This is a genomic window from Rhodoluna sp. (assembly GCF_044239955.1).
Taxonomy (GTDB): Bacteria; Actinomycetota; Actinomycetes; order Actinomycetales; family Microbacteriaceae; genus Rhodoluna.
In genome coordinates, this window is record NZ_JBIIAL010000002.1 from 57672 (window position 1) to 115342 (window position 57671).

Genomic DNA, 57671 nt, shown 5'->3' on the forward strand with positions numbered 1-57671 from the left:
GGTGCTTACGGTAACGACGGAATCTCTGTTGGTGTGCCTTTCTACATCGTTATCGATGAAGAGCAGTCCACTCCAGAAGAGCGCGCAGGAGCTCAGGCTTTCCTTACCTGGCTACTAACCACTCCAGAGGGTCAGGCTCGTTGGTCAGGTCCAGTTGAAGACGGTGGAATGAACTTCATCCCTGTCTACGACGGATTCACCGTTAGCCCATCCACATTCATGGCAACAGACATCGCTAGCTACATCGCTGGCGGAAAGTCTCTAGCCTGGATCAACAGTGCGTACCCAACTGGTCTGCAGGACGTCTATGGCGCTGCAGCTCAGAAGTACTATGACGGCATCTCCGACCGCGCTGCATTTGCTGCAGAGCTTGAGGGTGCTTGGCTCGAGTAGTATGAAACTGATTTAGCGTCAAGCTAAAGCAGAGCTTTACAAGTGACCCACCTGGGGCTAAAAATCCAGGTGGGTCACTTACAAGAAAGGCAATCGTGGCATCTACAACTGCAAAGAAAATTGCAGCAGTAAAGAAGTTCAGTATCTTCGCCCTGATTCCACTGGCTATTTTTGCCATCGTTCTAATCGTTCCTTTTGTTCGAGGAATCTACTTCACATTTACTGACTGGGATGGCTTCGGTTACGACAACTTTGTTGGTTTTGACAACTACGCAGCTTCTCTAGCAGACGAAAAGTTCTGGGCTGCGATCTGGCTTACTTTTGCGTATGTAGCGGTTTCTTTAGTTCTTGTAAATGTCGTGGCCTTCGGCCTGGCTCTAATCGTGACTCTTCCATTGCGCGGAACCACAGTCCTTAGAACCTTCTTCTTTGTTCCAAACCTTATTGGTGGTGTGATCCTCGGTCTGATCTGGCAGTTCATCTTTGGCCAAGCCCTGCCAACCATCTCGGAAACTTTTACGCTGCCTATTTTTACTGAAAACTGGTTGCTTAGCACCGATACAGCCTTCTGGTCACTGGTTATTGTCACTGTCTGGCAGATGTCTGGTTACATGATGATCATCTACATCACCGGCTTGATGAGCATTGAAAGAGACGTCTTAGAGGCAGCGCTAATAGATGGTGCAACCGGTTGGAGAACCCTTGCCCTAATCAAGATTCCACTTATGGCTCAGGCCTTCACGATCTCGCTGTTCTTGACTCTTCGAAATACCTTCATGGCATACGACGTGAACCTCGCCCTTACAGGAGGCGGACCTTACCGAACTACCGAGCTGATCTCGATGCATGTGTTCAAAGAGGCTTTCGGGTTTGGTTTCTTTGCAACCGGTCAGTCCCAGGCGGTATTGATGTTCTTGATGATTGCCGTAGCGGCAATCACCCAGGTGATTATTTCCAAGCGTGCTGAGGTGCAGCGATGAAGCGCACCAAAGTTATAAATAGAATTGTTTTCTCTCTCGGGGCTGTTTTGGCGGTTTTGTATGCATTCCCGTTCTTTTTAGTGATCGTGAACTCCGTCAAGGAAAAGCGTGAAATCCGAAATGATCCTCTTTCGATTACCCTTGAGCCACTCTGGGAGAACTTTTCTGAAGCCATCCGCCGAATGGACTACTGGCAGTCACTTATCAATTCCATTTTTATTACCACTTTCTCGGTAGTTGCCATCATCATCACTTCCTCGCTATTGGCTTACTACCTAGCAAGAAACAACAATAAGTTCACGAGCATTATCTTTGTTATCTTGGTGGCTTCCATGATTGTTCCATTCCAGGCCCTGATGATTCCGTTCGTTGGACTGTTTGGATCCTTGGGTATCCTAAGTAGCCAACCGTCACTGATTTTCTTCTACGTTGGTTTTGGTGTTGCCATGTCAACATTCCTTTATCACGGGTTTATCAAGAACATTCCCTTCGAGTTGGATGAGGCTGCCTCAATTGATGGCGCATCTTCATTTATGACCTTCCGAAAGATCATTTTCCCGATGCTCAGCCCGGTAACAGCAACAGTTGCAATCATTAATGCACTCTGGATCTGGAACGACTACCTACTGCCATCTTTGGTTTTGGTTCAAGACGACAGAACCTTACCGCTTCGAACCTACGTGTTCTATGGAACTTACACTTCCGACTACGGTCTAGCCATGGCGGGTCTATTGATCTCGATGGTCCCAATCATCATTTTCTACTTCATGATGCAAAAGAGAATCATCGCTGGTATTTCCGCTGGAGCGGTTAAGTAACCTAAGCAGCAGATGCTCAAGCTAACTGACCGCTGGATTTGGGATTCCTGGTTCAGTTTCGATGGTGACAACCACCATGTTTTTTACCTCAGTGCTCCTAGGGATTTAGTAGACCCAAACTTGAGACACAGAAACCCAACTATCGGGCACGCTGTTTCTGCTGATCTTGTTAACTGGGAAGTTTTACCCGATGCGATTACACCCTCGTTGGAACCAGCCTTTGATTCTTGGACCACCTGGACTGGCAGTGTTGTGAAGGACCAGCAGGGGCTTTGGTGGATGTTTTACACCGGGACTTCAAGACAAGACGGTGGAGACATCCAGCGCGTTGGTGCGGCTACCTCCAAGGACCTTGTGACCTGGAACAAGGTATCGAAAGACGCACTGCTGGATGCAGGTACTGAGCACTACGAATTACTTGATTACAACAAGTGGCACGACCAAGCCTTTAGAGATCCCTGGGTGTTTTTCCACAGCGACAACTCTTGGCACATGTTTGTAACCGCGAGAGCTACACACGGTGAAAAGTTTTCCAGGGGAGTTGTTGGGCACGCAACGAGCAAGGACTTGTTGGATTGGGAACTACTTGCTCCTTTGACCGAACCAAATGGCGGCTTTGGTCAGCTTGAGGTTTTGCAGGTGGAAGTTATTGATGGGGTGCCAACACTGATTTGGTGCTGTGGGACACCAGAGCTAAGCGAAGAAGCCAAGACCCGCTATGGCGAAGGCGGAATGTTCTCAGTAACCGGTGAAAGCATTCTTGGACCGTTTGATATCAGGAAAGCTGTCAGGCTGCCACACCCGAGTTTGTATGCCGCTAGAGCAGTAGAACACCAGGGTAAGTGGTACATGCTTGGGTTCATCAACGAAGTTGATGGGGTCTTTGTCGGAGAGCTTTCTGATCCCATTCCGCTAAAGATCAGTGGGAATGGTTTGACCATAGATTTGAACTAGATCTTTTCTGGTGTGTAGTTACAAACATCTCCGGGGCAAAGCCTTGGTGGTTGCTTAGAGAATCTTCTTGCTAGCTCGCAACCAACGCAAATGCCAAATGATGATTCCAAAAACAGCAGTGATATGCACACCCCACACAACACCAAGGGAATGGGTCCAGTAAGAGCTAACCAACCCATGGTGAAACAAGAGACCGAAACAAAACCAAAGCCCATGTACCAGGCAATTTTCTTGGGATTGGCATCCACCCACTCTGGACGCTGGGGTCTAACAATTAGTGAACCTAGAAACATCGAGGGAGAGTACTTAGCGTTGAAAAACAACCTAATAAACATATCCAGCATGAATAGGGCACCAAACGCTCTTAGTGGTCCATAGTTTTCGGTCAACAAAGCTAGCGACCAGGCAAAAAAGCCAATTACAAATAAAATTCCAGCGGCTGCTCTAACAGCTCGTTCGTTGAATACACCGAAATCGATTCCGGGAACGGTCTCACCAAACTCGTGCTTCAATGCCTTGTCTTTCTTAGGAGATTTGAGTTGCAAAATCAAGCAACCCATTCAGTCTAGACAACGACTTAAGCTCTTCGATACTTCTAAATCTTGACCTGGCAATCTGCGGTGAGTAAACCATGAAACAGTTGGCTTTAGCTCTAGATACGGCAACATTCAACCTGTTTCTATCGAGAATAAACTCCAGACCCCTTGGTGCGTCAGCAGCAGTGGATGCTGCCATCGAAACTATTACAACCATGGCTTCTCTACCCTGGAACTTGTCTACTGTTCCTACTGCCACTTCTTGTAAGCCGGCGGCATCTAGTTGCTTTCGAATCAGATCTACCTGGGCGTTATAAGGAGCAACCACCAAAATCTCCGAGGCTCCTAAAACAGCGCTTTGCGCTTTGGCTATCTCAACTACCTTGTTAGCTTCCTCAATCGAGCTAGAGGAATTGCCAACATGGTGAACCGGGACAGTGATTAGCCCTGGATCAAGACCAGATACCTGGTTTCTGTCGGTATCTGGATGAGAGTGAAGTTTGTTCTTATATGAAAGCCAGCTAACTGGAGCATTAATCTGCGGGTGCATACGCCTTGTGATATCGACGAAGTAACCGGAGTCTTCTTCCAAGATCTGGCTATCGCCCATGTAGTGACCAAGGGCTGAGTTATCTACCCCTCCTGGGTGAACAGCTTGGACCACCTGGGTTAGCTGTTGTGGGTCGCCAAGTAAAACTAGGTTTTTGGTATTGGCAGTTACCGCAATTGCATCCACCAGCGAGAACTGAGCTGCTTCGTCAACAAAGATGTAGTCAAAGCCGTGTTCAAGAACCTCCTTGGCGCAAAAGCTCCAAGAGGTACCTCCCATTACTAGTCCTTCTTGTCCTGCTAACCACTTGCCAAGGACCTGATTCGTGGAAGGTGTTGCCCAACCCTTTGCTTGCTTGTCACCGCTTTGGCTCTTTTTAGCCATCGCAGAAGGTGATACCCCAGCCTCCAGGCACGCCCACATCAAGTTCTCAACGGCGGAGTGAGAGTTGGCGACCACGCCAACTCTTTTACCCTGATCAACTAGTTGCTTGATAACTCTCGAGCCCAGATAGGTCTTGCCCGATCCGGGGGGACCCTGGATAGCCAGCACCGAATGATCAAGATCATTTACAGCTTCCGTGATCGCAAATAAATAGTCATCGCCTACTACCTCGGGAAGCTGGCTAAGGGTTCGAAGTGCTGGCTCTTTTCGCATTAGAAGATCAATGGCAGGGTGACGCATTTCTGGTTCTTGTTCCGGTGAGCCCCAAGATGCAGCTAGCTCTTGGACCACCTGTCCGACAGTTTCTGGCTTATTACCAAGCGGTATCCACTCATCTTCGAAGATTGCGTTTGGTTCGAGCATCATGTTTTCAAAACGGGCGTCACGTTCGAATTCAATTAGATTGCCATTTATTGAAAGCACGCGACCGTAGTCAGTGTCTTGCTGGTTGGCACCAAGGCTGTACCTAACAAAGAGCTTCTGATCCTTTTTGAGAAAACAGGTTTGGCCTGGCTCTAGTTGGTATTGGTAGACAATCTTGATTTTGGTTTCTGGGTCTACGCCAAAAAAATCACTTGTTGATTGACTTGTTTGGCAGCCTTGAACAACTAACGCTTTGCGATCTCTATGTAGCGCTTCATAGGTAGCATCTTTTCGTATTCCCCAGTCACGCCAGCGAATAACGTCTTCGCGGTTGTAATAGAGAATCGAGTGGGTAAGAGCTAGCCAAATCTTGGCCCGGTAGTCACCTTGGGGTGAATGACCCCAATCAAAATTTTCCAGCTTGGCTTCAAGTGCAGAAGTTTTTTGAATGAGCCGCTCTAGATCGCGCTCTGCCTTCTTAGCTCTTTGAGATTCGGGAAAATCTTCTCTGGAGTCTTGGCGTTTAGCCTCACGGGCTTTTTTTATATCTTTGGCCCTTTGAAACTCCTGGTATCTGGTGTGTGCTCCATCCAGTGAAGAGAGCCAATCAAATAACCCCATCGTGGAGACGCAGTCATCTTCGTTGTAATCGGTGATCTGCTGCATAACCTCTTTAGCTTTTGGATCCTTTAGTTCAACTAGCTGCCGGTAGTAGTCATACTCATCGATCGATGACCCGGCATCTAAGACTTTGCTTCTTCTTTCAAACTCATAGAACGCTTCTAGCTTTTTGATTGAGTAGCTCGGCTGTGAAACCATGATTGAGCCTTTGACCACTTTGAATAGGTCAATCATGTGGCCTGAGCTAACTAGCTCAGATATTTCTTTCTCTAAGATTCCATGCCTTGCGGCAAGCCTGGTTAGCGCAGTTACCTCGTAGCTGGCGTAATGGTAGATGTGCGCGGTCTTGTCTTGGTTTAGCTTCTCGGTAACAAGTTCAACGAACGCTTTGAGCGCCTTCTTTTCTTGAACTCTGTCGTGGGCAAAGAATGGGACAAACTTGCCATCTCTGAATGATGAACCAAACAGATACTCAAGGCCGCCTTCTTCGGGGTAGTAAGGGAAACCTTCCATGTCAAAAAAGATGTCGTTTGCTGAAGCCGGTGGTAAAACTGCAATTTCAGGATCAGGTAGAACTAAATGGCTGACCTTCCCGGTTTGCTTGTAATCGTGCTGCAACCTGGCCTGGGTTCTAAGTTTTTCAAAAGTGGTTGCCGTGATTTCGACCGGCCGCTCTGAGTCTTTAGCGCTTGCTAGTTTTTCCATGGTGTCAATACCTGCAAGCTTGAACTTTTCTATTTGCGAGCGGTTGATTCCAGCTATTTGCACAAGGTGATCTGTATCAAGTCTTGCCTGCTCGCACAGAGCTGGATACTCACAAACCTTGCAAGAGTCTTTGGTTTCACAATAAAGAGTTAGATCTTCTAGGCACATCGAATTGTCAAAAGTTTTTATGGCTTCAGCAAGCTCTGTTCTTGCAGCCTTCATGGCAGGAACAATCTCTGAATCCTCGAAGTTAGCTAGCTTTCTAGATCCAAGGATCAACCCAGATTCTTTTTCTGATTGGAAACCAAGAGCCACAAGTGCATCGGCGTAGAGAGCTATTTGCAGTAGGTAGTTAGGTTTAGCTGAAGATGCCAACTTGGCATCCCATGCAACGTATTTGCCCTGACTCTCATAGCCTTCAATTTGCCTCGCTCGAAGGATCCTGTTTTCAAAATAGAGCTCGTAGTCATCTCGGACTAGAAAGTCTGGTTTTCCGTTGAATTGAAGCAGTCCAACTCGGTGTTCAATATATCCCTGAAAGATAACTGGCACCTTGGCTCGCATCAGATCCACAGTTGCCGCAAAGGCATCTTTACCTTCGGGTCTTTGGAATTGTTCAGGCCCCAAACAATCGAGCAATTCTTGCTCGAGGGCTGCCTCAAAAGCCATTCCGTAGGTGATGGCCAGATTGTCTGGCTCCACGTAGTACTGCTTTAGAAGCTGATTTAGGCCAGCTACATCTAACTGGCTGGCTATAGCCAGCTGGCTACAGTGATCACAGCCTGAGGAGCGCATCAAGTCGCGGGTATTGAAAGACCAGTGGTTGTCGGCGAGCTTTTTCATTGCCTTCATTCTGGCAGGAGCTAGTGACAATGCAGCAGATGTGAGGTCAGCACTATCTTTTTTTGTCTGAAAATGTTCGAAACGCCATAATTAGATTCAGTACATAGATACGACCCAGGGGGATTCCAGTGCCAACATCAAGAACCCTTGTCGTGGTCGAAAACGAGTCACTGCTTAGAGACCTGATTGCTCGATCCTTGGAAGCTGTCGGCTTCGCTGTCACAACCGCTGCAAATGCTTCAGATGCCAAGCGTGCTTGCAAGGCGGTTGATCCTGATGCCTGCATAGTCGACATCGAATTGGGCCCGGGTCCAGATGGTTTTGACTTTGCGGAGTACTTGGCTCGTGAAGCTCCCGATGTTGGAGTCGTTTTCCTAACTAACTTGCCGGATCCAAGATTTGCTCAAAAAGATCTCAAGGCAGTGAAGCAATCGCAAGCTTACCTACGCAAATCACAACTGGTTGACTCCAAAGAACTAGTGGATGCGGTGAACGCCGTACTAAAAGAGGAAGACGTCTCGAAGTTCCGTCACGATCAGTCAACCGGTCGACCGCTTGCTGACTTATCCAAGCGTCAACTAACTGTTTTGCAACTTATGGCGGAAGGCTTTTCCAATACTCAAATTGCCGAGGCTCGCGGCACCACAGTCCGCGCGGTGGAGGGAATGATTTCAAGAATTTTTCAAGCACTCGAGATTGACGCTCAAGGCGCTGGCAATGCTCGCATCGCGGCCTCCAAAGCTTACATGAGTGCCGTTGGTGCGGTAGCGTCGGATCAGTGACCGATAGCTACAAACCACACCGCCCAACGGCCAAGAGGCTGTTTCAACAGGTTGGGTCTAGATACGCACTTTCAAATCCAGTTTTGGTTCTCTTTTTAATTCCAGCTTTTGGCGTTGGATTAATTTTCGATCAGACCCGATCTGATGCAACTTTTGGGTACCGGTTACTGAGTGCAACGATTGGCTATATCGCAACGATTATTCCTTTGCTGATTGCCAGAACTTTCTTACCAAATAAACCAAGATCAAGTAGACCTGCTTTGATGATGGCAATTTTTCTGCTAGCCGGATTGATTCGTGGGGCAACGCTTCTTGAGCTCTCAATTCTGTCTGGTGAATTTCAAGAGGGTGAGTTGATTTACCGCCTGGTCGGGGGACCACTTTTTACACTTGTCGCCTTGATTTTAAACGCAATTCTGGTTTCTAATTTCGCTCGCCATAAACAAGCTCTTGTCTCTCTTGCTGCCGAGCGCTTGCGGCTTCAGGTTAGATCGGCTGGTGTCCTCGCTCGAGTGCAGCAACAGCAGGAAGAGTTGGTTGACAAGGTCGGGACATTAATCCGGCCTACCATGAGAAAGATTCAAGAAACCTTCACGACCGAATCATCGGCAGCAGCGATTAGTTCATTGAGAGACGCTGCCGATGAAGTGGTTCGGCCACTGAGTAGAGAAGTTGCCGATGGTCAAGATGATTTGAACTTTGAAAGTGAACCTGCAGCTGTTCGAGTGAAGTCTTCTCTTCCGAAGCGAGTAATTCTTGGTGAGTTCTTAATTCCATTTTGGGCAGCAACGATGTCTATTGGGCTTCTAGCATCCAGCACTTTTCTTCTGGAGAGCCCGGCAAATGCTCTCGTTGTTTTGACCTTGATTTTTGTACTAGTTTTTGGCTTTGGAAGAACTATTCAAGCCCTAACTAACAAATTGGAGATTCCAACGCTGTTGGCCTGGATTTTGATTCCACTTACTTATACTGTTCCCCTAAGTGCCTTCTTCCTACTTCAACCGATACTGAACATGCAAAGTACTGATGCGCAGATATTCACCATGATGTTTTTTGAATGGAACCTAGGCCTACTTCTTTTCTTTGCGCAATTGGTCCAATTGCAACGCCGAGAGACCACCGAGCGGCTCGAGGATGTGAACAAGCAGCTGGAGATTATTTCATCTAGGCTCTCCCAGGAACTTTGGCTAAACCGCAAGAGAATGGCAGCGCTGCTACACGGACCAGTGCAGGCTTCGCTCTATGCAGCTGCGATGGGTATGGCACAAACCAAGAACCCGTCAGCTGACTACCTTGCCAAAGTCCAAAAAGATATCGAGGCCGCCCTAGAGCAGCTCAATAACCCAAACCGTCTTGAGTCAGAAACGTTGTTGTCTGTTCTAAACCAAATCAAAGACCTTTGGTCAGACAGCGTAGAGGTATCAGTTACTGTTCCGAAAGAGCTTGAACAAGAAATAACCCACGAGCCTCTCACCTGCGAGGCAACTATTGAACTCACTAGAGAGTTGGTTACTAATTCCATCAAGCACGGTAAAGCCAACAAGGTTTCAGTCAATATTTCAGCAATCGATGCCAGTAGGTTCCGGGTTGAGGTTTCAGACAACGGACTAGCCCCAAACCCAGAGTCCACTCCAGGCTATGGAACCAAAGTCTTGAATGAGCTCAGCTTGAACTGGGAGAGAACTAGATCAGGCGACACAACCCGAGCTTCCGCAGAAATGGTTCTAGCAGGAGGTAGCGTCTAGGTTCTATGCCTAGACCAACCCCAATCCGCAGACCGCTAAGTCTTCCTCACCCTAAGAGGCTGGCTGAAGATCACCCCGCGCGCGAAGAGATGCTGCGTCGTCACGAATTGGCAATGGCTTTAGATCAACCGGGCTATAAAGACCCAGTAACAGGCAATTTTGTGTTTACCGCTAAAGAACTTTCCAACTTTGAGCGCTGCTGCGCTATGGAGTGTAGGCACTGCCCCTTTATGCGCTAGCTGAAATAACTACTGCAAGTTCAGCCTTGGTTGGAGGCTCTGCCCCAACTCTTTCGCAGGTGATGCTCGCGGCAATGGCTGCGACCCTAGTGATTTCAGCTAGCTGCTCATTGGTTACCGAAGCTAGCTTTTGACCCGGAGCTTCACCTAATGCATCCAGGGCAAGAAGGCCCGTGAGCATGTGTGCGCAGAAGGTATCTCCCGAGCCCACGGTGTCTTGAACTTGAACCGCACGAGAAGGAACATCGATACGGATATTGTTTTTGCGATAGATACTTACCCCATCTGGCCCACGGGTTACAAACACAATTTGATCGCTGTTTTGAATCCAATTCGAGACAATTTCGTCGACACTAGATCCGCTCTCCAGGCCGTAGAGCCAGTTAATGTCATCGTCGGAGGCCTTAATAATATGCGAAATTGAGTTGATGCGTTCAACTCTTTCGCGCTCAACGCTTGCCTCAAATCCAAGTGCTGGGCGAACGTTGATATCGTGTGAAAGAGTGAGGGAACCTTCCTTGAAAAACTCAGCCGCCCAAGCTTCAATAACTTTGTTACCTGGACCTAGCGCCATGGTTAGACAACCAAACTGCAGCGCTTTTGCTCCAATTTGAGAAAGCGTCTGTGCGGTTGGTAATTCTTCTCTGGTGAAATTCCAGTCTGCAGTTCCTTCAACATAAAAGGAATATTTGGCACCGCCGGTTGCACCAATTGATGCAATTGCCAAAGAGGTGGCCTCGGGAGCATCAATTGCGTAGTCAAGACCTACGCCGTTTGTTTCTAGACGAGTTCTAATTTTCTGGCCAAAAGAATCTGAAGATATTCTTGCAAGAAGTTGCTGAGGGGTTCCAGCTCTTGCTAGAGCGATGGCGACATTGGCATTTGCTCCTCCAACTACCGCCTGGTAGCTGCCAGAGTCCGCTTTGCTCTCAATTAGGTCAATAAGAGCCTCGCCAATCACCACAATCATCCCTCAATTTTATGGGTCAGGCGTAGGCTTAAGATATGGAAATCAAATTAGCTAAACAAGCAATCATTACCCCTCTTATTGGCCTTGTAGTGGGCTGGACGTTGTTTATGTTCGCCATCTACTCAAACCTCTTTATCTTCCCGGTTTACGACAGCGATGGAATGTATCTTGGGGAAACCCAGGTAGTCAAGATTTCCACCTATCTATACCTGGTTGGAATCGTGGTGTTTGGACTGCTCGCTCTTCGCGGTCAGCAGATGTCTCTGCACGCAAGAGAACTTAGCGGACTTGACGCACCGCTTCCTCGGGCTGCGCATAGATTCACCAACCTGACCGTCGTGATCTCCCTGGTCGGGGGCTCAATTTACGCCATTGGTAATTTCTTGAATGCTTTCACTAGCTTTGGCCAGGAAAACGTGAACCTTTTGGTTCGCCTATTTGATGTTTATGTGCCAATTGTCTTGGCAACCATTCTCGTTGTTTACATCCTGCTTCGCGCTTTTGTTTACCGAAAGCAAACCGTTAAGGAAGCCAAGAAGCAGGGTATGTCCGAATCTGAGAGAGCTCTTGGGCTTGGCTACGCCATTCCAATTTTGTTCACTGCGGTAGCAATCATATTTGGACTGGTTGTCTACGACATCACCAGAACCGATCTGCAGGTTTGGGTCTGGGTGGTTATCCAGGTAATCATCGCGCTGGGTATTTTGCTTGGAACCAGATTCTCCTCAAAGGCAAAATCAGCCAACGCTGCGCCTCCAAGAGTTAGACAGACCTTGGCAGCAGGAGCTGCGAATTTGAACTTTGTACTTTCAATTGTTTTTGGTGCAACAGTTTCAATAATGTCCTTTTCTTTTGGTGCTGGCGCAATCGAGTCTCTTCGAATTTGGCCAGAGTATATAACACCAGCTGAGGGTGAAGAGTTTGTGTTCGATCCAGGTTGGGATATAGCGCCGTTTGAGTGGACATGGTTCTTGGAATCAATGGTGCCAGCACTTGTCCTGCTTTTGATTGCAGCAGTTGGAATCTACTTGTTTATTACCGAGCGCAATCAAATGGCTCTGGTTTCTCCAACCAAGAAAACCGAAAGCAAGCCCGCTTCCAAGACAGCTGTTAGCAAGAAGGCTGCACCCAAGGCCAAGCCCACAGCCAAGGCACCAGCTCCAAGAAAGCGCAAATGATTCTTAGAGCAAGCGCCCTTTTGTTTGATAACGATGGCGTACTTGTAGATTCTCATGCAGCAGTAAATGTTGCTTGGGGAATTTTAGCTGAGGAATTTGGTCTCCAGAATTTTTCTATTTCGAACCACTACGGAACTCGAGCTCAGGATCTGATTCTTAAGCTTGTGGGCGAAGCTAAGTTCGAGGCGGCCAACAACCGGATAAACGAGCTAGAACAAGCTACCGCCGATCAAACCCATGCACTACCTGGAGCGGTTCAGCTACTGCATTCGCTCCCAGCTGGTATCTGGACCATATGCACCTCTGCTAATTCAAACCTTGGCAGGGCCCGTATCAAGGCAGCAGGGTTACCCCTACCCGAGCAGTTTGTTAGTGGCGACGATGTTGCTCATGGCAAGCCAGCACCGGATCCATATCTACTTGGTGCCAAGAGACTTGGCTTTGACGCTGGCGAGTGCATTGTCTTTGAAGACGCCGATGCTGGGGTTAAAGCTGCGCTGGCAGCAGGAGCTGCCTTTGTTATTGGGGTTTCAGCTCAGGCGCTAGCTACCGATGCAGACATTGTGGTTGAGGATTTGGCGGGAATCAGCTTTGATGGAAAGCAGTTAGTAATACCAGACGAAAAGATTCTAAGGAGATAGACATGGCAGAAGTAACTTTTTATGGAGCACAGTGGTGTGGCGATTGCCGCAGATCAGAGTCACTATTGAACACGCTAGGTGTTGATTTCGACAAGAAAGACGTCGAAACAAGCCCAGAATTCACCGAGGAAGCCAAGGCTATTTCTGGAAGAACTAACATCCCAGTTATCGTTTTTGCAGATGGCAAGCACCTAGTTGAGCCAACGGACGCAGAACTAAGCGCAGAACTGAAGGTTCGAGGCATTATTTCCTAGGATATTTTTCCTAGCTATATTGCTTCTTGCCAACTAGGCTTATCTTGTTGGGAACTTCCCAGCAGTAGTCGTTTGCAGTGCACTATGGGTGCATCAGTCTTTACCTCTTATAGCTGTCGGTCTTTAGCCGGGAATGCTTAGGGTCTAGCGCAGTTCGACTAGACCGCAAAGACACACGCAACAACGAAATATCACATTATTTGTGCTTTTTCTTGCCTGCGCGTGCCTACAAAAGAGGAAGCAATTAAAACTATGCCTAATTTCGGCAAATCAGCTCCGCGTCCAAAAACCGGAGCAGCTAAAGGCGCACCACGACGATCCGGATCCGCAGGGTTCCAAGGATCATCTGCTGCACCAAAGAAGTCACACCGCAAGGGTGCAACTGAAGCTCGCGAAATGAGCGGCCGCAAACCAGACCGCGGATCCAACTGGGAACCAAGAGCTCCAAAGACAGACTCGGCTCGTAAGCCCCGTCACACAGCAGAAGACCGCGCAACTCGCGCACCAAGATCTTTCGATGATCGCGCACCAAGGTCAAACGACGGAACCCAAAGACGTGAGTGGTCCGATAAGCCACGCTTCGGCCAGGGTCAGTCCGACCGTCCAGCCAAAAAGAATTGGTCAGACAAGCCTTCTTACTCAGAAAGAAAATCTTCTCCAAGAGCCTCTGACTCGAGAGACTCTAGAGATTCAAGACCTTCCGAATCTAGAGGGTATGAAGCTAGAGGACCTCGTAAGCCTGCAGGATCATCTGATCGTAGCTTTGGTTCAAGATCAGGTTCTGGGTACCGTTCAGATTCATCTGAGCGTCCAGCTCGCAATGATCGCGGCTTCCGCTCAGATCGTCCAGCAAGGGATTTCACCAGCGATTCGTTCCGTGGCTCTTCCAGGGACTCGTCAAGAGATTCTGGAAGAACTTATGAGCCACGTTCAAACTCAAGAGAGTATGACCGCGATCGCAACCCTTACCGCGAAGACAGAGTCTCACGAGACAAGTCTCGCGATTCAAGTTTTGTTGGCGCTCGCGATAAGAACCCAAACCGCAAAGCATTCTTTGAGGACAAGGTTCTAGAGAAGCTAGTTGTTGCTGACGCTTCAGAAATTCTCATTCAGGGAAGTTTCGAAGAGATGGGTCTGCACCCAAAGCTAGTTACAGCTCTTCGTGGCCTTGGAGCTGAAACTCCATTCCCGATTCAGCAGTCGACCATTCCTGCAGCACTTGAAGGAAGAGATGTTCTAGGCCGCGGTAAGACTGGTTCTGGAAAGACAATCGCTTTCGCAGTTCCTATTATTTCGAAACTGGTAGCAGCAGGATCTCAGCCAAGAAAGCCAAACAAGCCCCGCGCTTTGATCTTGGCTCCAACTCGTGAGCTTGCAGATCAGATCGACAGAACTGTTTCGGCTCTAGCTCGCTCGGTTGGCTTCTACACAGCTTGTGTTTACGGTGGTGTTCCACAGCGTCGTCAAGAGATTTCTCTAAGCCGCGGTGTTGACATCGTTGTTGCAACCCCAGGCCGCCTAGAGGACCTAATGGCGCAAAGGATTATTGACCTAAGCGAAGTTGAGACCATGGTCATCGATGAAGCCGATCACATGTGTGATCTTGGCTTCATCGAAGGCGTAAAGCGAGTCCTACGTGCTACCGGTGAAAGCCAGAAGCTATTGTTCTCGGCAACACTGGATAGGGAAGTGGATGCACTTGTTCGCGAATTCATGCCAAACCCTTACGTATACGAAGTTCCTAACGAAACTCAGGAGAACTCAACTATCGAGCACCGCGTGCTAGTTGTTGACCCAGATGACCGTAGCCAGGTACTTCTTCGCCTGGTGCAAGGAGAAGGTAAGTCACTTATCTTCACCCGTACCAAGATGACAGCAGAGCGTCTAAGCGAGTCACTTACCAATAACGGTGTTCCAGCAGCAAGGCTGCACGGAGATCTAAACCAGAACCAGAGATCTCGTAACCTCGAGAGATTCGTCAAAGGTGCCGTAAGAGTCCTTGTTGCAACCGACGTTGCAGCTAGAGGTATCCACGTTGATGATGTTGCACTGGTTATCCAGGTTGACCCACCAGAGGAATACAAGACCTATCTGCACCGATCTGGCCGTACCGGCCGTGCCGGTAAGGAAGGTGTTGTTATCACCTTGATCCCTCGTTCAAAGCGTCGCAAGGTCGAAGACCTATTGCACCGCGCAGAACGTGATGCCAAGATCACCGATGTTCGTCCAGGCTCTGAATTGCTGGAAGAACTAGCTGGTCCGATTGCACCACCTCCTGCAGCTCCAGACATTCTGGACTTCGGAGACTCTCGAGGCGGTGGTTCAAACCACCGTGGAAGAGACCGTGATCGTGATTCCAGACCAAAGAAAAAAGGCAACTACCAGGGTTCTGGTAAAGGTCGTTGGGCCGACAAGCCATCAGGCGAGAAGCGCCCAAGGGCTAAGAAGTATTCGAACTAGCAATAGTTCGAGGAGTAAAAGCGATCGAGACAGCGCTAAAAAACCCCACCCCCTAGGGGGTGGGGTTTACTTTTTAGGCTTGGAAAAGGTTTTCACCTGTTTTGAGGTTAGGGCAAAAACCCGAGCTTTACAGCTAACCCCCTAAAGCTCTAGACTGAGGGAAGCCAAAGACCGTCGGTTTGAGGCAGGACAAATCCCAAGATTTCTTGGAGTTTGGCTTGTTTTGACTAAGAAACACAAAGTGTTTGCCCACGTAGGTGTAGAAGTAAAGATTCTAGAGTTTTGCTCTATTTCCTTATGCTCCTCGCTTACGTGAGGAGCATTTTTTGTTTCTTAGGGCTGCCGACAAATACAGATAATCAAGGAGTGCCATGGCGAACAAGGAAGCTACCGTCGCCGAGCTAACGGAGAAATTCCAAAGCTCGAGTGCCGTATTGCTAACCGAGTACCGCGGACTCACTGTTGGAGCGATGAAGACTCTTCGCCGTTCCATTAGTGCTGACGCAACCTACGCCGTGGCAAAGAACACGCTACTCAAGATTGCAGCTAAGAACGCTGGAGTGACCGCTTTTGACGGTCAGCTAGAAGGACCTACTGCAATGGCTTTTGTTCACGGAGACCCAGTCAACGTGGCCAAGCAAATGCGCGACTTTGCCAAGGCAAATCCTCTACTGGTAGTCAAGGGCGGCATCATGGATGGCGTCACTTTGTCATCAGACGAGGTTAAGAAGCTTGCTGATCTAGAAAGCCGTGAAGTTCTATTGGCGAAGGCCGCTGGAATGTTCAAGGCTTCAATGTTCAAGGCTGCTTACATGTTCCAAGCTCCGCTGGCTCAGGCCGTCCGCACCATCGACGCCCTGCGTGCCAAGCAAGAGACAAACGCTTAACAAAGAAAATAAGGAGAAAATCAAATGGCAAAGCTGACAACCGAACAGCTAATCGATGGCTTCAAGGAGCTATCTCTAATCGAGCTTTCAGACTTCGTAAAGAAGTTTGAAGAGGTATTCGAAGTTACCGCCGCAGCTCCAGTTGCAGTTGCAGCAGCAGCTCCAGCTGGTGGCGGAGCTGGTGAAGCAGCAGAAGAGAAGGACGCGTTTGACGTAGTTCTAGACGCTGCAGGCGACCAGAAGATCCAGGTAATTAAGGAAGTACGCGCGCTTACCAACCTAGGTCTAGGTGAAGCAAAGGCTCTAGTTGATGGTGCTCCATCAACAATCCTTGAGGGTGCAAACAAGGAAACCGCCGAGAAGGCAAAGGCAGCTCTAGAAGCAGCTGGTGGAAAAGTAACCCTTAAGTAATTAGGTTCACTCAAAGAAATCCCCCAGGCATTTTGCTTGGGGGTTTTTCTTTTGACGAGTCACTTCTCATTGCACGAGGTGAGACAGCTATGCTTTTCTAGGTGGGCCAAGAGCCCTAGACCCCAAAGAATAGAAGCTTCCTAAGTGAGTTCAAAAACAAGTTCAGCGATTACATCCGAGATCACGAAGCGTCAAAGGGTCGTTTACATTTTTGTTCTTGGATCCTTATTCATGATCCAAACGCTAGTCACGGACATGTTCTTGCCCGCTTATCCAAAGATTGCCGCTTTTTTTGATGTACCCGATGCTTTTGTTCAGTACTCGCTGTCTGCAGTGACCCTAGGATCGGCAATCGGTTTTTTTGTTGCGGGGCCACTTAGTGACTCTCTGGGCCGAAGACGCCCTGTGCTTTTTGGGCTAGCACTGTTTACAACAGCGTCAATCGGTTTATATCTGGCACCCGGGATTGAGGCCTTTATTGCTTTGAGGTTTTTGCAAGGTCTGGCTGGTGCCGCTATTGCCGTAGTGACCCAGGCAATCATCCGGGATTTGTTTGTGGGTAACGCCATGTTGAAAATGCTGTCTCGGGTTTGGCTTGTTTCTGGAATTGCTCCGATGGTTAGCCCATTTCTTGCAGCTCAATTACTACTTGTTGCACCTGACTGGAAAATTGTGCCGCTAGCTCTGGCAATTCTTGGCGCAGCTGTTTTGTTGATAGCATCCAAGGCTTTAGTTGAGAGTCATCACAAGGACAACAGACGGGCAAAAGGATTCGATGGCGTAGTCCGAAGGTTTTTAGCGGTATTCAAAGATCGCATCCTTGTAGGGCTGGTACTTATCGGAATGGCGCAAACCATTGGGCTCTTTAGCTATCTGAACATTATCCCGTTCTTGTATCAAGACAGCCTTGGGCTTACTCCAGTTGAGTTCTCAATTGCCTTTTCAATCACCGCTTTTTGCTGGTTCTTCGGAATTCAAGTGGGGGCAAAGCTGGGTCGAATGTTTAGAGCCACCTGGGTAATCTTGGCTTCTTTAATTCTCGCAGTTTCGGCCGGGTTGGGGCTTTTCGCTATAGCTAATCAAAATCCGAGTATCGAATCTGTCATTCCATTGATGGCTGTGTACATGATCTCGTTTGGAATGTCTATTACCCCGATACAGACTATTGCCCTACAGGGTCACGGTTCTGAGGCTGGAACCGCTGCTTCTGTATTGGGTGTTATGAACTCCCTAACTGCGGCTTTTGCTGCACCTTTATACCCAATTCTAGGCAGTACTGCTACTGATGGTCTTGGGCTCGCAATCATGCTCAGTCACTTGGCTGCAATAGCCGTATTCTTCCTAGTTGTTAGACCTAAGTCCGTTCCAGCACTTATCAAGGATTAGTTGGGTATCCTAGGAATACATACAAGTTGCCGCATTGGCCCTTCGATGGGGTGGCAACTTCCATAAAGGATGTGGAAATCACGATGAGGATTTTACTCGTCGGCGCGGGCGGCGTAGGCGCCGCAATAGCCAAAATTGCAAGTGAAAGATCATTTTTTGAAGTCATGGTCGTAGCCGACTTTGATGTCAAAAGAGCCGAAGACGTTATTGACTGGATCAGAAAGCGCCACGGTGACGAGGCCGCAGCCAAGTTCATTCCAGCCAAGATCGATGCCTCTAACGCATCCAACGTTGTTGAGCTTTGTAAGCAGCACAACATTACTTTCTTACTCAACGCGGTTGAGCCTAAGTTCGTACCAACTGTTTTCTCAGCAGCGTTTACCGCTGGTGTTGGATACATGGACATGGCGATGTCGCTTTCCGAGCCACACGAAACCGATCCATATCACAAGCCAGGAATCAAACTAGGTGATGCTCAATTTGCACTGAACTCACAATGGGAAAAAGCCGGCCAGCTTGCGCTTGTTGGAATGGGTGTTGAGCCAGGTATGTCAAACATCTTCGCTAAGTACGCTGCAGATGAGCTCTTTAGTGAGATTGATGAAGTGAGCATCAAGGACGGTTCGAACCTGGTTGTAAAAAACGACAAGGGTGTCGAGATATTTGCCCCATCGTTTTCTATCTGGACAGTAATCGAAGAGTGTCTAAACCCGCCAATCATTTACGAAAAGGACAAGGGTTGGTACACAACCGAACCCTTTAGCGAACCCGAGATCTTTGAGTTTCCAGAAGGTATTGGAGCTGTTGAGTGTGTAAACGTTGAGCACGAAGAAATTCCGATGCTTCCAAGAACCATGGATGTCAAGAAAGTAACTTTCAAGTACGGACTTGGAAGCGAATTCATTTCGGTTCTAAAGACCCTGCATAACCTAGGCCTTGATGCCACCAAGCCAGTTCGGGTGCGTTCAGCATCCGGGCCAGTCGATGTTTCACCAAGAGATGTCGTGGTTTCGGTTTTGCCAGACCCAGCATCTCTAGGACCGCAGATGAGTGGTAAGGCTTGTGCCGGAGTCCTAATCACCGGAAAAGACAAGAACGGTAAAGACCGCGCGACTTACATTTACCACGTAGCCGACAACGCGGAAACTATGGCCGAGTATGAGGCTCAGTGTGTGGTGTTGCAAACAGCATTCAACCCGCTTATTGCACTTGAGCTAATTGCCGAGGGTAAGTGGTCAGGCAAGGGTGTTATGGCACCCGAGCAATTCCCACCAACACCATTTTTGGACTTGATGTCTTCATCAACCGGGTACCACCAGAAGTGGTTTGCTCAAGAAAGACTGCCTGCAAATCCACTAGCCCTTCCATAAGCTACTTACATGAACTATCGCATCGTAAAGGCTGAAACTCGCCATGCAGAAGTGCTTGCGGAGCTTATCAACCAGCATGAGCTCAAAATTGATCCAACCTCCACGCCTATAGGCGTTGAGGAGTCGACGGAAGTTATTGAAGGGGTCTATGACCCCGCGATAGCAGCATTTGTTTATACGGACGATGTCGAAGAGCCGAGCGCTTTCTATTCGGTCAACCCTGACGCCACCAGAAAAAGACTCTTTACGGATGTTTATGCTAGACCCGGCTCCAATCTTATTCGGCAAGCTCTAGTTGAATCGCTTAAAGCAGCTGCCGCAGAGTTTCCGGAATACGAACATTGGTTTAGTGTCAACACAAAAGATATCGCGATGCGAGAGTCTCTTGAGTCTCTAGGCATGCAAGTTATTCGTACCTACTGGCACATGAAAAGAGAGTTGGCAACTGGAGATAGCGTGCCGATTTCTACTCCTGGGGTTTCAATTCGATTGGTTTCCGGAGATGAAGATATGCAGACCTCGTGGAAGCTACATCAGGACTCGTTTAGTAAACACTTTGGATTTGCCCCGAGGCCGATGGAGCTCTGGATCGAACAAAACATGGCATCTAGCACAATGGACCCAGAGGCTTGCTTCATTCTTGATTTCGAGGGAGAACCCGCGGGCTTTATTCAGTTGGCAAACGCAAATTATCACCTAAACGGTGGCTACGTTGACGTACTGGGTGTCGCACACAAATATCAAGGCAAGGGATTAGGTCAGATTCTCCTACAACACGGGATTAATCACAGTGTTGAGCAGGGTCGCGAATTCATTGAGCTTAACGTCGATAGCGGAAACGAGTCTGGTGCCCTTAGGCTTTACGAGAAGTTGAGCTTTAAGCCAAATAGCTCTTGGGAGCAGTACGAGAATAAGAATTGGGTGGAGTTTGCCAGAGGACTTTGATGTTGCGGTAATTGGATCTGGCTTCGGCGGATCTGTTGCAGCATTGCGCCTAAGCGAAAAAGGCTACAAAGTTCTAGTGATTGAATCTGGTGCCAGATTTGAAGATAACGATTTTGCCAAGAGCTCCTTTGATCTAAAGAAGTTCCTTTTCTTTCCAAAACTTGGCCTAAAGGGCATTCAGCGAATAGACCTATTGAAAAACGTGCTTGTAATGAGCGGTGCCGGTGTTGGCGGCGGTTCCTTGGTTTACGCAAACACTTTGTATCGACCACCTGCCAGATTCTTCTCAACCGGTAGCTGGGCTGGCATGGCCGATTGGCAAAAGCTTCTTGAGCCTTACTACGACCAGGCCGAGCGAATGCTCGGAGTAGAGGTAAACAAGTATTTTTCACCGGCGGACGAAGCTCTAAAAAAAGTTAGCGACCGTCTAGGTTTTGGTTCTACTTTTCAGATGACACCGGTTGGGGTTCACTTTGGCGAAGAAGGCAAAACTGTCGAGGACCCATACTTTGGCGGTAGGGGACCATCGCGCACCGGTTGCATCAACTGCGGTGAGTGCATGACTGGTTGCAGGCACGGGGCCAAGAACACACTTGTCAAAAACTATCTTTACTTGGCAGAAAAACTTGGTACCAAGATCATGCCGCTAACCAAGGTTGTAAACATCGAGCAGGTACCAAACGGTTACACCCTGACCTTGATTCAAAGCGATAAATTGTTTCCCAAAAAGCGCACCATAACTGTTCCAGAAGTTGTAGTTGCGGCAGGGGCTTTGGGCTCAGCCAAGCTTTTGCATTCGGTTCGTGCCAAAGGAAATCTCGCTGGAATAAGCCCAAGACTTGGCGAGCTTTCTCGAACCAACAGTGAGTCACTGCTTGGTGTTGTAGCTAAGGGTAAAGAGGTTGATTTTTCCAAGGGTTCGGCAATTACCTCGTCTGTTTTCCCTGATGCCGATACTCACATCGAGCCAGTTAGATACGGGCGAGGCTCAGGCTTTATGGGGCTTCTACAGTCTGTTGTTGCCAGTGGACCTAAAGGCCAAGCGCCAAACATCTTTAGGTTGATTGGGGTAACGCTCAAGAACCTGACCAAGCTGCCAAACTTTTACAACCTTCGCACTTGGCCTGAGCGAACTCTTATCTTGCTAGTCATGCAATCTCGCGATAACTCTCTGACTACTTACTGGAAGAGAAGACTTACCTCCAAGCAAGGCCACGGTGAACCAAATCCTGCCTGGGTTCCCATGGGTCACACCGTTGCCAAAGAAATTGCTAAAGATGTCAATGGCACACCAGGTGCCGTTATTGGAGAACCATTCGGTATTCCACTTACCGCGCACTTCCTTGGCGGTGCTGTGATTGCAGAAGATGCTAGCGCTGGTGTGGTGGATGGCTATCTTCGAGTCTTTGGTCAGCCCGGTCTGCACATCGTCGATGGCTCTGCATTGTCTGCAAACCCCGGTGTGAACCCATCACTTTCAATTACCGCTTTGGCGGAATGGGCGATGGCGCACTGGCCAAACAAGTATGAACAAGACACCAGACCAAACCTTGGCGAAGCCTTTAGAGTCGTTGACTCAGTGAAACCAAACAATCCTGCGGTGCCAGAATCAGCTAGCGGAGCTCTCAGGCTTCCTCTCCGAGTGCTCTAGTTGCTCTCGGTGCTTGGATTCAATTCCTTGGCCGATGTAAGTGCTGATGATAATTACAGCGGCACCAATTATTCCCAATATCGCAAGGGTCTCACCACCAAATAGCACCGCAATCACAACGGCCCAAATAGGCTCGGTTGCTAGCAGCAAGCTAGATCTTGAGGCCGAAGTTCTTCTAATTGCCCAGAGCTGAGCTACGAAAGCAAACACAGAACAGAAAAGGGCTAGAAACAATGTCCCTGCCCACTGGGCAGGACCAAAGGTTGCAATAGCGTCAAAGGCACCTGGAATATCCAACACAAAGAAAACAACCGTTGCCGTTAGGCACTGCATCAAAATCATGTTGAAGCTACTAGCCTCACGGTTTTTGGTAAGTACCCCTTGGGCAGTTACGTGTATCGCGCGCACTATTGCCGCGATAAACAACAAAAAGTCACCCCAGTTTGGCTCTTGGATTCCATTGCCTGTTACCAGTAGCCCCACGCCAACAATGGCTCCAACAGCCGCCAAAAAGAACGATCTTGGTAGCCAACGCTTTTTCCAAGCGGACTCCATGATTGGGGTAAAAATAATGGTCAAGCTGATCAAGAGCCCAGCGTTGGTTGCTGAAGTTATCTTCAGGCCATAGGTTTCAACAGTCATAATCGCCGACTGGGTAAGTCCAAATAGGGTTCCAAGCATCAGGTCTGTTTTCGAAAACTTATTGCGCCTGATTAGCCAGATCGCAATCATGGCGAGGGTAGCTATTCCAAAGCGAACCGAAAGCATCGCAGGAACTGTCGCAAATGGAGTTATGGCTTTTGCAGATAGATAGCTTGCTCCCCAGACGATCGCAACAGCTAGGAGAACAAGGTCAACCTTGGAAGCTCTGATTGCGCTAAGCAATTGTCTTTTTCCTAAACAGAGTCAGCACACTTCCTTGAGAGATGGCAGCTCCTAAGATTACGATCACTCCACCAACGGGTTCGTACCAGTGCAGCTTTTCACCTAAGAGTATTACTCCAAGAATTACCGCAATAACCGGTGTTATGTATGTAACGGACGAAGCGATAGCACTTCCCACCACGTCCAGAATCTTGTAATAAAGAAGGTAGGCAACACCGCTACCAAGAGCCCCCAGCGTCACAATTGCGAATACCGATTGCATGTCTGGTGTAGCGGTGATCAGAGGGCCGGACAGTAGATAAAGAGGCAGCAAAGTCAGGGAAGCCGTTCCAATCTGCCCGAAAACCGAAACTTCAGTGGCTAGATTCAGGGGCGCCACGTACTTTCGAACATACGGGGTTCCGATTCCATAGAGAATGACCGCAACCAGCATCGCAAGAATAGCTAGCGGATTATTCTCGCCAAATCCTTGCCAAGCGCCCAAAACAACCAGCACTCCCAGTAAACCAATGACAATGCCAGTTATTACATGGGGTTTTAGCTTCTCGGTTCTAAAGGCAATTAAGATCACAATCACGGTAGTAATAGGCGTCACGGCATTGATGATTGCCGCTAAAGCACTGGTGACCTGGGTCTGAGCATAGGCAAACAGCACAAACGGAACTGAGCTCATCAAGATGCCGGCAATAGTTAAACGCTTCCAAGCCTCGAAGCTTGTCGGCAGCTTGGATTTGAAGATAAACATGGCAATCAGCATGGCAAGGGCACCAAAGAAAGTTCTGGCAAAAGCGACCCCAATAGGAGTTAAAAAGGTGAGCGCTAGTTCAATAAACAAGAAGGAAGCGCCCCAGATCAACCCAGCAATTGCATACATCGCAACCCAAGGCTTTTTTGTGCTGGAACCTAAATTCGTCAAACTATTTGTGACCCATTCGACGCTCGAGAATTACCAAACCAAAGACAATTGCCGAGCCAACACCGAACATCAGTAGCTCTAGCCCGAAGCTAGCCTCCGGCATCAACACCGCTCCAGTTTCGCTTTGCCAAGGCCAGAGAGCCCTGAGTGATCCGATCATCAACCCGGTCATAACAACCATCGTCATCTTTATTTTGTTGGCAAGTAGCCACTGCAGCAAAGACACAAAAGAAGCTAACCCAAGAATTGCTCCTAAAACAAAAGTTCCAAGGTAGCCAAAGTCACGATCATTCACAGCCGCCAAAGTTGGCGCATACATGCCTAGTGCAAGCAATAAATAAGATCCGGAAATGCCCGGCAGTACCAATGCGCACACTGCAAACGCTGCAGAAACCACAATCACAATGAAACTTGGATCAGCATCCGCAGCCCTAGGTATAGAAGTAAAGGCGAATGCTGCCGATGCCGATAGCACCAACACTAAATAATGACTGAGCTTCCAACCCATACCGGAAAGCGTTATTGGAACAAAAAGCGATGCTGCAATCAGTCCTGCAAATACAGCCTTGGTTACTGTTGGATACTGCTCCAAAAGCGGCTCAACAATTCCCGCCCCAACAAAGATTGCGGTCACCATTCCAATAAGCATTGGAATCAGTAGAGACCAAGAAATGGCTTTGAAGTGGGTGCTAGATTTTGCAAAGTTGGCTTTGGAGAATCCGAAGAGCAAAACTATGCCGCGCACTGCTTCAGCCGCAGAATCAATCACGCGCTTGTAAACACCGGTAATCAAGGCAATGGTTCCACCAGAAATACCAGGAATCAACTCCGCGATTCCAATTAGTGATCCGCGAACGAAATTCAAGAGGGTTTCTAAGATGCTGATTGGTTTTTTAGTATTTCCAGGAAGATTACTCACTCGTATAGTTTCCCAGATAAGGGCCTATTTGTTCTTCGACCCACTAGGTGAGCGCGGTCCAAGCAGTGCTCCGCCAACAATCAACCCAGTTGCTAGTAGCAATTGCCAGCTAAGTGAGTTTCCACTCACCACCACCAGCAGAGCGGTTGAAAGTAGCGGAGTCAAAAATGCCAGCAAACCAATTCTTCTCGGATCGCCTAACTTGAGAGCTGCATCCCAGAGGTAGAAAGCTCCTCCCAGTGGGCCAACTCCAAGAACCAGAAGAAGTAACCAATCAGCTGGGCTTATCGAAGCAGCTGGCTCGAAGAGGAAGTGGGCTCCGATTGCTAGAACCCCCGAGACCAGAGCGAAGAGCCCAATTGCTGCGGTAGGAAATCGCGGAACCTTGGTGGTAGCCAAAGAGTAAGTTGCCCAGATCACTGCTGCCGCGAGAGCGAAGAGGTAACCGACCTCAATTGAAAGAGAGCTCAAGCCTGAACCGTTGTAAGTTATAGCGATCACTGCACCCGCGAATCCGGAGACAGCAGCAAGAACATATCTGAAGTTCAAAGAAAGTGATTTAGTAAATATCGGGCTTAGCAGGACAATCATTAGCGGCCAAAGGTAGTTCACAAGATTTGCTTCAACCGCAGGAGCTGTTTGGAGTGCGAGAAAAAGCATAAAGTGATAGCCAAATAATCCGTAAACACCAATTAGCAAAGTTTTGATTGGAATCTTCCAGGGGGTTAATCCAGATCTAAGCGCGGGTAAAGAAACCAGTGCGCCAATGATTAAACCAATTCCGGTTAACAAAAAAGGCGGAACGTTAGAAAGTAAAGTCACAAGAGAAGCTAATGAAGCCCATAAAAAAATTGCGCCAAGGGTAAAAAGGTCCGCTTTCATCCCTAAAGTTTATGGGACAAAAGTACAGGGGGAATAAAAACAAGAAAGTCCAAAAACAAAAAGTTTTTTCAAAAAACACCCCTTACTCACCAGTGTCTTCAAGGATTGGTGTTTATTTCATTCCTAGGAGAGAATGGAAGGACACGAAGGAGTGATAGAACGTGTCCAAAGTTCTAAACCTAAAACACGATCCTGCCGGAAGGCGCCGAGTACCAGAGAAATACACCCCGATTAGCAAGACGAGGGTGAAGAAGTTACTAGCCCAAGAGTGGGCTACATTTCGTTCCCTAACTACAAACTCAGGCACACACAACAAACGTGCGAGCAAGGTTCTGCCGCTAGGCGTAACCTCGAGTTTCCAGCACTGGGATCCACACCCAATATCAATAGTGTCCGCCAAGGGCGCTTACTTCAAAGACGTAGACGGTCGGAAGCTACTTGACCTATCTATGGGCTTTGGAGCGATGTTGGTTGGCCACCTCAACAAAGACGTTGTGAAGGCAGTTAAGAAAGCAATGCGCTCTGTTGGAACGCTATTTGTTACCCCTGGACCTCTGGCAACAGAGGCAGCTGAAAGGTTCCAGAAGCGGTTCGACATAGACATGTTGCGCTTTACCAACTCAGGTACCGAATCGACAATGTATGCGATTCGTGCTGCCAGAGCAGCAACCGGTAAAAGGGCAATCATCAAAATTGAAGGTGGATACCACGGTGGATACGATCCACTTCTGGTATCGGTGAAGGCACCAGTTGAGAAACTTGGTTCCATAACCGCACCAAAACCTTATTACCCATCAGAAATTGAAGGTGGCGAGGTCTATGTTGTTTCATACAACGACACCGTTCGACTAGAAGCCATCATGAAAAAACACGGCAAGGAAATTGCCGCTCTGATGATGGAACCCATTATCGAAAACCTTTCGATTATTTTGCCTGATGAGGGTTATCTAAAAGCAGTTAGAGAATTGTGTGACAAACACAAAATCGCACTTATCTTTGACGAGGTTAAGACCGGTCTAACCGCAGGTGTTGCTGGAGCTGCAATCAGAGTTGGAGTGAAGCCAGATCTAATTACTCTTGCCAAGAGCATTGGTGGTGGATTACCACTTGCTGCTTTTGGAGGTAGGAAAGAATTCATGCAGACAGTCGTTGACGGTCGCATGGCTCACTTTGGTACCTACAACGGAAACCCACTTGTTGTTGCCGCAGCAATTGCAGTTGACAACATTGCAACTCTAGAAGCTCTAGACAAAGCAGAGTCAATCAACAACGCAACCCTTGATGCAATTGACAAAATAATCGACGAGTATGCTCTTCCAGCTCACACAGTTGGATTCGGAGTGAAAGGTGCCGTTATTTGGTCACCAACCCCAGTTCGCAACTACCGCGATTTCAAAGCAACTGACTTTGAGGTTGCGGAGCTGAGCTGGCTATGGGGCCTAAACCGCGGCATCATTACCCCTCCGGGTCTTGATGAGCAGTGGCTGGTTTCTTTTGCACATACCCAAAACGACATGAACAAGCTAGTTCGTTCGTTTAGAGAGTTTGCCAAAGCAATCAGGGGCTAGCAAAACTAGGTTTGAACCCATGTGGACCAGTCACTGGTCCTCATGGGTTTTTACTTTTAGGCCTTCTTTAGCATCTATGATTTGTTATTACATAGCTGTTTCACACCAACAAATGAGGAGCCCCAAGTGAATGCACCAATGAGATTTGGTTTGATTGGTACCGGTCGAATAGGTCAGGTCCACGCCAGCAGTGTTGCCAGAACTGAGGGTGCAGAGTTGACCATGGTGGCTGATGTTTTCGTTGAAGGGGCCAAGAAAACAGCCGAGCAATACGGCGGTGTTGCAACCGCTGAAGCGATGGACTGCTTCGATTCATCCAAGGTAGATGCCATAATCGTTGCATCCCCAACCCCAACCCATTTGGATCTAATCAGCGCGGCAATCGATGCCAACATCCCCATTCTGTGTGAGAAGCCAATTGATCTAGACATCAAAAGAGTTGACGCCATGCGCGATAAGGCAGCCAAGGCAACTATTCCAATCGTGCTTGGCTTCAACCGCCGTTTCGATCCACATTTCAACTCGGTTCACCAGAGAGTCCAAGCGGGTGAAATTGGAAAGCTAGAACAGCTGGTTTTGATCTCTAGAGACCCTGCCCCAGCCTCAAAGGAGTACTTGGCGGTTTCTGGAGGTATCTACCGGGACATGACAATCCACGATTTTGACATGGGTAGATTCTTTGTACCAAACATCGTTTCGGTAACAGCCAATGGTTTCAACCAGTTCTCAAGTGAAATCAAGGAACTGGGCGATTATGACGCCACCAGCGTTACTTTGCGCGGTGCCAACGATGAATTGGTGCTAATTACCAACTCCCGCCATGCCATCTATGGGTTCGACCAGAGAATGGAAGCCTTTGGCGACAAGGGAATGCTGAGGGTAGAAAACCTTACAAACACCAACGTGAGGCTCTATAACGAGTCAAGCGCTGAAGTTAAAGAGCCGTATCAGAACTTCTTCCTTGAGCGCTACATGGACTCTTACCTACTGGAGCTAGCAGAATTCATGAAGAAGGTGCGTGGCGAGGCCTCCAACAGTCCTGAGTTTGAAGATGGCCGAGCTGCACTGGTTCTGGCTAACGCTGCCTTGGAGTCTTCACAGACAGGCAAAACTGTCCCAGTTTCGCTCTAAAAGTTTGTTATGACAAATTCTTGAAGTTGTGGCAGACTTGTAACCGGAGGTAGTCAATGGTTTTCGATCTAATAACCACGGGTCGAATTGGCGTGGACATCTACCCCTTTCAAACCGGAGTCGGACTTGAAGAAGTTACCTCTTTTGGAAAATTTCTTGGCGGCTCTGCAACCAATGTTGCTGTCTCTGGAGCTAGGTACGGACTCAACTCTGCAGTGATTACAAAGGTGGGAAATGACCCCTTCGGAAACTATTTGATTCAAGAACTCGAGCGCCTAAAAGTTGATAGCCGATACGTTGGTCGAACAGAACACCTCAAAACGCCGGTTGTTTTCTGCGAAATCTTTCCACCGGATGATTTCCCAATATATTTCTATCGCGAACCCAAGGCCCCCGACCTAGAAATTTCCGAATCGGAACTAGATCTAGATGCCATCAAATCGGCGAAGATCTTTTGGTCCACCGTGACCGGCCTTAGCCAAGAACCCTCCAGAACAGCTAACCTAGCTGCGCTCAAGGCCAGAGCCAAAGCCACGCACACCATCCTGGATTTGGATTACCGCTCGGCTTTTTGGACAAACCCTGCTGATGCTACCAAGCAGATTGCAAAGGCTTTGCCTTTTGTGACAATTGCCGTCGGGAATAAAGAAGAGTGTGAAGTTGCGGTTGGTGAAACTGAGCCCGAGCGTGCAGCTGATGCTCTATTGGAGCGCGGTGTTGAAATTGCGATCGTGAAGCAAGGCCCCAAGGGAGTTCTTGCAAAGACCAAAAACGAGTCCGTTGAGGTTCCACCATACGCGGTGGAGGTAGTCAACGGTCTAGGGGCTGGGGACTCTTTCGGTGGAGCGCTTTGTTATGGTTTGATTCAAGGCTGGGACCTACAACGAATACTGCGCTTTGCCAACATTGCAGGAGCCATCGTGGCTTCCAGACTTGAATGTTCAACGGCTATGCCAACCTATGATGAAGTCAGCAAGATCATGGAGGCCCAAAAATGGGACTAAGTTTTGAGCAGATCAAGGAGCTAAGAGCTTCTGATCCAGGAGCTATTGCTAAAGCGCTCAAGAACAGAAAACGCAGGCCTCTTATTCAAGGTGATGGCAATCTATTCTTGCTAGCGGCCGATCATCCAGCCAGAGGAGCTTTAGCGGTAAACGGCAATACTTCTGCCATGGGTTCAAGAAAAGAATTGCTTGAAAGATTTGCTACCGCTTTAGAGAACCCAAGAGTTGATGGTGTTCTAGGAACGCCGGATGTAATTGAAGAGCTCACGCTGATGGGTCTTCTTGAGGGCAAGATTGCAGTTGGTTCGATGAACCGTGGTGGTTTGAAAGGCTCCAGTTTCGAGTTTGATGATCGCTACACCGCTTACACAGCAGCTTCATTGAAGCAGCAGGGTATAGACATGGGTAAGAACCTCCTAAGAATTAACTTGCAAGATCCAGGCACGGTCAGAACTTTAGAGCACACAGCCAAAGTTATTGACGAGTGTTCGAAGCACGAAGTGCCGATGCTGCTAGAGCCATTCATGAGTGACTGGGTGGATGGCAAAGCGGTAAACCGGCTCACAGCCGAAGCCGTAGAGCTCTCGGTTGCCATCTCTTCTGGCCTTGGTTCAACAAGCGCCTGGTCATGGCTCAAGCTACCTGTAGTTGAAAACATGGAAAGAGTTATGGATGCGACCACTCTTCCAACGCTGCTTCTTGGCGGAGAGGGAAGCTCGGACCAAGAGGCAACCTTTAGTTCGTGGTCAAACGCCCTAGCGCTTCCTGGGGTAAAAGGTCTCGTAGTCGGTAGGACTCTTTTATACCCACACGACAACGATGTTTCTAAAGCTGTGGCCCAAGCGGCCAATTTGGTTCACAAGTAAGATTTCAACAAATAAGGATGAGGTAGCGAAAATGCAGACAGTGCCACTATGGATCAACGGTAAGAGTGTTCAGAGTCAATCTGGAAGATTTGGAGACGTTTTTGATCCAGCGCTCGGTGAGGCTACCAAGCGCGTTGGCTTTGCCAACGGCGCTGAGATTGCAGCTACCATCAGTGCCGCCAAGGAGGCATTTCCAGCCTGGCGTGACCTATCGCTTGCCAGACGCCAGCAGATCATGTTCCGCTTCCGTGAGCTGCTAGAGGCTAAGAAGGGCGAGCTAGCAGAGATCATCACTTCCGAGCACGGAAAGGTGCTTTCGGACGCTTTGGGAGAGATCACTCGCGGCCAAGAAGTAGTTGAGTTTGCGTGTGGCCTGCCGCACCTATTGAAGGGCGAATACTCGGAGAATGCATCAACCAACGTGGATGTCTATTCGATTAAGCAGCCTTTGGGTGTGGTTGGAATTATTAGCCCGTTTAACTTCCCGGCCATGGTTCCAATGTGGTTCTTCCCAGTAGCTATTGCGGCCGGAAACACGGTTGTTATCAAGCCAAGCGAAAAGGACCCATCGGCTACCAACTGGATGGCTGAGCTATGGAAAGAAGCTGGCTTGCCAGATGGAGTTTTCAACGTCTTACACGGCGACAAGGAAGCTGTAGATGGCCTACTAAACAGCCCAGATGTTGCGGCAATCTCCTTTGTTGGATCAACTCCAATCGCTAGATACATCTACGAAACCTCTGCCCAAAACGGAAAGAGAGTTCAGGCTCTTGGTGGAGCTAAGAACCACATGCTGGTGCTTCCTGACGCCGATCTAGACCTAGTTGCTGACTCTGCGGTGAACGCAGGCTTCGGTTCTGCCGGAGAGCGTTGCATGGCGATCTCGGTCGTGGTTGCAGTTGAGCCAGTTGCCGATGAATTAATCACCAAGATCACCGAGCGCATGTCGCAGATCAAAGTTGGAGACGGAAGACGAAGCTGCGACATGGGACCACTTGTCACCAAGGTTCACCGAGACAAGGTTGCTTCATATATTGAAATCGCAGAACAGGACGGCGCCAAAGTTGTCGTCGATGGCCGCGGTGTTGTTCCAGATGGTGCACCAGGCGGATTCTGGCTTGGCCCAACTTTGATCGATAACGTCCCTACCGGATCCAAGGTATACACCGAAGAGATATTTGGTCCGGTGCTATCGGTAGTTCGAGTCAAGACCTATGAAGAGGGACTAAACCTAATCAACTCCGGACAGTTTGGAAATGGAACTGCAATTTTCACTAACGATGGTGGAGCGGCTCGTAAGTTCCAGAACCAGGTTCAGGTGGGAATGATTGGAATCAACGTACCAATTCCAGTTCCGGTAGCGTACTTTAGCTTCGGTGGTTGGAAGCACTCCTTGTTCGGTGACAGCCGAGCTCACGGAGAAGAAGGCTTCCGCTTCTTTACCCAGACCAAGGTCATTACTTCCAGATGGCTTGACCCAAGCCACGGTGGACTAAACCTGGGCTTCCCACAAAACTAATGAAGATTGCCATCACCGGTTCCACTGGTTTCGTTGGCAGCAACATCGCTTCAGTTTTGCAAAGCTATGGTCACGAAGTAATTGGCTTAGTTAGATCCGAAAGCAAACTACCCTGGGAAACCAAGCTGGTGGATTTCACCAGCGAAGACTCAATTAGCGCTGCCCTAGTGGGCACACACGCCGTCGTGCACTGCGCAATTGCGAACGATTTCAACAGACTGCTTGAAGATCGAGACTTCGCTTACGACAGTTTTGTTGGGTTGACCTCAAGGGTTGTCAAAGCTTCCAACAAGGCCGGATCGAAACCTATTTACATCTCAACCGACTGGGTTATGGATGGCACCACACATCTTTCGCTGGAATCCAACCGGGGTAACCCAGTGAATTTTTATGGTTTCCTTAAGGCCATGGGTGAGCAAGTAGTTAGAGACCTAGCTCCAGAAAACGGTGCAGTCTGTCGCGTCGGGGGAGTTATGGGCTTTCACCAAACTAAAACTGATGGTCCAAGAAGCCAAGACGTTGGTTTTGGTTACTTCGTAACTTCACTTGTGACTACTGTGAGCAGGGGCGAGACCTTTACGGTTTGGGGCGGAGATCGAGTCAACAAAGTTGCAACCCCTTCACTTGCTGCTGAAATTGGTGCGCAAATAGAACGAGTTGCTACCCGAAATGCGACTGGAACTTTTCACCTGGTTGGCGACGACGCAATCGAACGATTCGAGCTAGCCAAGTTGGTTTGTGAGGTATTTGAGTTAGATACCAATCTGCTTTTATGTTCTGATCCACCAGTGTCTGAGCTGTTTCCAGCGGCAGTCCCTATCGATACTTCTTTGTCTAACAAGGCTTCCAAAGAAGTCCTTGGGTTAGGACCCACGGGTCTCAAGGACCTACTCAAGGCCCTGCGTTTGGAGCTGGAGACGGGAACACTAATTGCGATTACCAAGCCCGAAAATAGGCCTTAGAGATTAAGTCATAAAAATAGCCAACGGCCACCAACTAATTGTTGGCGGCCGTTCGGTTTTTTAGAGTTACTCGCCCTTTACTTGGGAAATCTCGTGAGTTAGAGCTTCCAGCTCTGCTCCACCAGCCATAGCCATTGTCAACTCGTCCAGCTTGACGTTCTTGCGCTGGAATTCGTTGATCATCTTTCCTCGGTTTAGAAGGTAGAAGCGGTCTCCGACTAAGAATGCGTGGTGTGGGTTGTGAGTGATGAATACAACCGCAACACCTCTTTCCTTGGCTGAAAGAACATACTTCAAAACGATTCCTGACTGACGAACTCCAAGTGCGGAGGTTGGCTCATCAAGAATCAATACCTTTGCTCCGAAGTAAACAGCGCGGGCAATAGCTACTGCCTGACGCTCTCCACCGGAGAGGGTTCCAATTGGCTGATCGGTGTCTCGAAGGTCGATACCCATCTCAAGAAGCTGCTGCTTTGAAATAGCTTTCATCTTCTTGATGTCAAGCATCCGGAAAGGACCCCAACCCACAGTCATCTCGTTACCAAGGAAGAAGTTTCGCCAGACCGACATCATCGGAATAGTTGCTAGATCCTGGTACACAGTTGCAATTCCCTTGGCAATTGCATCGCGTGGGGAGCCAAACTCAACAGGCTGACCATCCATCAAGAACTCACCCGATGTTGCTTTGTGAACACCGGATAGGGTCTTGATCAGGGTGGACTTACCAGCTCCATTGTCACCCAGCACACAGGTAACAGTTCCGGCAGTGACCTCCATGGATACATCGGTCATTGCAATAACGTTACCGAACTGCTTAGTGACGTTTTTTAGCTCTAGGGCAGCGGTCATTTCTTCTTTCCCTTCATGCCTCTTTTTCCAACAAAGCTGTTGATCAGTACTGCGGCAAATAATATCAATCCAAGGAATGTGAAAGTTAGATCCGAATCCCAGAGTGCGTAAGGGATACCGATGTAAGCCATGCCCATGATTGTTGCTCCAAGAGCCGCGCCAATAGCGGATCCCTTACCACCGGTTAGGAGTGTTCCACCAACGGCGGCGGCGATGATGTAGAAGAATTCAATTCCAACACCCTGACCAGCTTGCATGCCCTTTAGGCGCAGAACTACCATGATTCCCACGAATCCTGCCGCGAGGGAAGCCATAACAAAAAGAATGATCTTTGTTCTAATGACAGGAACCCCAGCGTTACGAGCTGCGTTTGGGTCACCTCCAGCAGCAAAAATCCAGTTACCAAATTTGGTTCTATTCAAAATCCAGGTAGCCAGCAGTGTAAAGAATATCCACCAAAGAATCGAAATCTGAAAGCTAGCTCCGAAAATTTCTATCTTGCTAGAAAGTAAAGCAGCAGCCTGTTCGTAGTTGACAGCCTGGTCTGTTTCGCTTACCCGAACTGTTCCAGTGAAGCCTTTTGTTACCGCGAGGTTTAAGCCACGAAGCACGAAGAACGTAGCTAGCGTGACAATAAACGAAGGTAATCCGGTTGCAACTACCAACCAACCATTTAGCAGCCCAATAGCAGCCGCGAAAATCAGAACGAGTGCGATCGTGGTCCAGATATCCAGTCCTAGTTCTGTGACTATCAGTCCCGCCAAAAGACCGGATGAGCCAACCATAATCCCGGTAGAAAGGTCAAACTCTCCACCAATCATTAGGAGTGCAACGAATACCGCAACAATTCCAATCGGTGCTGCGATGTCGGTCCAGCCAGCAATACCACCTGGCTGACCAAAGTTTCCGGTTGTGTCTACCGATGAGAACAAGACGAAAATTGCCAGTGCACCCATAAGGGCACCAAATTCTGGCCGTCTCAGGAGATTTGTAATGAAAGAAGTTTTTTGAACGCGTTCGTCTTTGACTGCGTTTGACATGAATGAATCCTCGGTTTCCTGTTTGTTTCTCTTAGAAAACAGGTGGGCTAGAAAAAATTTCTAGCCCACCTGCCTTGTGTTTCTATGATACGACTAGCGAGTACCTGCTGCTACCAGTGCCTTAACAGTCGCGACGTTTGTTGAGTCAACAAAGCCAGGACCGGTGTACATAGGTAGACCTCCACCAAGGGTGTGACCGTTGGTTAGGTTTAGGTATAGCAAGGCAACCGATAGGTAACCCTGTGCGTACTGCTGCTGGTCGATTGCGAAGGCAATTGTTCCTGCCTCAATCGCATCTAGAGCTTCAGCTGACATGTCAACAGTTCCGATGTACATGTCTAGGCCTAGGTCAGTAACTGCTGGAAGAACTGCCTTCGCTGCGATGTCAGCGTTCAATGCGAACACGCCATCGTAGTCTGGGTTAGCTTCCAATTCAGCCTTGATCTTTGCAGATGCAGCTGTAAGGTCAGCAAGACCGCCATCTAGGTTGAAGTTCACAACTTCACCATCGAATGTGTCTGCTGCTCCTGCACAGCGCTGTTCAAGACCAACGTTTGCAGCTTCCTGAAGTGGGCAAAGGATCTTTGTTAGTCCAGCCTCGTTGAAGCGAAGACCAGCCTCTTGACCAGCGATGAATTCATCCTGACCAACGTGGGTGATTGCTCCAAGGGACTTGAATACAGAGGATCCTGAGTTCATGGTCACTGTTGGGATACCTGCGGCTGCTACTGCCAACATTGCGTCTTCAATAGCACCTGGGTCTGGAGCTGATGCAGCGATAGCGTCACAGCCACCTGCGATACCAGCTTCAATTGTCTGAGCCTGCTTTGCAGAATCGTTGGTTGAGCCCTGGTAGTCAACTGTGACACCTAGGTCTGCTCCAGCCTTCTCTGCACCGGCTTGTGCTACAGACCAGAATCCGCCACCGTCACCGTGTGTGTAAACACAGATCTTGAAGTCGCCTGCTGGTGCTGCTGTTTCTTCTTCTGCTGCGGTTGTTGCACATCCGGTTAGTACTAACGCGGAAACGGCAACAAGAGCAGCTAGCTTCTTGATGTTCATTGAGATAACCTCTCGTTTTCATTTAAATGGTCGGAAAGACCCGACTGCAGATAATTATTGCGGTTTGTAAGGACAATTAAGCTCGATTCCATCTCCCGTTATGAAAAAGATACCTAAGCCCTCGAAGGCCAGTGGTTTTCTGCTAAGCCGCAAACCCAAGCCAGGGCTCAATTTGTTACAAAGTGAGCCTTATGTTAGTTCACTAGCGCTCAACGATAGTGAACTCAAAAGAATACAAATCTGTTCGATAGCAGTGGTGGCCATACTCCAAAGCGACACCTGAGTTATCGAATGCCGTTCGATCCATTGTTAGAACCGGTGAATTCTTTTCAATCTCCAAAAAGTTAGATTCTTTGACGCTCGCTCGACGGGCACCAATTTTTTGCTTGGCAACTTGAATTGATGCTCCCTGTCCTCTAAGCCACTCATAGAGACCGGATTTAGAAACATCTTTTTCGGTCAAGTGTTCAAAGCGAGGGTGAATCCAGTTCTGCATCACAGCAACTGGCGTTTTACCCGCGCTTCTGACTCTGTGAAGAAAAACTACTTTTTTCCCAACTGGTACTCCAAGCTGCTGCGCAACAATTGCATCTGCGGGCACAAGTTTGAATTCAACAACTTTGGTTGAGGGTTTTCTTCCGGCTCTTTCAAGATCGTCAAATAAAGATGTGAGTTCAACACCGCGAGTAACTTGCCCATGGACAACTTGTGTTCCTAAGCCACGTCTTCGAACGAGCAGTCCTTTGTCAACAAGTTCTTCGATGGCTCTTCGAATTGTTGGTCTAGATAGTCCAAGGCGCTCGCAAAATGAAATTTCATTTTCTAGCCTGTCACCGGCAGCTAACTGTCCAGAAAGAATAGATTTTTCCAGAAGCTCGGAGAGCTGGAAATAAAGAGGAACAGAAGATTTTCGATCTAGCTTGGAAAAAATCGAAAGCGGGAGAATTACTTCGGTCTTGCGCATCCGCTTACTCTCCTAAATCAAAGTATGTTATGACAATACTTCATTCCAGGAAGTTACAACCCAACAAAGTGTTTCGACCAGATGAACTCTTGAAGCTAGATGCGCTTACCTTCGTTATCTATGGGCTTGGTGATTGGGCTCAAGATAGCCGCGATCAACATAAACACCAGCGGAATTCCAAATGCCACATACAAACCAGCAAACTCACCAAGGGTTCCAAGAGCAGGACCCACGGTAATAGAGGAAATGTACACCACGGTGATTATCATGTTGATTCGAGCTGGCGCCATAGATTCCTGATCTCCCATCGATGCAACTGACATCGGGAATCCCATAGCAATACCAAGACCCCAAAGAATCAGGCCCAGTAGTGGCAAGTTGATCAGGTCCTGGGCGATAAACACAGCTATACCGCTTGCTGCCAACAAAGCAGAGAACAAGATGGTGCGTGATCTGCCAACGGCGTCAACTATGAAACCACCAACAAGCCTTCCGGCAGTAATTGCTATCCAGAAGATACCGAACATGATTGCAGCGTCCGACCCTGAATAACCAGAACCGGTCAGTGCAATTGGCACCCAAGTTCCAGCGGACATCTCGGCCATGATGAATGAGAATCCAACTACCGCAATCAGCAAGCTACGTTTTTCGCTCCAAACTTTTCTGGTCTGACCTTTGGTTGTCGACTTTGCTGAGGTCTCGCTAGTTGATGGACGAGAAGGCAGCAAAATACCCGCGGCAACTGAGATTGCGGCAACAAATAAACCGGTAACAAAGTAGTGACCAGCCAATCCAATTCCTTGATCGATAGCCCAACTAGATACTGCAGCACCGCCCAGCATTCCAACACCATATGCACCGTGGATTGCAGGGAAAATTGAACGCTTCGATTTTCTGTCTGCGGCGTTACCTTCGTAGTTTCCAACGAAGTCCTCGATAGCCATTGGGGTACCAATTGCTACCAACAGCAGGCTTGAAACCAAAATCATTCCGAGTTCTACCGATAGCCCAATACCCATCAAAGATGCTGCCCCGATAGAGAACCCCAGAGCGGCAATCATGCGAGAGCCGAATCTTTTCACTAGGAAACTAGCGAAGAAAATTCCAAGTAGTCCACCCACCGCATACAACATTGTGAAGATTCCAAACTCAAGTTCATTGAAACCTAAGAGTTCTTGAACTTCGGGACCACGGCTCACCCAGGTTGAGAACAGGAATGCTCTTGCAAAAAATAATGTGGCGGAGGCTGTGGACCAGACAGCTATGGATGGCTTTGACAATCGAGACCTATTTTCCTTCGTTTTCAATAAAGCTCCATGAGACCGCGTGAGTGATCATCATGTGAACATCTTCAATTCGACCCATGTTTGGTTCTGGAACCCTGATTTCAAGATCGACCAACGATCCTAGCTTCCCGCCATCTCTTCCAGTCAGTCCGACGGTCCGAGCGCCAATTGATTTTGCATATTCAGTTGCCTGAATGACATTGTTTGAGTTTCCAGAGCCAGAAATGGCAATTACGAGATCTTTTGGTTCTAGGAAGTTCTTTAGTGGCTCAACTAGCGCTTGGTCGTAGGCAACGTCGTTGCTGTACGCGGTGAGAGTGGCTACCGAGTCGTTCAGACACATCACCTTAAATCGCGCACTCTTTTCATAGGAAGCCCCTTTGACTAAATCGTTGACCCAGTGTGAAGCAGTGGAAGAGCTGCCACCATTGCCCATGGTGAAAATTGTTTGATTGGCAGCACGTGTTTCAGAAAGCCAGGAGATAAGTGTGTCTATTTTGGAAGCATCGACTAGGTCGATAGCTTCTTTCACTTTTGACAGGTAATCAGCCACGTAATTCATTTTTTGCCAGCTCTCTTGCTCCAATTAACACATTTGTATTGCCCAGGGTTGAAAGTTCCAGTTTGGTTTGCGTCTGATCCAGAAGTATCTGAAGCTGATTCAATAAAGCAGACTCTAACCTAGGACCAGCCTTAGCTATCCCGCCACCCAAAACCAAAAGCTCGGGGTTGATAAGCCTCACAAGAGTTGATAACCCCGCTGCTAGTCGAGTGCTGTACTGCAATAAGAAGGCATCGTCTGCAAGAAGCTCCTCCGCGGACTTTCCATAGTCTTTCCTGAGCCAGTAACCACTGCAGAATCTCTCGAGAGTTCCGTGATTACCCGATTCGTCTTCAGGGCCGGATGGATCAATCACGATGTGACCCAGTTCACCCGCAAGTTCTCCGTGCCCGCGGAAGATTTCGCCGGCAACAATTAGCCCAGCACCAATTCCAGTGGAAATAGTTACGTAAGCAAAGTCTGTGTTCTTGGAACCTCTGGAAACAAACTCTCCGAGGGCTCCAACATTTGCATCGTTGTCTGCAACTGCAGGTAGCCCGAGCACACGCATTGACCAATCAGAAAAATCAAATTCTTCCCAACCTGAAACATGGACTGACCTTTTTACTTTTTGGTTAGCAAAATCAAACGGCCCGCCGAAGCTAATTCCAACTCGATCAACGGCTTTGTCTTGGGCCATCAATTCAGCAGCTTCTATTGCTAATCGGGCAAGGATATTCTCGGGCGTTTTATAGTCTGCGGTTACTAGTTCAAATACATTTTCCAGGTTGCTAGCAGAGGCAATACTGCACTTAGTTCCACCTATATCCAGGAGCAATGCACTCATGAAAAAAAGCATAACGAGACATCACGACGTCAAACCACGCCAGGCCTGACTATATTTCAGTCAACATGTAGAAGTTGAAATCTTCCTCTAACGAATTGCTTTCAGAACCAAGTCGGTAATCGCCTTTTTGTTTGCAGGAGTGAGTTTCGTTAGCGCAAAAGATGTCGGCCACATCGAACCAGAATCTAAGTTCGCAGACTCATCAAATCCAAGAGTTGAGTAACGAGATTTCCATTTGCCAGCGTTTTGGAAGAAGACCAGTACTTTGCCGTTTTTGTAGTAAGCAGGCATTCCGTACCAAGTCTTTGGCTCTAGTTCAGGGGCAATAGAAGTGATCAACTTGTGAATGGCCAATGCAAGCTCTTTATCTTCTTTGTTCATTTCCTTGACTTTGGCCATGAGTTCGGCTTCGCCCTTTAGGCCCTTGGCCTTGTTCTTGAGCTCTTGGGCTCTGTCCTTCATTGCCTGACGCTCAGCGGCGCTGAATTTCTCTGTTGTGGCCTTGGCCATGATCCGGGTCCTTTGCTAGCGGGCTTTTAGGGCAATTAGCCTCAATTTTGATGTTATTGGACCTTAGATTAGCGGGATGTAGGCACTTGATCCATTGGCTAGTATGAGATGAATACTCCAGCGCCGGAGAATCTTCGGCGGTGGCAAACCCTCGCGGAAGGTAGAAAATGACCCAGAGTCCCTGGTTGGCGCACTATCCAAAAGACGTTCCAGCGGAGCTTGCAAAGGTTCCCTTTGTTCACTTGGCCGAACTCGTCAAAAAAGCCAGCATTCAATACTCCAAGACCATAGCTTTCACACAAGTCATGCCAAACGGTATGAACGGGTCTCTCACATATAAGAAGATCGACTCCCTATCGGATGACTTCGCCGCTTACCTAAGAGAAACCCTAAAACTAAAGGCCGGAGCAAGAGTTGCAGTTCAGATGCCTAACTGTTTGGCATACCCAATTGTTGCCTTCGGAGTTATGAAAGCAGGCTTGGTTCTTGTTAACACCAACCCGCTATACACCGCACCTGAGATGTCTTACCAGTTTGCAGACTCTGGCGCCGAGGTGCTCGTGGTTATCGACATGTTTGCCGACCGGTTACCTGAGGTACTCCCAAAGACCAAGATCAAGACAGTAGTTGCTGTAAAGATTTCCGAATTCTTCCCACCAATTGTTGGCGGAGTAATTCGACTGGTTCAGAAAGTTTGGAGCAGAACTCTTCCAAAGATCACCGTCCCACACACCAAGTTCCAGGCAGCTCTAGCTGCTGGTCGGACAGCGAAGACCGCATCGGCTGCAGCAGGCTACCTAAAGGGTATTACTGCTGAATCAATTGCAGCTTTGCAATACACCGGTGGAACAACCGGTGTCTCAAAGGGCGCAATGCTCTCACACGGCAACTTGGTAACAAACACCTTGCAGCTAATCACAATGTGTGGATCATTTATGCGTCCGGGTAAAGAAGTTGTCATCACAGCTTTGCCGCTGTATCACATCTTTGCTTTCACAATTAATTTGCTTGGTTTTTACCACATCGGTGGAAGAAACATTTTGGTTCCATCACCTCGTCCACCAAGCAACCTAAGACGTGCTTTCGAAAACTACAAGGTCACCTGGCTAACCGGTGTGAACACCTTATTTAATGCTCTGTTGAATGAAACCTGGTTCACGGACAGCCCACCGAAGCAGCTTCGCGCTTCGGCTGCTGGAGGTATGGCTTTACACGAATCGGTTTCCAAGAAGTGGCGTGAAGTTACCGGAACACCGATTGTTGAAGGTTACGGTTTGACTGAGTCAGCACCGGTACTTACTTTTAACCCATTGGGTGGAAAAGGTAAGGATGGAACAATCGGTATTCCAGTTCCATCCACCGAAATTCTCTGTGTTGATGAAAACGGAAAGGAAGTTGCTCTTGGGGAAGCCGGCGAACTAATTGCCAAGGGACCACAGATCATGCTCGGTTACTGGGAGAAGGAAGCTGAAACTAACAACACCTTGAAGAAGGGCTTCTTGTATACCGGAGACATCGCAACGATGGACAAAGACGGTTACTTCACAATCGTTGATCGCAAGAAAGACATGATTATTGTTAGCGGATTCAATGTTTATCCAAACGAGATTGAAGAGCAGATTGCTGCGGTTCCAGGTGTTAACGAAGTTGGTGTCATCGGAATGCCAGATGACAAGACCGGTGAAGCTGTAGTTGCTTACGTGGTTGCAGGACTACCTGCACCAACCGAGGAACAGATCATCGCTCACTGCAAGAAAGCACTATCCGCATACAAAGCCCCAAAGAAGGTTGTCTTTGTTGACGAACTTCCAAAGAGCCCAATCGGAAAGATCCTGCGTCGTGAACTTAGATCTGGCGCAATCGATAAGTCCAAGGCAACAACCGGGAAAGGTGCATAAAGATGCTCAACTCAATGATTTTGATGGCGGAAGAAGTCGCCAATGAAGCAACTGTTGTTAATGAGTTCGAACAGACCCTGCTTAGGATCTTCATCCTCATCATCATGTTTGGTCTTGGTGCAGGTCTAACCCCGAAGGACTTCGGTCTGACACTTCGTCGTCCCTGGGGATTGATTATTGGTTGGGTGACTCAGTTCGCGGTTATGCCTTTTACTGCGTACGTGCTCATAGTTGTTTTCTTGTTCCCGTTCTCAACGGGTGAAAACATCGCTTTCATCGCACTTGGTGCTTTGATTATGGGTGCCGTTCCAGCTGGAACAACATCCAATCTGTTTACCTATTTCTCAAAGGGAAACTTGGCCCTGAGCGTGATGATGACTATCAACTCGACACTTTGGGCGTTCATCATGACCCCACTGATGCTGTTTATCTACGCAAACTTCCTAAACTTGCCCGACTCGATTTCTATTGAGCCCCTCGAGCTCGCAACCGTAATCGGTGGACTGATTGTTCCAGTTGCCCTCGGAATGCTAGTTCGTCGCCTAAGCGCCAACGCAGGATCAGTGTTGGAGCTAATTGGTGGATTATTTGGAGTGCTATTTATCCCATTCCTAATCGCTATCTGGGTTCCAAGAAACTGGCAGCTACTTCTAGAGACCGAATGGCCAACATACGTTGTTGCTATCGGTCTTGGATTAGTTGGAATAACAGTGGCCTTCTGGATTGCAAAAGCACTTCGCCTGCACCCAGCTAACGTTCGAACCATCTCATTGGAAACAGGTATCCAGAACGGTCCCCTCGCAATTGCCGTTATCGTGGCTGTTTACATCGACATACCGGAAGTGGACCAGATATTGCTAGTTCCCGCTCTGTACTCACTATTCATCGTTCTGATTTCAACAGCGGTGACATTGGTGTTCAGAAGGGCAAACTTGGCTGCCGAGCAGAAGATTCCAAACCTGCTCTAAGAAATTATCCAAAACACCCCCCGGTAGAAACTGCCGGGGGTTGTTTTATCTTCGGACAGCACTTCAAAGGCAACGTTTTGCGTTGAAAACTTGGAAAGTTCTGGGAATGTGAGCTGTCTTTCCCCTGGAATGTAGCCAGCAAATAGCATAGAAGCACACAAATCTTCTGCTTGGCCAAAAGGGAATCAACAACGCCCTCGGGTTGGCATTCTAAGAATGGAATTCACTTGGCAACATTGCTATACAAGCTCGGACTAATTTCTGCTCGCCGCGCTTGGCTTGTGATCTCTTCTTGGATAGTGATACTTGGTATCACTGCCGGCCTTGCGCTTTCGTTGGGCGGAAAACTAACCACGAGTATCTCAATTGACGGTGTTCCCTCTCAGCAGGTAGTGGACGAGCTTCAAGAAAGTTTTCCAGATGCGTCAAGAGCCTCTGGGCAGGTAGTTTTCCATAAACCCAGTGGCACATTCAACCAAGCAGACATAGATGCAATCACTGCTGCACTCAGTGGTGCAGAAAACCTTCCTGGAATATCGGAAGCCTTTAACCCTTTCGAAGTTCAATTCGAAATAGATCAAGCTGTTGCAGATCTTGCCGAAGGCAAGCAGCAACTATTGGATGCACAAGCGAAGATCGATCAGGCCGAACTTGACATTGCTGCTGGTGAGCTAGAAATTGCAGCTGGACAAACACAGCTAGCTGGTGGCTTAACTCAGATTCAAGAAACCCGAGAAGAATTAACCGCGAGCTTGGCGCTAGTAAATGCAGGAATAAAGCAGTTAACCGATGCCGGCGCACCTGCTACCGCACAACTACTTGGAACCAAAGCTCAACTTGAAGCCGGCCTAGCGGAACTTGCCAGGCAGGAAGCAATTGTAAATGCTTCAAATGTGGCACTCACTCAAGGTGAGTTAGAACTTCAGGCAGCTATAGAAGATGTCGCTGCTGGAAAACTAGAACTAGAGGAAGGCAAGAAAGAGCTCGAGTCGGCACAGAATCTAATTGATGCTTCTGCCAACTTCACAACAGTTTCTAAAGACGAAACAGTTGCATTGGCAACCATCCGATTTGATAAAAGAGGTACCGAACTAGAAGCGGGCACCAGAGAATCAGTTGTTGAGTATCTGAAAGAAGCCGACCTTAATGGAATCGAAGTCGAGTTTTCCCAAGAGCTAACTCAATCCTTTGGTGACATTTTGGGTATTGGTGAAGTTGTTGGACTAATCAGCGCTGCAATTGTGCTGTTTGTCTTGCTTGGAACCTTTATCGGAGTCTCGCTACCGATCTTCTCTGCAATTGTCGGAGTTGGAATTTCCGCGACTATTACTCTGGCTCTAGCCTCGCAAATTGAAATGACCTCGACCACTCCTGTCTTGGGGGTGATGCTGGGTCTGGCAGTAGGAATTGATTACAGCCTATTTATTGTGAATCGTCACCGCAGGCAATTAAAGTCTGGCGCTAAGCTCACCGAATCAATCGCAATTGCCAATGGCACCAGCGGAAATGCAGTGCTGTTTGCTGGAGTCACCGTTGTCATCGCACTCGTTGCCTTGAACTTAACCGGAATTGGGTTTGTTGGCCTTATGGGATCGATGGGTGCAATTGCCATTGTTGTTGCTGTTCTAATTGCACTTACCGTCACCCCAGCTGCGTTGTCATTGATTGGCGATCGTATTCTCACCAAAAAGGAGCGAGCAAGTATTTCAACCGCTGCGAAGCGAAAGAAAGCTGCATCGACCAAGACTTCGAAGGCTCCAGTTTGGGCAACAAAACACCCGTGGCTTGCCTTGGCAGCAACTATTTCTGTTCTTGGGTTTATGGCTATTCCTCTATCGGATATGCGACTTGGTCTTCCTGACGGAGGATCGGAACCGACTTATTCCAGCGCATACAAGTCATACACCTTAGTTAGCGAAGCTTTTGGTCCTGGCTTCAACGGGCAGATCACAACTGTTTTGGAACTAAATGACCCGGTAGCCGAAGAAGACATTCTGTCTTTGCAGTCAGAGATCGCTACTGCACTTGCTGGATTAGACAACGTCACTGCTGCCGTTCCGGCAGCAGTCTCGGACGACAGGAAGACTCTGTTGTTCCAGGTTGTTCCAACCGGTGGACCATCCAGCGTGGAAACCGAGCAAGTTGTCTATGAAATTCGTGATCTAAACCAGATGGTTCAAGATCAGTACGACGGCAAGGTCGGCGCGATTGGAATCACAGCCACCAACATTGACGTTTCCGACAAAATCTCGGATGTTCTACCTCTTTATCTAACGACAGTAATTGTGCTTTCCCTTCTACTTCTAATGTTGGTATTCCGCTCGGTTTTGATACCAATTCTTGCGGCAGCAGGGTTCTTGTTAACTGTCACTGCAACGCTTGGAGCGGTTGTGGCCGTATACCAATGGGGCTGGTTATCTGAGTTGCTGGGCGTGACAAGTCCAGGTCCGATTCTTAGCTTCTTGCCGATATTCCTAATCGGAATCATTTTTGGTCTAGCTATGGATTACCAACTCTTCCTGGTTTCAGGAATGAGAGAGGCCTTTACTCACGGTAAGAAACCTAAGGATTCGATCAACTACGGTATTCACCAGAGCAGGGGAGTTGTGGTTGCGGCAGCGCTAATCATGGTCACAGTCTTTGGAGGATTCGCCTTCTCGCACCTTGCAACAATTCGTCCTATTGGTTTTGGTTTAGCTATCGGTGTTTTGATTGACGCATTCTTAGTGCGACTAATTCTGGTTCCCGCGGCGATGACTATTCTTAACAAATCTGCTTGGTGGATTCCCAAGTGGCTAGACAAGATTTTGCCGGACGTTGACGTTGAGGGAACCAAGATCGAGAACAAGAAGCTTCACTAGAAGCAAACTAAACAGAGAAGTATTTAGCCTCTGGGTGATGAAATACAAAAGCATCGGTTGACTGCTCTGGGTGAAGCTGCAATTCTTCAGACAAGCTAACGCCCACTCTTTCAGGCATCAGTAGCTCAACTACCTTCTTGCGATCTTCCATTTCAGGACATGCTGGGTAGCCAAGTGAGAATCTTGCACCGCGGTACTTGAGGTCAAAGTACCCTTGCATATCTTCTGGCTCTTCATTAGCAAAACCAAGTTCTGCTCTTATGCGAGAGTGCCAGTACTCAGCTAAGGCTTCGGTTAGCTGCATCGCGAGACCATTAAGCTCCATGTAGTCGCGGTAGCTGTTGTCTTCGAAAAGCACCTTGGTAACTTTCTCAACCGCAGAACCAAAGGTCACCAGCTGAACACCAAATACATCGATTTCCCCTGATGCTCTCGAGCGAATGTAATCTGCTAGGCAGAGATGCCCATCTCTTCTTTGTCTTGGGAAATTAAATCTCATTCGGTCAGTACCGATTTTGCCGCCAGATCCACCATCTGGTGCAAGTAGGCCAGCTTTGCCAACAACGCCCGAAGGATCGTTATCGTGGTGCAAGACAATTAAGTCTTCGCCCTCTGAAACAGCAGGGAAGTAACCGTAAACAACAGATGCATCCGCGATTGCCTCGGAGAGAATCCGATCTAACCAATACCTAAGTCTTGGTCTTCCTTCGGTTCGAACCAATTCCTCGTAACCCGGTCCGTCTCCTCGGGTGGGCTTTAGCCCCCATTGACCCATGAAGGTTGCGCGCTCATCCAGATAAGAAGAGAAGTCGGCAAGTGCTATACCCTTCACAATTCTGGTTCCCCAGAAAGGAGGAGTCGGAACAGGGTTATCGCTTGCTACTTCAGAGCGAGCCGGCATGTTCTCTGGTTCAGTTAGAACTAACTTGCTAGGTGCGTGGATTCTCTTTTTGAGCGGCTTCAATCCAACTGATTCGGCATCTGCTCCACGGGCAATTGCAACCAGCGGCTCCATTAGATCAAGTCCCTCAAAAGCGTCTTTTGCGTAACGCACTGTTCCATCAAACTCGCCAGCCAGGTCATCTTCCACGAAAGATCTAGTAAGAGCTGCGCCGCCAAGAATGATTGGCCACTTCTTTGCAAGACCTCTGGAACCAAGTTCTGCAAGGTTCTCACGCATAACAACGGTTGATTTAACCAATAACCCACTCATACCGATGACATCGGCATCGTGTTCTTCTGCTGCCTTGATGATGTCAGCAACTTGCTGTTTGATACCGATGTTTACTACGTCGTAACCGTTGTTGGTCAAAATGATGTCGACTAGGTTTTTGCCAATGTCGTGAACGTCACCACGGACGGTTGCTAGAACAATCTTGCCCTTGCCGGCAGCCTCACTTTTTTCCATGTATGGCTCAAGAAGTGCCACGGCAGATTTCATTACTTCGGCAGATTGTAAAACGAACGGAAGCTGCATCTCCCCGGCACCAAAGCGCTGACCAACAATTTGCATTCCAGCAAGTAGGTAATCGTTGATGATTGCTAGCGGCTTGTTTCCCTCGGATCTCGAGAGATCGAGATCGCTCTCTAGACCCTTACAGTCACCATCAATGATTCGTCTTTCCAGTCTCTGGTTTACAGGAAGTGCTGCTAGCTCGGCTGCGCGAGCATCACGAATGGAAGCGGAGTCAACTCCATCAAACAGATCCAACATCGCAGATAGTGGGTCGTAAGAAAGGTTGCCGTCTGCGTCGTATTCGCGACGGTCGTAAATCAAATCGAGGGCCACTTTTAGTCGATCTTCTGGAATGTCCGCCAGCGGCACAATCTTGGCCGCGTCGATGATGGCGGAATCCAGGCCCGCCAGGGTGGCTTCGTGCAGGAAAACCGAGTTCAGAACAGATCTAGCCGCTGGGTTGAGACCGAAGGAAACGTTTGAAACACCAAGGGTGGTGTGAATACCTGGGTACTTGGTGGTGATTTCTTTGATAGCGGCAATGGTTTCAAGGCCGTCTCGGCGGGTTTCTTCCTGACCGGTTGCGATCGGGAAAGTTAGCGCATCCACGATGATGTCTTCAACCCTCATGTCCCACTTGGAAACAAGGTCATCAATCAAACGGGAGGCGATACGAACCTTGTCCGCCTGGTTTCTAGCTTGACCCTGCTCATCGATGGTTAGCGCAATAACAGCGGCACCGTGCTCCTTAACAAGTGGCATGATCTTGGCAAAGCGCGAAGCTGGACCATCGCCGTCCTCGAAGTTGACGGAGTTCACAACAGGTCTTCCGCCGATGAGTTCAAGACCTGCTTGAATAACCGCGGGCTCGGTGGAGTCAATCACAAGCGGAAGTGTTGAAGCGCTGGCTAGTTTTGAAACCAGGGTTCGCATGTCGGCGACACCGTCTCGGCCGACATAGTCAACAGAGACATCCAACAAGTGAGCCCCATCGCGCACTTGCTTGCGCGCGATGTCGACGCAGTCATCCCATCTTTCATCGAGCATGGCCTCTTTGAAGGCTCTGGAACCATTGGCATTTGTTCTTTCACCAATTGCTAGATAAGTGTTGTCTTGGGTAAGAGGCACGTGCTGATACAAACTCGCAACACCGGGTTCGATTTCGATAGTCCTGCTGTGAGTAGTTGAGTGACCGAGTCTGTCAACAACTGCTTTCAAGTGCGCAGGTGTCGTGCCGCAGCAACCACCAATCATTGCCAAGCCGAATTCTTTAACAAATTGCTCGTGAGCAGTTGCTAACTCTTCAGGACCGAGTGGATAGCTTGCGCCATTGGCTGTAAGAACAGGAAGCCCAGCGTTTGGCATAACCATAACTGGAACTCTGGAGTGCTTCGAAAGCTGTCTAAGGTGCTCACTCATTTCGGTAGGACCCGTAGCACAGTTCAAACCGATCATGTCCACACCAAGTGGCTCGATCGCGGTGAGTGCTGCACCAATTTCAGAACCCATAAGCATGGTTCCGGTAGTTTCAACAGTTACCTCAACAAAGATCGGCAGTCTAGTTCCAGTTTCTACAATCGCCATACGGCAACCATTGATGGCAGCTTTGGTTTGCAGTAGGTCCTGCGAGGTTTCAACTAGGAAAGCGTCCGAGCCACCTTTAATTAGTCCAACGGCTTGCTCCTTGAATGTGTCTCTAAGGAAGGCGTAGTCAACGTGACCCAGGCTTGGAAGTTTTGTTCCAGGACCCATGGATCCTAGGACCCAGCGTGGCCTCGAGTCTTTTTCTGTGAAGCCATCAGCAGACTGGCGGGCAATTTTTGCACCAACTTCCGCTAGCTCCTCAATTCGGTCTTCGATTCCATAGTCCGAAAGGTTCGACCAGTTTGCTCCAAAGGTATTGGACTCGATGCAGTCAATACCTGTAGCAAAATATGCATCGTGAACGCCTTTGACGATGTCAGGTCTTGTGACATTGAGGATTTCGTTACAGCCTTCTAGGTTTTGGAAGTCTTCGAGGGTTGGTTTGCGCTCTTGTAGTTCAGTACCCATTGCGCCATCGGCAATGACCACGCGAGTTGCCAGCGCGTCCATAAGAGCTTGTGACCTTGGCGCGAAGGCCATGGACTTAATGGTGTGCATTAACGAATTCCTGCTCTTTGGAGAACTTGGGTGACACTTTCGTGTTGGTTGAATGCGTAGAGGTGTACGCCTGGTGCGCCTGCTTCGACTAGCTCCACTAATAGATTAGCTGCCCAATCAATTCCTGCCTGCTTGGCTTCTTCTTTAGAGCTGGCACCAAGAAGTTTGGCCAGACCTTCGGGGTTTTTCTCACCGGTTAGTTCTATAACTCGGTTGAGTCGCTGCATAGAAGTGACCGGCATGATGCCAGGCAAGATAGGTATCGTCACCCCTGCATCGCGCGCAAGCTTCACAAATGCCAGATAATCTGACGCAAAGAAAAACAACTGCGTAATTGCATAATCTGCCCCAGCACTTTGCTTAGCTAGCAGAGCTTGGATGTCTTGAGTGATGCTGTCAGAGTCTGGGTGACCATTTGGGAAAGTTGCTACCGCCACATTTAGATCAGATCTGGTGTTTCCGCGATCCTTGTGAACCTGGGAGATCAGCTGAACTAGCTCGGAAGATGACTTTAGCTCACCCTTGGGCTCGAGCGGCATGCCTGGCTGGGGGTCTCCTCTGAGCGCTAGAAAGTCACTTATTCCCTCGTCCATAAACTGATTGACCAGAGATTTGGTTTCTAGAAAGCTGTGACCCACGCAGGTTAGGTGAGCCAGGGCGGAGGCTTGGGTGTTTTTGAGGATGAATTTCAAAACCTCAAGGGAATTCTTGGTCGAAGAACCCCCAGCTCCAAAAGTGACGGATATAAAGGTCGGGTCCATTTTGGCGAGCTCGATAATGGAGGTTTCTAGGCTCTCGCCAGAGTTTTGGTCCCTGGGAGGGTAGACCTCAAAGGAAACTCGGACCTGATTATTCAAAACAACTCCCCATCACTGGATTCAAGCTTATCTTCAATGATCTCAATGGCACTAGGTCGATTCTGAGTCAGGCAGTGAAGACTTGCCTGATTTGGATTTTGAGCCTTTGGAAATTTGCCACTATGATTTTCATTACTAACCAGTTCAGAGGGGTACCCAAGATGACAGAAAAGCGTTCTTCGCTATCTTTCGTTTGTGCAATGGGTATGTCTATGGCGTCTATGGAGCGAATGCTCTAGACGCTTGGTTTCTGCGTTTTTTCAACGGTGAACTAAGCCGCGGGGGTAGAGCTCCGCAAATTTCCAACAAAACAAATCAAGTAAATACCTCAATACCCAAATAAGTCGGCCTCCGGCACAAACAGAAAAGAGATAGCAATAATGTCAAGAAAGAGCACACTATCCCGCATCAGAGTGGGACTTGCAGCAGCAGCCATTGCGGCACTAGCCCTAACCGGTTGCGCACCTGCAGAAACCGCAGCAACAGACGAATCAACAATCACCACCATCACCCCAGGAAAGCTAACCATCGGAACTGGCCTACCAGCCTATGAGCCATGGGTAGTTGGAGATGCCCCCGAATCAGGAGAGGGCTTCGAAGCAGCAGTTGCTTATGCAATCGCAGCTGAGCTTGGCTTTGCTCCAGAGGACGTTATCTGGGTTCGCACCACATTCGACGAGGCAATTGCTCCAGGAGCTAAGAACTTCGACTTCAACTTGCAGCAGTACACCATTACTGAAGAGCGTAAGGCGAATGTTGACTTCTCAGACCCTTACTACGTAACTACTCAGACAGTTATTACAGTTGCTGGATCAGCCGCCGAGAACGCAACCTCACTTGCAGACCTAAAGGATCTGCTAGTTGGTGCAGCTTCAGCTACCACCAGCTTCACTGCAATTGAAGAGTTCATCACTCCAACTGCTGGAGCGCAGGCATTCAATTCCAATGACGACGCCAAAGCAGCTCTTCAGAGTGGACAGCTTGACGCACTTGTTGTTGACCTACCAACTGCTCTGTACCTAACCTGCTGTGATCTAACAGACGGAAAGATTCTTGGACAGATCACTGGCGCTGAGGGTGGAGACAGCTTCGGTCTAGTACTAGACAAGGGCTCATCTCTAACTGCAGCTGTTAACGCAGCCATCAAGGCACTGCGCGATAACGGAACACTTGCAGAGCTAGAGAAGACCTGGCTAACTGACACCAGTGCGCCAGTTCTAAAGTAAGGCAGTAAATTGTTAAGGGGGTGGGAAACCACCCCCTTTTCTAATAGGGGAGCTATGTCAGATTCGAACCCATCAGAAGCGGAACTTCGCCGCCGGGTTTGGCGAGCCAAGCGCAAGCAGAAATCAATTGCGGTTTCACTGCTTTCAACCTTGGCCTTTGCAGCTCTGGTTTGGTTTGGATTGCTTGCAACACCGGGTTGGGAAAGAGTCCAGGGATTCTTTTTTGATTGGGATGTAGCGGTTGCTGCTTTCCCAAGAGTTTTTGATGGGCTAATGCTCAATCTTCGAGTATTAGTGGCGGCAGCAATTCTGGTTTTGGTATTTGGCCTGTTGCTTGCGATCTTTAGAACGTTGAAGAACCCAGTGTTTTTCCCACTGAGGGTTTTATCCCAAGGGTATGTGGACCTATTTAGAGGTCTGCCGCTAATTATTGTTTTGTACCTAGTTGGCTTTGGTATCCCTGGTCTGAGGTTGGAATTTCTTGGGCGGATTCCTTCCGAGGTTCTGGGAATCATCGCACTGACACTTACCTATAGCGCTTACGTATCCGAAGTTTTCAGAGCCGGTATCGAGGCAGTTCACCCCTCGCAGCGAATGGCAGCAAGATCACTAGGTCTTAGCTACCCAAAGTCGATGAGGTTGGTTATTTTGCCCCAGGCTATTCGCAAAGTCGTTCCACCACTTATGAATGACTTTGTTGCTTTGCAAAAGGACGTCGGGCTAATTTCTGTGCTTGGTGCAATTGACGCTGTTCGCGGCGCTCAAATTGAAGTCGCCAAGTTTGCCAACTTTACCCCGTATGTTGTTGCCGGCTTACTGTTTGTATTGCTAGCAATTCCAACCGTTCGGCTAGCTGATCGAATTCAACGAAAGTATTCCGAACGTGAACAGGCAGGGAACGCGCTGTGATCGATTGGACTAAACCAAGACTCAAGGTTGTAAATCTCAAGAAGAACTACGACACCAAGGTTGTCCTTGACGGAGTGGACTTAGAAGTGTTTCCTGGCCAGATTGTTGCCGTGATTGGCTCTTCCGGATCTGGAAAGTCAACGGTGCTGCGCTGTGTGAACTTGCTTGAGGACATTCTCGATGGACAGATCTTCCTTGAAGGCGTTGAGATTTCGGAGCCGGATGTCAACCAGGACAAGGTCCGCGAACAAATTGGACTTGTGTTCCAGTCATTCAACTTGTTTGGACACCTGTCGATTCTAGAAAACATTACTTTGGCCTTGATACACGTTAAAAAGATATCCAAGGAAGAAGCAAGACAGAAAGCCCTATCGTGGCTAGAGCGAATCGGCTTAGCCGATAAAGCCGATTCTTATCCAGACAAACTTTCTGGTGGGCAGCAACAGCGAACCGCAATCGTTCGCGCTGTAGCAATGGAGCCCAAGGTGTTACTGCTTGATGAGGTAACCAGCGCCCTAGACCCAGAACTAGTTGGGGAAGTGCTGTCTTTGATCAAGGACCTAAAGGCCACTGGGACAACCATCTTGATGGCCACCCACGAGCTCTCCTTTGCAAGAGAAGTTGCCGACTGGGTGATTTTCTTAGAAAAGGGAAAAATTCTTGAACAAGGCGAAGCGAAAGATTTCTTCGATAACCCCAAGGAGCCAAGGACTAAAGAGTTCTTAACTCGAATGATCAAGCGCACCGATTAGCCTTCTGTTTACTCGAAACAGCTAGGCTTGATGCATGTCCCGTAAAGCCCTTTTATTGTTTTTGGCGACCGGGCTAGCCTGGGGCCTTCCATACTTCTTTATACAAATTGCGAAAGAGGATTTTTCGAGCTACTCAATCATCTTTATTAGGGTGCTAATCGGTGCGGCCATTATGGTGCCACTGGCCCTGAACTCTGGAGCTCTAAAGATTGCACTTAAGCATTGGAGATGGGTTTTATTCTTTGCTGTTATAGAAATGGTTATCCCCTGGTGGCTAATCACTGAAGCTGGCCGACACATCACTTCTGGTCTAACGGCCTTGCTGATTGCAACAGTTCCAATGTTCGGTGTTGTTGTGGCAAGTCTCCTAGGAGACAAGTCGATCAGAAACCCCAAGACTTTGATTGGAATGGTTGTTGGGTTTGCTGGAGTTGTTGCTCTGGTAGGGATTGACTCCTTCCAGGGAGTTGTGGATCCAATCTGGGTTGGGGCTGTGATACTTGGATCCATTGGCTACGCGATTGCACCTGCTGTTATCTCTTACAAGATTGGGTTTGTCCCAACGACCGGAGTAATCAGCCTTTCCATGGTCTTCGTTGGGATTGCTTATTTGATTCCAGCAATTACTCAGTTGCCACAGGAAATCACCAATGTTCCAAGCCTTGAATCCTGGTTAGCTCTTCTGGGCTTGGGCGCGATTTGCTCAGCTTTGGCCTTTGTGCTGTTCTTTGCACTGATTAAGGAAATAGGTGCTCCGAGAGCGACACTTATTGTTTACATAAACACCCTGGTTGCTTTGCTCCTTGGAGTTGTATTCCTCAGTGAGCCAATAACCCCAGGTCTTCTTATTGGCCTTCCTTTGGTGCTGATCGGAAGTTGGATGGCTGGTCAAAAATACGAGGCTAAACAGCCCGCAGCCAGCTAATCTTCACAAAATTCACCGTTTTCGGAGTAATCAACATAAAAATCATTCCAATATGAGAAAAATTCTGGTATTTTGATTCAAAGCAGGAATTTATTCGAAGGAAGTCCGGAAATGCAAAAAGCGACCCAAATTCTTATTGACCAGTCACACCGTCAAGCCTGGAGCGTTGATGCAGAAAAGGCCAAGGAGCTAAACCCTGGCAACCCTCAAGACTCCGGCTATTCAAAGCTAGTTGAGTCAGCCGAAGCCTCAGGTTTTGGAGTTCGCTCGCACCAAACAGGCACTTTTACAAAAGAGTCTTTGAACGGCATAGATGTTCTAGTTATCCCACACGCTTCTGAGGATGATTGGGAAAAGACCCTAGGTGAAGGATCACCAAAGCTCACCTCCGATGAGATTTCTGCTGTTAAAGACTTCGTAAACGCTGGCGGTGGACTAGTTGTTCTTGGTGAATCTGAACAACCAAAATATGGAAACAATTTTTCTGAACTAACCGAGCAGTTTGGAATCAAGATTGCAAACGCAACAGTGCAAGACTCTGAAAACAACTTCAAAGGTGTTGCAACTTGGGTGCTTGCTGATCTGAAGAAATCTTTTGAATTCGATCTTGGTTTTAAAGTAGAGCAGACCGCTTTCTATCGCTCCGGAGTTCTTGAAATAAAAGACGGCTCTGACGCTCATGTGATTGCAACAAGCTCAACTTCTGCAACACCTTCTGAGGCAGCGTTGGTAGCGGCAACAAACTTTGGCAAGGGCCGAGTGGTTGTTCTTGCCGACAGTGACATCTTTGGTGATGACTCAATTGACGAACTAGACAATAAAAACTTTTGGATCAACATTGCATCTTGGGTTTCCGGTGGAAAAGCTGCTGCATTAGCGCAAACCAGAAAAGACCCATCCTGGGCCGCGACACACCCTAGCTGGCTAAAACTTGCAGCCGCAGTTGAGGCAATCAAGCCGATGCAAATCAAAGACGGATCTATTGATTCATCTGCGCACGATCTAGCCGAAGCTAACAAACAGATTGCACTTGTGTTGGAGGCAATTACGGAACTCACTCCAAAATTTGCACACCAGAGCGATTACCTAACTCAGGTCAAAAAAGACATCCAGGCTTGGGCAGACGGCGGCTTCAAAGTGCCGGACTTTTATGACTCTCTGGAGCTATTCCGCCCAGACCTCAAGCGTGAGAACAACGTTGAAAACCTTGCAGTCTTTGCGATGTATACCCAAAACGGTAACCCGAACCGAAACCTTGAGGCTGTTATTACGAATACCTTCTGGCCCGACTGGCTTGCTGAAAAAGAGCAGGTTTACCAAAACAGCGCCTTTGTTCCAATCGAGTTTGTCGCCTTTACCTCCGGTTACGACACCTTCTCGGCAGTGTTTTTCCCAGAGACCGTTGCAACCCGTGAGCTTGCCAAGTTCTACTGGGGAGGAATCTTCTGCGACCGCGAGGCTGCAAGATTCCGCATGGTTACCAGAGCCGCGCAGCAGCTACTGTTTCTACCACTTCCTCCAGATGCAGAAAGAGTGGTCAACGATCAGCTGTTGGCCCAAGAAACTTACGTGCTGTGGGACTTGATTCATGACCGCACTCACTCCAAGGGGGATCTGCCATTTGATCCATTTATGATCAAGCAGCGCATGCCTTTCTGGATGTATGCACTTGAGGAATTGCGCTGTGACCTTTCAACATTCCGAGAGACATTTGTGCTCGACGAGCAGGGCGAAAGACTTGGAAAATACATCCGCTATGCAATCTTGTTTGATCGTTTATTCCGTTTCCCAATAACCGGACCAAGAGTTAGAAACTACGACGGACTGGGCGGACAGATCATTTTCAGTTACCTGCACCGTCACGGTGGCTTGAAGTGGACGGATAACAAACTTAGCTTTGATTGGGAAAAGGTAAACGAGCAGATCGTTGCGCTTTGTGGCGAGGTTGAAAGTCTCTATCACGATGGCATCGACAGATCCAGAGTTGCTCAGTGGATGGCTTCATATGAATTCGTAAGTGACTTAGTTCAGCCACACCCAGCCTCAACGTGGGCTAAGGGTGCAGATGCTTTGCCTGTTGAAGGAGAGCTCAAGGAAATGGTAAACAAAGTCTTAGATGACGAATTTCCGCTGAATGTTTTCTTTGACACTCTAAATCGCAACTTGCAAGATGTGATCACTTCCACAAAAGGCGTCACTGCCTAAGGCAGCACTTTCTTATGGAAGCCATAGACCGCAGAATCCTCACTCTTTTAGCTGAGGATTCTGAGCGCTCACTTCAAGACCTAGCGCTTGAGGTTGGGCTACCCACATCCACCCTGCACCAAAGGATAAAACGACTTGAAACCCGTGGCCTGATTTTGGGCTACCAAGCCAAGCTAGATCTTCGCAAAGTTGGGCTGAGTATGACCTCATTCGTGTCATTGACTCCAATCGACCCAGCAGCCCCGGATTCGATTCCAGCTCAGCTGGAATCCATCTCGGAGATTGAGGGTTGCTGGAGCGTTGCCGGGGAAGAAAGCTATATAGTCAAAGTAAATGTGTCTGAGCCTGCGGACTTAGAGGCACTTTTGGGAAAAATCAGAGCACAAGCCAATTGTTCAACCCAAACTACCGTTGTCTTATCAACCGCATTTGAGAACAGACCACCTGCAATTCCAGAATCAGATCAGAACGATAGCTAGAGAAAGAAGCGAAACTAGAGATGAGCACGAGAAAGATCTGGCGCGGATTCGCTAGCGATAACTATGCCGGTGTTCACCCAGCAGTATTCGAGGCTATGACCAAGGTCAACGAGGGCCACGAGATTGCTTATGGGGACGACACCGAGACAGAAAAGTTCAATAGAGTCGTTGTCGAAAATTTTGGCGCCAAGGCTGTTGGCTTTCCACTGTTCAATGGCACCGGCGCCAACGTTGTTGCCTTGCAAGCAGCAATTCAAAGATGGGAAGCAGTTATCTGTGCGGAAACCGCTCACATCAATGTCGACGAGGGCGGCGCTCCAGAGAAGATGGCTGGATTGAAACTTTGGACTGTACCAACTCCTGATGGAAAACTAACCCCGGAACTAATTGAGTCGCAGATTTTCGACATAGGTGTAGTTCACAGAGCACAACCTGGGGTCGTTTCAATTACCCAAACCACAGAGCTGGGCACTTTGTATCAGCCAGGAGAAATCAAAAAGATTGCAGAAGTAACCCACAAGCATGGCCTACTACTTCATCTAGATGGTGCAAGAATTTCAAACGCTGCCGCTGCGCTCGGACTATCTTTCAAGGAGTTCACCACCGATGTTGGCGTCGACCTAGTGTCGGTTGGCGGAACCAAAATCGGTGCTTTAGGCGCAGAGGCTGTGATTGTAGTTGATTCGAGTTCAGCGAGAGGAAAGCAGCTTGCCGAGGCCATGCCATATCTTAGAAAAACTTCTATGCAGTTAGCTTCGAAGATGCGCTTCGTTTCTGCTCAGTTAAATGCCCTTTTTGAAAACAAGGCAGCTCTTGCTCTTGATAATGCAAGACATGCCAACCACATGGCCAAGAAGCTGTATGAGGGAGTAGTTGCGATAGCAGCTAAGAGCTCGCTTGTTACTGTACCGAACCCAACTGAGGCAAACGCTGTCTTCCCGATTCTGCCTGAAAAGGTCACCAACAAGCTGATGGAAAATTACCGGTTCTATGTTTGGAACCAGGCAACCGGCCAAGTTCGTTGGATGTGCGCTTGGGATACCCAGGAATCAGACGTAGATGGCTTACTTGCTGCACTTGACGAAGCAGTTAGCTAAATCAGGGAACAATAAACAC

50 protein-coding genes (1 of these 50 only partly in view) are annotated in these 57671 nt (G+C 48.5%); 33 read left to right on the forward strand and 17 right to left on the reverse strand.

Going from position 1 to position 57671, the window contains the following annotated elements; genetic code table 11:
* From AC9UFE_RS01730 to AC9UFE_RS01745, 4 genes are all read left to right on the forward strand, one after another.
* Window positions 1-393, forward strand: the 3' end of a protein-coding gene (locus AC9UFE_RS01730; protein WP_509545212.1) for an ABC transporter substrate-binding protein. Its footprint begins 918 nt before the window's first position; only the last 393 of its 1311 coding nucleotides appear in the window; its start codon lies beyond the left edge, outside the window; the stop codon is at window positions 391-393.
* Between the two features lie 95 nt (window positions 394-488).
* The gene (locus tag AC9UFE_RS01735) at window positions 489-1373 is read left to right on the forward strand and encodes a carbohydrate ABC transporter permease (RefSeq protein WP_509545214.1); all 885 of its coding nucleotides are present in this window, start codon (window positions 489-491) and stop codon (window positions 1371-1373) included.
* Entirely contained in the window at window positions 1370-2191 is an 822-nt protein-coding gene (locus AC9UFE_RS01740) for a carbohydrate ABC transporter permease (RefSeq protein ID WP_509545216.1), read from the forward strand. Before AC9UFE_RS01735 ends, AC9UFE_RS01740 begins: the two co-directional genes overlap by 4 nt.
* 12 nt (window positions 2192-2203) lie before the next feature.
* Window positions 2204-3145, forward strand: coding sequence for a glycosyl hydrolase family 32 (locus AC9UFE_RS01745; RefSeq protein ID WP_509545217.1), 942 nt, complete (start codon window positions 2204-2206; stop codon window positions 3143-3145).
* Here AC9UFE_RS01745 and AC9UFE_RS01750 read toward each other — a convergent pair.
* Window positions 3142-3690 carry a DUF4395 domain-containing protein gene (locus tag AC9UFE_RS01750; protein ID WP_509545219.1) on the reverse strand — a complete coding sequence of 183 codons (549 nt, stop codon included), beginning with the start codon at window positions 3688-3690 and terminating at the stop codon, window positions 3142-3144. The genes AC9UFE_RS01745 and AC9UFE_RS01750 overlap by 4 nt on opposite strands.
* The gene (locus tag AC9UFE_RS01755) at window positions 3671-7207 is read right to left on the reverse strand and encodes a TM0106 family RecB-like putative nuclease (RefSeq protein WP_509545221.1); all 3537 of its coding nucleotides are present in this window, start codon (window positions 7205-7207) and stop codon (window positions 3671-3673) included. The genes AC9UFE_RS01750 and AC9UFE_RS01755 overlap by 20 nt, the downstream gene beginning before the upstream one ends.
* A 128-nt stretch (window positions 7208-7335) precedes the next feature.
* Here AC9UFE_RS01755 and AC9UFE_RS01760 point away from each other — a divergent pair, with 128 nt between their 5' ends.
* Genes AC9UFE_RS01760 through AC9UFE_RS01770 form a run of 3 tightly spaced genes read left to right on the forward strand, consistent with a single transcriptional unit; the run spans window position 7336 to window position 9973 of the window.
* Complete coding sequence (locus tag AC9UFE_RS01760) at window positions 7336-7989, forward strand: response regulator transcription factor (protein WP_509545223.1); 654 nt, start codon at window positions 7336-7338, stop codon at window positions 7987-7989.
* Complete coding sequence (locus AC9UFE_RS01765) at window positions 7986-9734, forward strand: sensor histidine kinase (protein WP_509545225.1); 1749 nt, start codon at window positions 7986-7988, stop codon at window positions 9732-9734. Before AC9UFE_RS01760 ends, AC9UFE_RS01765 begins: the two co-directional genes overlap by 4 nt.
* Before the next feature lie 5 nt (window positions 9735-9739).
* Window positions 9740-9973 carry a DUF5522 domain-containing protein gene (locus AC9UFE_RS01770; RefSeq protein WP_509545226.1) on the forward strand — a complete coding sequence of 78 codons (234 nt, stop codon included), beginning with the start codon at window positions 9740-9742 and terminating at the stop codon, window positions 9971-9973.
* On the opposite strand, the gene AC9UFE_RS01775 is transcribed toward AC9UFE_RS01770, so the two are convergent.
* On the reverse strand, window positions 9963-10943 hold the full coding sequence (locus tag AC9UFE_RS01775) for a carbohydrate kinase family protein (protein WP_509545228.1): 981 nt from the start codon (window positions 10941-10943) through the stop codon (window positions 9963-9965). The two genes, AC9UFE_RS01770 and AC9UFE_RS01775, sit on opposite strands and share 11 nt — an antisense overlap.
* Window positions 10944-10978: 35 nt before the next feature.
* Between AC9UFE_RS01775 and AC9UFE_RS01780 the strand changes: the two genes are divergently transcribed.
* From AC9UFE_RS01780 to AC9UFE_RS01825, 10 genes are all read left to right on the forward strand, one after another.
* Window positions 10979-12121, forward strand: a complete 1143-nt coding sequence (locus tag AC9UFE_RS01780) for a hypothetical protein (protein ID WP_509545230.1) — start codon at window positions 10979-10981, stop codon at window positions 12119-12121.
* Window positions 12118-12762, forward strand: coding sequence for an HAD-IA family hydrolase (locus AC9UFE_RS01785; protein ID WP_509545232.1), 645 nt, complete (start codon window positions 12118-12120; stop codon window positions 12760-12762). Before AC9UFE_RS01780 ends, AC9UFE_RS01785 begins: the two co-directional genes overlap by 4 nt.
* 2 nt (window positions 12763-12764) lie before the next feature.
* A complete protein-coding gene (locus AC9UFE_RS01790; protein WP_509545234.1) occupies window positions 12765-13016 on the forward strand; it encodes a glutaredoxin family protein in 252 nt (83 codons plus the stop codon).
* A 252-nt stretch (window positions 13017-13268) separates the two neighbouring features.
* Window positions 13269-15476 carry a DEAD/DEAH box helicase gene (locus AC9UFE_RS01795; protein ID WP_509545236.1) on the forward strand — a complete coding sequence of 736 codons (2208 nt, stop codon included), beginning with the start codon at window positions 13269-13271 and terminating at the stop codon, window positions 15474-15476.
* A 371-nt stretch (window positions 15477-15847) separates the two neighbouring features.
* Entirely contained in the window at window positions 15848-16363 is a 516-nt protein-coding gene (rplJ, locus tag AC9UFE_RS01800) for a 50S ribosomal protein L10 (RefSeq protein ID WP_509545237.1), read from the forward strand.
* Between the two features lie 24 nt (window positions 16364-16387).
* On the forward strand, window positions 16388-16774 hold the full coding sequence (gene rplL, locus AC9UFE_RS01805; RefSeq protein WP_509523048.1) for a 50S ribosomal protein L7/L12: 387 nt from the start codon (window positions 16388-16390) through the stop codon (window positions 16772-16774).
* 144 nt (window positions 16775-16918) lie between these two features.
* Entirely contained in the window at window positions 16919-18160 is a 1242-nt protein-coding gene (locus AC9UFE_RS01810; protein ID WP_509545238.1) for a Bcr/CflA family efflux MFS transporter, read from the forward strand.
* An 83-nt stretch (window positions 18161-18243) separates the two neighbouring features.
* Window positions 18244-19530: a saccharopine dehydrogenase family protein gene (locus AC9UFE_RS01815; protein ID WP_509545240.1), complete on the forward strand. Its 1287-nt coding sequence runs from the start codon at window positions 18244-18246 to the stop codon at window positions 19528-19530.
* Between the two features lie 9 nt (window positions 19531-19539).
* The gene (locus tag AC9UFE_RS01820) at window positions 19540-20475 is read left to right on the forward strand and encodes a GNAT family N-acetyltransferase (RefSeq protein WP_509545242.1); all 936 of its coding nucleotides are present in this window, start codon (window positions 19540-19542) and stop codon (window positions 20473-20475) included.
* Complete coding sequence (locus AC9UFE_RS01825) at window positions 20459-22126, forward strand: GMC family oxidoreductase N-terminal domain-containing protein (RefSeq protein ID WP_509545244.1); 1668 nt, start codon at window positions 20459-20461, stop codon at window positions 22124-22126. Before AC9UFE_RS01820 ends, AC9UFE_RS01825 begins: the two co-directional genes overlap by 17 nt.
* On the opposite strand, the gene AC9UFE_RS01830 is transcribed toward AC9UFE_RS01825, so the two are convergent.
* The 4 genes from AC9UFE_RS01830 to AC9UFE_RS01845 all read right to left on the reverse strand — a co-directional run bounded on the left by AC9UFE_RS01830 (window position 22085) and on the right by AC9UFE_RS01845 (window position 25728).
* Complete coding sequence (locus AC9UFE_RS01830) at window positions 22085-23011, reverse strand: DMT family transporter (protein ID WP_509545246.1); 927 nt, start codon at window positions 23009-23011, stop codon at window positions 22085-22087. The genes AC9UFE_RS01825 and AC9UFE_RS01830 overlap by 42 nt on opposite strands.
* Window positions 23004-23927, reverse strand: a complete 924-nt coding sequence (locus tag AC9UFE_RS01835; RefSeq protein ID WP_509545248.1) for a DMT family transporter — start codon at window positions 23925-23927, stop codon at window positions 23004-23006. Before AC9UFE_RS01835 ends, AC9UFE_RS01830 begins: the two co-directional genes overlap by 8 nt.
* Window position 23928: 1 nt before the next feature.
* Complete coding sequence (locus AC9UFE_RS01840) at window positions 23929-24792, reverse strand: DUF368 domain-containing protein (RefSeq protein ID WP_509545250.1); 864 nt, start codon at window positions 24790-24792, stop codon at window positions 23929-23931.
* Window positions 24793-24870: 78 nt separating this feature from the next.
* Window positions 24871-25728 (reverse strand): DMT family transporter, encoded by an 858-nt coding sequence (locus AC9UFE_RS01845; protein WP_509545252.1) that lies wholly within the window; start codon window positions 25726-25728, stop codon window positions 24871-24873.
* Between the two features lie 161 nt (window positions 25729-25889).
* Here AC9UFE_RS01845 and AC9UFE_RS01850 point away from each other — a divergent pair, with 161 nt between their 5' ends.
* From AC9UFE_RS01850 to AC9UFE_RS01875, 6 genes are all read left to right on the forward strand, one after another.
* Entirely contained in the window at window positions 25890-27296 is a 1407-nt protein-coding gene (locus AC9UFE_RS01850) for an aspartate aminotransferase family protein (protein ID WP_509545254.1), read from the forward strand.
* Window positions 27297-27422: 126 nt separating this feature from the next.
* Window positions 27423-28427 (forward strand): inositol 2-dehydrogenase, encoded by a 1005-nt coding sequence (gene iolG / locus AC9UFE_RS01855; RefSeq protein WP_509545256.1) that lies wholly within the window; start codon window positions 27423-27425, stop codon window positions 28425-28427.
* A 56-nt stretch (window positions 28428-28483) separates the two neighbouring features.
* Window positions 28484-29431 carry a 5-dehydro-2-deoxygluconokinase gene (iolC, locus tag AC9UFE_RS01860; protein ID WP_509545257.1) on the forward strand — a complete coding sequence of 316 codons (948 nt, stop codon included), beginning with the start codon at window positions 28484-28486 and terminating at the stop codon, window positions 29429-29431.
* On the forward strand, window positions 29422-30297 hold the full coding sequence (locus tag AC9UFE_RS01865) for a Cgl0159 family (beta/alpha)8-fold protein (protein ID WP_509545259.1): 876 nt from the start codon (window positions 29422-29424) through the stop codon (window positions 30295-30297). The genes iolC and AC9UFE_RS01865 overlap by 10 nt, the downstream gene beginning before the upstream one ends.
* A 31-nt stretch (window positions 30298-30328) precedes the next feature.
* Window positions 30329-31816: a CoA-acylating methylmalonate-semialdehyde dehydrogenase gene (locus AC9UFE_RS01870; RefSeq protein ID WP_509545261.1), complete on the forward strand. Its 1488-nt coding sequence runs from the start codon at window positions 30329-30331 to the stop codon at window positions 31814-31816.
* Window positions 31816-32778 carry an SDR family oxidoreductase gene (locus AC9UFE_RS01875; protein ID WP_509545263.1) on the forward strand — a complete coding sequence of 321 codons (963 nt, stop codon included), beginning with the start codon at window positions 31816-31818 and terminating at the stop codon, window positions 32776-32778. The genes AC9UFE_RS01870 and AC9UFE_RS01875 overlap by 1 nt, the downstream gene beginning before the upstream one ends.
* Window positions 32779-32844: 66 nt before the next feature.
* On the opposite strand, the gene AC9UFE_RS01880 is transcribed toward AC9UFE_RS01875, so the two are convergent.
* The 8 genes from AC9UFE_RS01880 to AC9UFE_RS01915 form a co-directional block, all read right to left on the reverse strand.
* Window positions 32845-33627, reverse strand: coding sequence for an ATP-binding cassette domain-containing protein (locus AC9UFE_RS01880; protein ID WP_509545264.1), 783 nt, complete (start codon window positions 33625-33627; stop codon window positions 32845-32847).
* Window positions 33624-34667 carry an ABC transporter permease gene (locus tag AC9UFE_RS01885; protein ID WP_509545266.1) on the reverse strand — a complete coding sequence of 348 codons (1044 nt, stop codon included), beginning with the start codon at window positions 34665-34667 and terminating at the stop codon, window positions 33624-33626. Before AC9UFE_RS01885 ends, AC9UFE_RS01880 begins: the two co-directional genes overlap by 4 nt.
* A 93-nt stretch (window positions 34668-34760) precedes the next feature.
* Window positions 34761-35729, reverse strand: a complete 969-nt coding sequence (locus tag AC9UFE_RS01890; RefSeq protein WP_509545268.1) for a sugar ABC transporter substrate-binding protein — start codon at window positions 35727-35729, stop codon at window positions 34761-34763.
* 202 nt (window positions 35730-35931) lie between these two features.
* Window positions 35932-36693, reverse strand: coding sequence for a GntR family transcriptional regulator (locus tag AC9UFE_RS01895; RefSeq protein WP_509545270.1), 762 nt, complete (start codon window positions 36691-36693; stop codon window positions 35932-35934).
* A gap of 95 nt (window positions 36694-36788) precedes the next feature.
* The gene (locus AC9UFE_RS01900) at window positions 36789-37973 is read right to left on the reverse strand and encodes an MFS transporter (protein WP_509545271.1); all 1185 of its coding nucleotides are present in this window, start codon (window positions 37971-37973) and stop codon (window positions 36789-36791) included.
* Window positions 37974-37980: 7 nt separating this feature from the next.
* Window positions 37981-38541 (reverse strand): SIS domain-containing protein, encoded by a 561-nt coding sequence (locus AC9UFE_RS01905; protein WP_509545272.1) that lies wholly within the window; start codon window positions 38539-38541, stop codon window positions 37981-37983.
* Window positions 38525-39379, reverse strand: a complete 855-nt coding sequence (locus tag AC9UFE_RS01910) for an ROK family protein (protein ID WP_509545274.1) — start codon at window positions 39377-39379, stop codon at window positions 38525-38527. Before AC9UFE_RS01910 ends, AC9UFE_RS01905 begins: the two co-directional genes overlap by 17 nt.
* A gap of 75 nt (window positions 39380-39454) precedes the next feature.
* Complete coding sequence (locus tag AC9UFE_RS01915; protein ID WP_509545276.1) at window positions 39455-39877, reverse strand: iron chaperone; 423 nt, start codon at window positions 39875-39877, stop codon at window positions 39455-39457.
* A 167-nt stretch (window positions 39878-40044) separates the two neighbouring features.
* On the opposite strand from AC9UFE_RS01915, the gene AC9UFE_RS01920 reads away from it, so the two are divergent.
* From AC9UFE_RS01920 to AC9UFE_RS01930, 3 genes are all read left to right on the forward strand, one after another.
* Entirely contained in the window at window positions 40045-41775 is a 1731-nt protein-coding gene (locus AC9UFE_RS01920) for an AMP-binding protein (RefSeq protein ID WP_509545277.1), read from the forward strand.
* 2 nt (window positions 41776-41777) lie between these two features.
* Window positions 41778-42743, forward strand: coding sequence for a bile acid:sodium symporter family protein (locus AC9UFE_RS01925; RefSeq protein WP_509545278.1), 966 nt, complete (start codon window positions 41778-41780; stop codon window positions 42741-42743).
* A 227-nt stretch (window positions 42744-42970) separates the two neighbouring features.
* A complete protein-coding gene (locus tag AC9UFE_RS01930) occupies window positions 42971-45604 on the forward strand; it encodes an MMPL family transporter (protein ID WP_509545280.1) in 2634 nt (877 codons plus the stop codon).
* A gap of 7 nt (window positions 45605-45611) precedes the next feature.
* Here the strand turns inward: AC9UFE_RS01930 and metH are convergent, their stop codons facing one another.
* The gene (gene metH, locus AC9UFE_RS01935; RefSeq protein WP_509545282.1) at window positions 45612-49202 is read right to left on the reverse strand and encodes a methionine synthase; all 3591 of its coding nucleotides are present in this window, start codon (window positions 49200-49202) and stop codon (window positions 45612-45614) included.
* A complete protein-coding gene (locus AC9UFE_RS01940) occupies window positions 49202-50059 on the reverse strand; it encodes a methylenetetrahydrofolate reductase (RefSeq protein WP_509545284.1) in 858 nt (285 codons plus the stop codon). Before AC9UFE_RS01940 ends, metH begins: the two co-directional genes overlap by 1 nt.
* 380 nt (window positions 50060-50439) lie before the next feature.
* Between AC9UFE_RS01940 and AC9UFE_RS01945 the strand changes: the two genes are divergently transcribed.
* The 7 genes from AC9UFE_RS01945 to AC9UFE_RS01975 all read left to right on the forward strand — a co-directional run bounded on the left by AC9UFE_RS01945 (window position 50440) and on the right by AC9UFE_RS01975 (window position 57652).
* On the forward strand, window positions 50440-51285 hold the full coding sequence (locus AC9UFE_RS01945) for an ABC transporter substrate-binding protein (protein ID WP_509545286.1): 846 nt from the start codon (window positions 50440-50442) through the stop codon (window positions 51283-51285).
* A gap of 54 nt (window positions 51286-51339) precedes the next feature.
* The gene (locus tag AC9UFE_RS01950) at window positions 51340-52194 is read left to right on the forward strand and encodes an amino acid ABC transporter permease (protein ID WP_509545288.1); all 855 of its coding nucleotides are present in this window, start codon (window positions 51340-51342) and stop codon (window positions 52192-52194) included.
* Window positions 52191-52946: an amino acid ABC transporter ATP-binding protein gene (locus AC9UFE_RS01955; RefSeq protein ID WP_509545289.1), complete on the forward strand. Its 756-nt coding sequence runs from the start codon at window positions 52191-52193 to the stop codon at window positions 52944-52946. The genes AC9UFE_RS01950 and AC9UFE_RS01955 overlap by 4 nt, the downstream gene beginning before the upstream one ends.
* 34 nt (window positions 52947-52980) lie before the next feature.
* The gene (locus AC9UFE_RS01960) at window positions 52981-53871 is read left to right on the forward strand and encodes a DMT family transporter (protein WP_509545291.1); all 891 of its coding nucleotides are present in this window, start codon (window positions 52981-52983) and stop codon (window positions 53869-53871) included.
* 111 nt (window positions 53872-53982) lie between these two features.
* Window positions 53983-56076 carry a DUF6421 family protein gene (locus tag AC9UFE_RS01965; protein ID WP_509545293.1) on the forward strand — a complete coding sequence of 698 codons (2094 nt, stop codon included), beginning with the start codon at window positions 53983-53985 and terminating at the stop codon, window positions 56074-56076.
* 14 nt (window positions 56077-56090) lie between these two features.
* Entirely contained in the window at window positions 56091-56555 is a 465-nt protein-coding gene (locus tag AC9UFE_RS01970) for an Lrp/AsnC family transcriptional regulator (protein ID WP_509545295.1), read from the forward strand.
* A 20-nt stretch (window positions 56556-56575) separates the two neighbouring features.
* Window positions 56576-57652 carry a threonine aldolase family protein gene (locus AC9UFE_RS01975; protein WP_509545296.1) on the forward strand — a complete coding sequence of 359 codons (1077 nt, stop codon included), beginning with the start codon at window positions 56576-56578 and terminating at the stop codon, window positions 57650-57652.
* The last annotated feature ends 19 nt before the right edge of the window (window positions 57653-57671 follow it).

Bases quoted from the DNA above. Each gene is read 5' to 3' on its own strand.
- AC9UFE_RS01740 (WP_509545216.1), top strand. From the start codon at position 1,370: ATGAAGCGCACCAAAGTTATAAATAGAATTGTTTTCTCTCTCGGGGCT.
- AC9UFE_RS01745 (WP_509545217.1), top strand. From the start codon at position 2,204: ATGCTCAAGCTAACTGACCGCTGGATTTGGGATTCCTGGTTCAGTTTC.
- AC9UFE_RS01755 (WP_509545221.1), bottom strand. From the start codon at position 7,207: ATGAAAAAGCTCGCCGACAACCACTGGTCTTTCAATACCCGCGACTTG.
- AC9UFE_RS01770 (WP_509545226.1), top strand. From the start codon at position 9,740: ATGCCTAGACCAACCCCAATCCGCAGACCGCTAAGTCTTCCTCACCCT.
- AC9UFE_RS01775 (WP_509545228.1), bottom strand. From the start codon at position 10,943: ATGATTGTGGTGATTGGCGAGGCTCTTATTGACCTAATTGAGAGCAAA.
- AC9UFE_RS01780 (WP_509545230.1), top strand. From the start codon at position 10,979: ATGGAAATCAAATTAGCTAAACAAGCAATCATTACCCCTCTTATTGGC.
- AC9UFE_RS01785 (WP_509545232.1), top strand. From the start codon at position 12,118: ATGATTCTTAGAGCAAGCGCCCTTTTGTTTGATAACGATGGCGTACTT.
- AC9UFE_RS01790 (WP_509545234.1), top strand. From the start codon at position 12,765: ATGGCAGAAGTAACTTTTTATGGAGCACAGTGGTGTGGCGATTGCCGC.
- AC9UFE_RS01795 (WP_509545236.1), top strand. From the start codon at position 13,269: ATGCCTAATTTCGGCAAATCAGCTCCGCGTCCAAAAACCGGAGCAGCT.
- rplJ (WP_509545237.1), top strand. From the start codon at position 15,848: ATGGCGAACAAGGAAGCTACCGTCGCCGAGCTAACGGAGAAATTCCAA.
- rplL (WP_509523048.1), top strand. From the start codon at position 16,388: ATGGCAAAGCTGACAACCGAACAGCTAATCGATGGCTTCAAGGAGCTA.
- AC9UFE_RS01815 (WP_509545240.1), top strand. From the start codon at position 18,244: ATGAGGATTTTACTCGTCGGCGCGGGCGGCGTAGGCGCCGCAATAGCC.
- AC9UFE_RS01820 (WP_509545242.1), top strand. From the start codon at position 19,540: ATGAACTATCGCATCGTAAAGGCTGAAACTCGCCATGCAGAAGTGCTT.
- AC9UFE_RS01845 (WP_509545252.1), bottom strand. From the start codon at position 25,728: ATGAAAGCGGACCTTTTTACCCTTGGCGCAATTTTTTTATGGGCTTCA.
- iolC (WP_509545257.1), top strand. From the start codon at position 28,484: ATGGTTTTCGATCTAATAACCACGGGTCGAATTGGCGTGGACATCTAC.
- AC9UFE_RS01865 (WP_509545259.1), top strand. From the start codon at position 29,422: ATGGGACTAAGTTTTGAGCAGATCAAGGAGCTAAGAGCTTCTGATCCA.
- AC9UFE_RS01870 (WP_509545261.1), top strand. From the start codon at position 30,329: ATGCAGACAGTGCCACTATGGATCAACGGTAAGAGTGTTCAGAGTCAA.
- AC9UFE_RS01875 (WP_509545263.1), top strand. From the start codon at position 31,816: ATGAAGATTGCCATCACCGGTTCCACTGGTTTCGTTGGCAGCAACATC.
- AC9UFE_RS01880 (WP_509545264.1), bottom strand. From the start codon at position 33,627: ATGACCGCTGCCCTAGAGCTAAAAAACGTCACTAAGCAGTTCGGTAAC.
- AC9UFE_RS01885 (WP_509545266.1), bottom strand. From the start codon at position 34,667: ATGTCAAACGCAGTCAAAGACGAACGCGTTCAAAAAACTTCTTTCATT.
- AC9UFE_RS01890 (WP_509545268.1), bottom strand. From the start codon at position 35,729: ATGAACATCAAGAAGCTAGCTGCTCTTGTTGCCGTTTCCGCGTTAGTA.
- AC9UFE_RS01895 (WP_509545270.1), bottom strand. From the start codon at position 36,693: ATGCGCAAGACCGAAGTAATTCTCCCGCTTTCGATTTTTTCCAAGCTA.
- AC9UFE_RS01905 (WP_509545272.1), bottom strand. From the start codon at position 38,541: ATGAATTACGTGGCTGATTACCTGTCAAAAGTGAAAGAAGCTATCGAC.
- AC9UFE_RS01910 (WP_509545274.1), bottom strand. From the start codon at position 39,379: ATGCTTTTTTTCATGAGTGCATTGCTCCTGGATATAGGTGGAACTAAG.
- AC9UFE_RS01915 (WP_509545276.1), bottom strand. From the start codon at position 39,877: ATGGCCAAGGCCACAACAGAGAAATTCAGCGCCGCTGAGCGTCAGGCA.
- AC9UFE_RS01920 (WP_509545277.1), top strand. From the start codon at position 40,045: ATGACCCAGAGTCCCTGGTTGGCGCACTATCCAAAAGACGTTCCAGCG.
- AC9UFE_RS01925 (WP_509545278.1), top strand. From the start codon at position 41,778: ATGCTCAACTCAATGATTTTGATGGCGGAAGAAGTCGCCAATGAAGCA.
- metH (WP_509545282.1), bottom strand. From the start codon at position 49,202: ATGCACACCATTAAGTCCATGGCCTTCGCGCCAAGGTCACAAGCTCTT.
- AC9UFE_RS01945 (WP_509545286.1), top strand. From the start codon at position 50,440: ATGTCAAGAAAGAGCACACTATCCCGCATCAGAGTGGGACTTGCAGCA.
- AC9UFE_RS01950 (WP_509545288.1), top strand. From the start codon at position 51,340: ATGTCAGATTCGAACCCATCAGAAGCGGAACTTCGCCGCCGGGTTTGG.
- AC9UFE_RS01960 (WP_509545291.1), top strand. From the start codon at position 52,981: ATGTCCCGTAAAGCCCTTTTATTGTTTTTGGCGACCGGGCTAGCCTGG.
- AC9UFE_RS01965 (WP_509545293.1), top strand. From the start codon at position 53,983: ATGCAAAAAGCGACCCAAATTCTTATTGACCAGTCACACCGTCAAGCC.
- AC9UFE_RS01970 (WP_509545295.1), top strand. From the start codon at position 56,091: ATGGAAGCCATAGACCGCAGAATCCTCACTCTTTTAGCTGAGGATTCT.
- AC9UFE_RS01975 (WP_509545296.1), top strand. From the start codon at position 56,576: ATGAGCACGAGAAAGATCTGGCGCGGATTCGCTAGCGATAACTATGCC.